General features: G+C 57.6%; 57 protein-coding genes. 30 read left to right on the forward strand and 27 right to left on the reverse strand.

From position 1 onward, the window contains the following. Positions 1–96 precede the first annotated feature (96 nt). Positions 97–393, reverse strand: a complete 297-nt coding sequence (locus tag A8B84_RS03900) for a hypothetical protein (RefSeq protein ID WP_064228281.1) — start codon at positions 391–393, stop codon at positions 97–99. 91 nt (positions 394–484) lie between these two features. Continuing rightward, entirely contained in the window at positions 485–736 is a 252-nt protein-coding gene (locus A8B84_RS03905; RefSeq protein WP_064228280.1) for a hypothetical protein, read from the reverse strand. Positions 737–919: 183 nt separating this feature from the next. Here A8B84_RS03905 and A8B84_RS03910 point away from each other — a divergent pair, with 183 nt between their 5' ends. Then, complete coding sequence (locus A8B84_RS03910; RefSeq protein WP_064228279.1) at positions 920–2,188, forward strand: alkane 1-monooxygenase; 1,269 nt, start codon at positions 920–922, stop codon at positions 2,186–2,188. A 230-nt stretch (positions 2,189–2,418) separates the two neighbouring features. Here A8B84_RS03910 and A8B84_RS03915 read toward each other — a convergent pair whose 3' ends face one another. Beyond that, positions 2,419–3,198 carry a crotonase/enoyl-CoA hydratase family protein gene (locus tag A8B84_RS03915; RefSeq protein ID WP_064228278.1) on the reverse strand — a complete coding sequence of 260 codons (780 nt, stop codon included), beginning with the start codon at positions 3,196–3,198 and terminating at the stop codon, positions 2,419–2,421. 178 nt (positions 3,199–3,376) lie between these two features. After that, positions 3,377–5,179 carry an acyl-CoA dehydrogenase gene (locus A8B84_RS03920; RefSeq protein WP_064228277.1) on the reverse strand — a complete coding sequence of 601 codons (1,803 nt, stop codon included), beginning with the start codon at positions 5,177–5,179 and terminating at the stop codon, positions 3,377–3,379. 257 nt (positions 5,180–5,436) lie between these two features. On the opposite strand from A8B84_RS03920, the gene A8B84_RS03925 reads away from it, so the two are divergent. Both A8B84_RS03925 and A8B84_RS21640 read left to right on the forward strand, forming a co-directional pair. Next, the gene (locus A8B84_RS03925) at positions 5,437–6,429 is read left to right on the forward strand and encodes a GlxA family transcriptional regulator (RefSeq protein ID WP_064228276.1); all 993 of its coding nucleotides are present in this window, start codon (positions 5,437–5,439) and stop codon (positions 6,427–6,429) included. Between the two features lie 110 nt (positions 6,430–6,539). Continuing rightward, a complete protein-coding gene (locus A8B84_RS21640) occupies positions 6,540–6,704 on the forward strand; it encodes a hypothetical protein (protein WP_162841244.1) in 165 nt (54 codons plus the stop codon). Between the two features lie 15 nt (positions 6,705–6,719). Here A8B84_RS21640 and A8B84_RS03935 read toward each other — a convergent pair whose 3' ends face one another. Together A8B84_RS03935 and A8B84_RS03940 are read right to left on the reverse strand one after the other, a co-directional pair. Next, a complete protein-coding gene (locus tag A8B84_RS03935; RefSeq protein WP_064228274.1) occupies positions 6,720–7,742 on the reverse strand; it encodes a CNNM domain-containing protein in 1,023 nt (340 codons plus the stop codon). Next, a complete protein-coding gene (locus A8B84_RS03940; RefSeq protein ID WP_064228273.1) occupies positions 7,739–9,793 on the reverse strand; it encodes an NADPH-dependent 2,4-dienoyl-CoA reductase in 2,055 nt (684 codons plus the stop codon). Before A8B84_RS03940 ends, A8B84_RS03935 begins: the two co-directional genes overlap by 4 nt. Before the next feature lie 353 nt (positions 9,794–10,146). On the opposite strand from A8B84_RS03940, the gene A8B84_RS03945 reads away from it, so the two are divergent. The 15 genes from A8B84_RS03945 (at position 10,147) to A8B84_RS04015 (ending at position 24,015) form a co-directional block, all read left to right on the forward strand. Then, the gene (locus A8B84_RS03945; RefSeq protein ID WP_064228272.1) at positions 10,147–12,948 is read left to right on the forward strand and encodes a monovalent cation/H+ antiporter subunit A; all 2,802 of its coding nucleotides are present in this window, start codon (positions 10,147–10,149) and stop codon (positions 12,946–12,948) included. Further along, positions 12,948–13,313 carry a Na+/H+ antiporter subunit C gene (locus A8B84_RS03950; RefSeq protein WP_064228271.1) on the forward strand — a complete coding sequence of 122 codons (366 nt, stop codon included), beginning with the start codon at positions 12,948–12,950 and terminating at the stop codon, positions 13,311–13,313. Before A8B84_RS03945 ends, A8B84_RS03950 begins: the two co-directional genes overlap by 1 nt. Beyond that, on the forward strand, positions 13,310–14,827 hold the full coding sequence (locus A8B84_RS03955) for a monovalent cation/H+ antiporter subunit D (protein ID WP_064228270.1): 1,518 nt from the start codon (positions 13,310–13,312) through the stop codon (positions 14,825–14,827). The genes A8B84_RS03950 and A8B84_RS03955 overlap by 4 nt, the downstream gene beginning before the upstream one ends. Continuing rightward, positions 14,827–15,315: a Na+/H+ antiporter subunit E gene (locus A8B84_RS03960; RefSeq protein WP_064228269.1), complete on the forward strand. Its 489-nt coding sequence runs from the start codon at positions 14,827–14,829 to the stop codon at positions 15,313–15,315. Before A8B84_RS03955 ends, A8B84_RS03960 begins: the two co-directional genes overlap by 1 nt. Further along, positions 15,312–15,581 carry a K+/H+ antiporter subunit F gene (locus tag A8B84_RS03965; RefSeq protein WP_064228268.1) on the forward strand — a complete coding sequence of 90 codons (270 nt, stop codon included), beginning with the start codon at positions 15,312–15,314 and terminating at the stop codon, positions 15,579–15,581. Before A8B84_RS03960 ends, A8B84_RS03965 begins: the two co-directional genes overlap by 4 nt. Before the next feature lie 42 nt (positions 15,582–15,623). Next, positions 15,624–15,956: a Na+/H+ antiporter subunit G gene (locus A8B84_RS03970; protein ID WP_064228267.1), complete on the forward strand. Its 333-nt coding sequence runs from the start codon at positions 15,624–15,626 to the stop codon at positions 15,954–15,956. 118 nt (positions 15,957–16,074) lie between these two features. Next, on the forward strand, positions 16,075–18,384 hold the full coding sequence (locus A8B84_RS03975; protein WP_082905071.1) for a putative monovalent cation/H+ antiporter subunit A: 2,310 nt from the start codon (positions 16,075–16,077) through the stop codon (positions 18,382–18,384). Continuing rightward, positions 18,381–18,806: a Na+/H+ antiporter subunit B gene (locus tag A8B84_RS03980; RefSeq protein ID WP_064228266.1), complete on the forward strand. Its 426-nt coding sequence runs from the start codon at positions 18,381–18,383 to the stop codon at positions 18,804–18,806. Before A8B84_RS03975 ends, A8B84_RS03980 begins: the two co-directional genes overlap by 4 nt. Before the next feature lie 34 nt (positions 18,807–18,840). Beyond that, complete coding sequence (locus A8B84_RS03985; RefSeq protein ID WP_064228265.1) at positions 18,841–19,188, forward strand: Na+/H+ antiporter subunit C; 348 nt, start codon at positions 18,841–18,843, stop codon at positions 19,186–19,188. Further along, complete coding sequence (locus tag A8B84_RS03990; protein WP_064228264.1) at positions 19,185–20,699, forward strand: Na+/H+ antiporter subunit D; 1,515 nt, start codon at positions 19,185–19,187, stop codon at positions 20,697–20,699. The genes A8B84_RS03985 and A8B84_RS03990 overlap by 4 nt, the downstream gene beginning before the upstream one ends. Then, entirely contained in the window at positions 20,696–21,169 is a 474-nt protein-coding gene (locus tag A8B84_RS03995; RefSeq protein WP_064228263.1) for a Na+/H+ antiporter subunit E, read from the forward strand. The genes A8B84_RS03990 and A8B84_RS03995 overlap by 4 nt, the downstream gene beginning before the upstream one ends. Before the next feature lie 9 nt (positions 21,170–21,178). After that, a complete protein-coding gene (locus A8B84_RS04000; protein ID WP_014577875.1) occupies positions 21,179–21,451 on the forward strand; it encodes a monovalent cation/H+ antiporter complex subunit F in 273 nt (90 codons plus the stop codon). After that, a complete protein-coding gene (gene mnhG, locus A8B84_RS04005; protein WP_064228262.1) occupies positions 21,444–21,851 on the forward strand; it encodes a monovalent cation/H(+) antiporter subunit G in 408 nt (135 codons plus the stop codon). Before A8B84_RS04000 ends, mnhG begins: the two co-directional genes overlap by 8 nt. Before the next feature lie 70 nt (positions 21,852–21,921). After that, positions 21,922–22,203, forward strand: coding sequence for a pyrimidine/purine nucleoside phosphorylase (locus A8B84_RS04010; protein ID WP_064228261.1), 282 nt, complete (start codon positions 21,922–21,924; stop codon positions 22,201–22,203). Positions 22,204–22,371: 168 nt separating this feature from the next. Further along, on the forward strand, positions 22,372–24,015 hold the full coding sequence (locus A8B84_RS04015) for a fatty acid--CoA ligase (protein WP_064228260.1): 1,644 nt from the start codon (positions 22,372–22,374) through the stop codon (positions 24,013–24,015). 60 nt (positions 24,016–24,075) lie between these two features. On the opposite strand, the gene A8B84_RS04020 is transcribed toward A8B84_RS04015, so the two are convergent. The 6 genes from A8B84_RS04020 to A8B84_RS04050 form a co-directional block, all read right to left on the reverse strand. Then, positions 24,076–25,329 carry a D-amino acid dehydrogenase gene (locus A8B84_RS04020; RefSeq protein ID WP_064228259.1) on the reverse strand — a complete coding sequence of 418 codons (1,254 nt, stop codon included), beginning with the start codon at positions 25,327–25,329 and terminating at the stop codon, positions 24,076–24,078. A gap of 145 nt (positions 25,330–25,474) precedes the next feature. Further along, the gene (locus tag A8B84_RS04025) at positions 25,475–25,831 is read right to left on the reverse strand and encodes a translation initiation factor Sui1 (protein WP_064228258.1); all 357 of its coding nucleotides are present in this window, start codon (positions 25,829–25,831) and stop codon (positions 25,475–25,477) included. A gap of 35 nt (positions 25,832–25,866) precedes the next feature. Next, positions 25,867–26,394, reverse strand: coding sequence for a DUF4136 domain-containing protein (locus A8B84_RS04030; protein ID WP_201257856.1), 528 nt, complete (start codon positions 26,392–26,394; stop codon positions 25,867–25,869). Between the two features lie 82 nt (positions 26,395–26,476). Further along, positions 26,477–27,082 (reverse strand): YigZ family protein, encoded by a 606-nt coding sequence (locus A8B84_RS04035; protein WP_064228256.1) that lies wholly within the window; start codon positions 27,080–27,082, stop codon positions 26,477–26,479. A 168-nt stretch (positions 27,083–27,250) separates the two neighbouring features. Then, entirely contained in the window at positions 27,251–28,573 is a 1,323-nt protein-coding gene (locus A8B84_RS04045) for a sensor histidine kinase (protein WP_064228255.1), read from the reverse strand. After that, positions 28,570–29,256, reverse strand: coding sequence for a response regulator transcription factor (locus A8B84_RS04050; protein WP_064228254.1), 687 nt, complete (start codon positions 29,254–29,256; stop codon positions 28,570–28,572). The genes A8B84_RS04045 and A8B84_RS04050 overlap by 4 nt, the downstream gene beginning before the upstream one ends. 197 nt (positions 29,257–29,453) lie before the next feature. Here A8B84_RS04050 and A8B84_RS04055 point away from each other — a divergent pair, with 197 nt between their 5' ends. Both A8B84_RS04055 and A8B84_RS04060 read left to right on the forward strand, forming a co-directional pair. Next, positions 29,454–30,620: a GNAT family N-acetyltransferase gene (locus tag A8B84_RS04055; RefSeq protein ID WP_064228287.1), complete on the forward strand. Its 1,167-nt coding sequence runs from the start codon at positions 29,454–29,456 to the stop codon at positions 30,618–30,620. A 47-nt stretch (positions 30,621–30,667) separates the two neighbouring features. Then, on the forward strand, positions 30,668–31,333 hold the full coding sequence (locus A8B84_RS04060; RefSeq protein ID WP_064228253.1) for a hypothetical protein: 666 nt from the start codon (positions 30,668–30,670) through the stop codon (positions 31,331–31,333). Between the two features lie 11 nt (positions 31,334–31,344). Here A8B84_RS04060 and A8B84_RS04065 read toward each other — a convergent pair whose 3' ends face one another. After that, entirely contained in the window at positions 31,345–31,560 is a 216-nt protein-coding gene (locus tag A8B84_RS04065) for a dodecin (RefSeq protein WP_008173934.1), read from the reverse strand. A gap of 192 nt (positions 31,561–31,752) precedes the next feature. On the opposite strand from A8B84_RS04065, the gene A8B84_RS04070 reads away from it, so the two are divergent. Continuing rightward, complete coding sequence (locus tag A8B84_RS04070) at positions 31,753–32,526, forward strand: DUF3750 domain-containing protein (protein WP_064228252.1); 774 nt, start codon at positions 31,753–31,755, stop codon at positions 32,524–32,526. A 134-nt stretch (positions 32,527–32,660) separates the two neighbouring features. Here the strand turns inward: A8B84_RS04070 and A8B84_RS04075 are convergent, their stop codons facing one another. The 4 genes from A8B84_RS04075 to A8B84_RS04090 all read right to left on the reverse strand — a co-directional run bounded on the left by A8B84_RS04075 (position 32,661) and on the right by A8B84_RS04090 (position 35,719). Beyond that, positions 32,661–33,977 (reverse strand): hypothetical protein, encoded by a 1,317-nt coding sequence (locus A8B84_RS04075; RefSeq protein ID WP_064228251.1) that lies wholly within the window; start codon positions 33,975–33,977, stop codon positions 32,661–32,663. An 88-nt stretch (positions 33,978–34,065) separates the two neighbouring features. Then, a complete protein-coding gene (locus tag A8B84_RS04080) occupies positions 34,066–34,377 on the reverse strand; it encodes an AzlD family protein (RefSeq protein WP_064228250.1) in 312 nt (103 codons plus the stop codon). Next, positions 34,367–35,107, reverse strand: coding sequence for an AzlC family ABC transporter permease (locus A8B84_RS04085; protein ID WP_064228249.1), 741 nt, complete (start codon positions 35,105–35,107; stop codon positions 34,367–34,369). Before A8B84_RS04085 ends, A8B84_RS04080 begins: the two co-directional genes overlap by 11 nt. A 69-nt stretch (positions 35,108–35,176) precedes the next feature. Further along, a complete protein-coding gene (locus tag A8B84_RS04090; protein ID WP_064228248.1) occupies positions 35,177–35,719 on the reverse strand; it encodes a hypothetical protein in 543 nt (180 codons plus the stop codon). A gap of 326 nt (positions 35,720–36,045) precedes the next feature. Between A8B84_RS04090 and A8B84_RS04095 the strand changes: the two genes are divergently transcribed. Together A8B84_RS04095 and A8B84_RS04100 are read left to right on the forward strand one after the other, a co-directional pair. Continuing rightward, a complete protein-coding gene (locus A8B84_RS04095) occupies positions 36,046–37,143 on the forward strand; it encodes a Glu/Leu/Phe/Val family dehydrogenase (protein WP_064228247.1) in 1,098 nt (365 codons plus the stop codon). Between the two features lie 91 nt (positions 37,144–37,234). Next, the gene (locus A8B84_RS04100) at positions 37,235–38,647 is read left to right on the forward strand and encodes a sodium-dependent transporter (protein ID WP_064228246.1); all 1,413 of its coding nucleotides are present in this window, start codon (positions 37,235–37,237) and stop codon (positions 38,645–38,647) included. Positions 38,648–38,653: 6 nt separating this feature from the next. Here the strand turns inward: A8B84_RS04100 and A8B84_RS04105 are convergent, their stop codons facing one another. The 4 genes from A8B84_RS04105 to A8B84_RS04120 form a co-directional block, all read right to left on the reverse strand. After that, a complete protein-coding gene (locus A8B84_RS04105) occupies positions 38,654–39,556 on the reverse strand; it encodes an NAD-dependent protein deacetylase (RefSeq protein WP_064228245.1) in 903 nt (300 codons plus the stop codon). Between the two features lie 15 nt (positions 39,557–39,571). Next, complete coding sequence (locus A8B84_RS04110) at positions 39,572–40,303, reverse strand: hypothetical protein (RefSeq protein ID WP_064228244.1); 732 nt, start codon at positions 40,301–40,303, stop codon at positions 39,572–39,574. Positions 40,304–40,504: 201 nt separating this feature from the next. Next, entirely contained in the window at positions 40,505–41,068 is a 564-nt protein-coding gene (locus A8B84_RS04115) for a DUF1415 domain-containing protein (RefSeq protein WP_064228243.1), read from the reverse strand. A gap of 182 nt (positions 41,069–41,250) precedes the next feature. Continuing rightward, complete coding sequence (locus A8B84_RS04120; RefSeq protein ID WP_064228286.1) at positions 41,251–42,837, reverse strand: ABC-F family ATPase; 1,587 nt, start codon at positions 42,835–42,837, stop codon at positions 41,251–41,253. A gap of 182 nt (positions 42,838–43,019) precedes the next feature. Between A8B84_RS04120 and A8B84_RS04125 the strand changes: the two genes are divergently transcribed. Together A8B84_RS04125 and A8B84_RS04130 are read left to right on the forward strand one after the other, a co-directional pair. Further along, positions 43,020–43,298: a peptidylprolyl isomerase gene (locus A8B84_RS04125; RefSeq protein ID WP_064228242.1), complete on the forward strand. Its 279-nt coding sequence runs from the start codon at positions 43,020–43,022 to the stop codon at positions 43,296–43,298. 23 nt (positions 43,299–43,321) lie between these two features. Continuing rightward, on the forward strand, positions 43,322–44,248 hold the full coding sequence (locus tag A8B84_RS04130) for a hypothetical protein (RefSeq protein ID WP_227512724.1): 927 nt from the start codon (positions 43,322–43,324) through the stop codon (positions 44,246–44,248). Here the strand turns inward: A8B84_RS04130 and A8B84_RS04135 are convergent. Then, positions 44,245–45,426, reverse strand: coding sequence for a M24 family metallopeptidase (locus A8B84_RS04135; RefSeq protein ID WP_064228240.1), 1,182 nt, complete (start codon positions 45,424–45,426; stop codon positions 44,245–44,247). The two genes, A8B84_RS04130 and A8B84_RS04135, sit on opposite strands and share 4 nt — an antisense overlap. Before the next feature lie 97 nt (positions 45,427–45,523). Here A8B84_RS04135 and A8B84_RS04140 point away from each other — a divergent pair, with 97 nt between their 5' ends. Then, the gene (locus tag A8B84_RS04140) at positions 45,524–46,603 is read left to right on the forward strand and encodes an MBL fold metallo-hydrolase (RefSeq protein ID WP_064228239.1); all 1,080 of its coding nucleotides are present in this window, start codon (positions 45,524–45,526) and stop codon (positions 46,601–46,603) included. Here A8B84_RS04140 and A8B84_RS04145 read toward each other — a convergent pair. After that, complete coding sequence (locus A8B84_RS04145) at positions 46,575–47,405, reverse strand: DUF2059 domain-containing protein (protein WP_064228238.1); 831 nt, start codon at positions 47,403–47,405, stop codon at positions 46,575–46,577. The genes A8B84_RS04140 and A8B84_RS04145 overlap by 29 nt on opposite strands. A gap of 99 nt (positions 47,406–47,504) precedes the next feature. On the opposite strand from A8B84_RS04145, the gene A8B84_RS04150 reads away from it, so the two are divergent. Next, on the forward strand, positions 47,505–48,212 hold the full coding sequence (locus A8B84_RS04150; protein WP_064228285.1) for a hypothetical protein: 708 nt from the start codon (positions 47,505–47,507) through the stop codon (positions 48,210–48,212). 6 nt (positions 48,213–48,218) lie between these two features. Here A8B84_RS04150 and A8B84_RS04155 read toward each other — a convergent pair whose 3' ends face one another. Next, complete coding sequence (locus A8B84_RS04155) at positions 48,219–49,118, reverse strand: LysR family transcriptional regulator (protein ID WP_064228237.1); 900 nt, start codon at positions 49,116–49,118, stop codon at positions 48,219–48,221. A 148-nt stretch (positions 49,119–49,266) separates the two neighbouring features. Here A8B84_RS04155 and A8B84_RS04160 point away from each other — a divergent pair, with 148 nt between their 5' ends. After that, on the forward strand, positions 49,267–49,461 hold the full coding sequence (locus A8B84_RS04160) for a hypothetical protein (RefSeq protein WP_064228236.1): 195 nt from the start codon (positions 49,267–49,269) through the stop codon (positions 49,459–49,461). A 152-nt stretch (positions 49,462–49,613) separates the two neighbouring features. Here the strand turns inward: A8B84_RS04160 and A8B84_RS04165 are convergent, their stop codons facing one another. Both A8B84_RS04165 and A8B84_RS04170 read right to left on the reverse strand, forming a co-directional pair. Further along, complete coding sequence (locus A8B84_RS04165; RefSeq protein WP_064228235.1) at positions 49,614–51,296, reverse strand: AMP-binding protein; 1,683 nt, start codon at positions 51,294–51,296, stop codon at positions 49,614–49,616. Positions 51,297–51,635: 339 nt separating this feature from the next. Continuing rightward, positions 51,636–52,064 carry an Lrp/AsnC family transcriptional regulator gene (locus A8B84_RS04170; RefSeq protein WP_064228234.1) on the reverse strand — a complete coding sequence of 143 codons (429 nt, stop codon included), beginning with the start codon at positions 52,062–52,064 and terminating at the stop codon, positions 51,636–51,638. A 117-nt stretch (positions 52,065–52,181) separates the two neighbouring features. Here A8B84_RS04170 and A8B84_RS04175 point away from each other — a divergent pair, with 117 nt between their 5' ends. Together A8B84_RS04175 and A8B84_RS04180 are read left to right on the forward strand one after the other, a co-directional pair. Continuing rightward, positions 52,182–53,303 (forward strand): arginine N-succinyltransferase, encoded by a 1,122-nt coding sequence (locus A8B84_RS04175; protein ID WP_064228233.1) that lies wholly within the window; start codon positions 52,182–52,184, stop codon positions 53,301–53,303. Then, positions 53,293–54,099: a DUF1338 domain-containing protein gene (locus tag A8B84_RS04180; RefSeq protein WP_064228232.1), complete on the forward strand. Its 807-nt coding sequence runs from the start codon at positions 53,293–53,295 to the stop codon at positions 54,097–54,099. The genes A8B84_RS04175 and A8B84_RS04180 overlap by 11 nt, the downstream gene beginning before the upstream one ends. A 22-nt stretch (positions 54,100–54,121) precedes the next feature. Here A8B84_RS04180 and A8B84_RS04185 read toward each other — a convergent pair whose 3' ends face one another. Next, the gene (locus A8B84_RS04185; protein ID WP_064228231.1) at positions 54,122–54,778 is read right to left on the reverse strand and encodes a protein-L-isoaspartate(D-aspartate) O-methyltransferase; all 657 of its coding nucleotides are present in this window, start codon (positions 54,776–54,778) and stop codon (positions 54,122–54,124) included. Positions 54,779–54,948: the final 170 nt, after the last annotated feature.

Consider the following 54,948-nt stretch of genomic DNA (forward strand, 5'->3'; position numbering starts at 1 on the left):
ACTCAGTCGTGGGCAGTTACACAATTTGGTTTACAGGCTCCCGGGGTACCGACCGCTCCGTGCAAACTGTTGCGTCGGAGCGGTCAGTCTACTCAGTTACTGCTGGGTGGCTTCTTCATAGCCTTCTTCGATTGAATCGCCAGCTTCTTCGGCAGCATCGCCCATGGCTTCACCGGCTTCCTCTGCACCTTCCTGCAACTCGCCCATTGCACTTTCATCCTGGCCGGTGGCTTCCTCGACAGTTTCCTCAGTGGAATCTGCCGCGTCCTCCATCATGTCTCCGGCGTTATCTGCAGCCTGCTCGACATCCACCCCTTCGTTGTCTTCCGAGCTGCAGGCAGCAAGGCCGAGTGTCAGAACCATCAAAAGCGCACCCAGTGTGAGCTTGTTCATACCATATCCCTCTGTTGGTAAGTATTTACAACGGAGCACAGGGTACGGCGAGAGCTCTGATAAACACAATTACCGCCCGATTACCCTTTCGTTACCCGGCACTGTCAGAGAGTACTTGGCCATCAATGGTGATCACGTGATCAAACGGGAGCATGATCCCCCGCCCGAGTAGTAGAAAGTCCTGACCGGCCCGACTGAACAGCTCGCGAATAACATCATGAACCAGGCAGATCTGGCCGGCGCTGTCGCGGTAGACAACCTCGGTCAGCCTGCCAGAAGACAGGTACTCCCGAAGTATCCCCTGAACAGAGTACGAAGCAGTGGCAGAAGAAGGATTAGGCATGGCTGATTCTTCCTTGTGATCAAGCTCTTCTTGTCTAAATCAGTCTGGCCCAGAAACCCGCTTTCTGCCAAAGAAATGCCATTTGTCATTTCGAGCCAAGGTTCTTTCAGGCGCTGGACGACCGTTGCATTGCAAGATTGTCCGACATAAATTGCAAAGACGCGCACCGAACGGGAGAAAACAATGAACGCCAAAACCCCAGACAATCTGCAATCGCACCAGATCACATCACCTGTCGAAAAAGACGCTACTGGCACCTGGAAAGACCCGAAACGCTACATGTGGCTGCTCGGCCCCGCGCTGCCGGGAATCGGGCTTGCAGCGCTGACCGGCTACGCCCTGGCCCCGAAAAAACTCAAGGCCCTGGCCTGGACCGGACCGGCGCTGGTGCACGGCATTATTCCTGCCCTGGACCGTGCCATCGGGGAGGATCAGAGCAACCCTCCAGAATCCGCAGTGAAGACACTGGAGCAGGACAAGTACTACGACCGGATTGTGAAGGCGTTTATTCCCACCCAGTACGCCATGACCTTCATGGGTGCCTGGCTTGCCAGCCGCAAAAGCACACCACTGGACGACAAGATAGGCCTGACACTGACGGTCGGCGCTATTAACGGCGTAGGGATCAACACGGCCCACGAACTCGGCCACAAATCCAACAAGCTGAACAAGTTGCTGGCGATGGCAGCCCTGGCGCCCACGGGCTACACCCACTTTGTTGTTGAGCATAACTTCGGCCATCACAAACGGGTGGCAACGCCGGAAGATCCGGCCAGCAGCCGCATGGGGGAGAGTTTCTGGAAGTTCCTGCCGCGCACAGTGGTAGGTGGTATCAAATCGTCCATCAAGATCGAGAAGGCAAGACTTGCCCGCAAAGGCAAGGGTTTCTGGACCCTGGACAACGAGCTGCTTCAGGGCTGGGCCATGAGCGCTGGCTTCTTTGGCGCGACGACGCTGGTTTGCGGCCCGAGAGCGGTTCCGTTCCTCGCGGCGCAAGCGGTATACGGTGCCAGCCTGCTGGAGAGCGTGAACTACATTGAACACTATGGCCTGCTGCGCCAGAAGGACAAGCACGGCAAGTACGAGCGAACCCAACCGGAACACAGCTGGAACAGCAACCATATTGTGACCAATCTGTTCCTGTATCAGCTCCAGCGGCATTCAGACCATCACGCGCATCCGCAGCGCAGTTACCAGGCTTTGCGGCATTTCGAGATGGCACCACAGTTACCCGGTGGTTATGCCTCTATGCTGTTGCCGGCCTATCTGCCTCAGTGGTGGTACGAAACCATGGATAAGCGGGTGATTGATCATTACGAGGGGGATCTGAGCAAAATCAACTGGGATCCGGATCGGAAAGAGGAGCTGATGGCCAAGTATGCGGATTATGCTGCGGAGGTAGCGGCTGAGGCGAAGGCTCGCCGCGAATCCGGAAATTCCGAGGCCGCCTGAATTCGGCTGCCTGCTATTTTGGGGCCCCAGCCCTCGGGGTCTGGTGCATGCAGCCGACCGGGATCTTCCTTCCGGGAGACGCCGTGAACCCATCCATGGGGGCTTGATCGCAGCATCCCTGCTGCTCACACTCCCGGAAGGAAGATCCCGGTCGGCAGCCCATAGGTCTGATGAATTCGCCAGCTTCGCTTAGCCCCCTAGAGGCCGTGTTTCCCGAGGAAATTTAGAAGTCACTTACCTTTAAAAACAGCTTCGCGCCGTTCCAGGAAAGACTGGATTCCCTCTTTGACATCTTCACTGGCCATCACCGGCTGCAGATCCGGGAACAAACGCTGTTTCGCAGCCTCCTGTCCCTCGCTGACAGCGATCTTCGAGGATTTCAGACTGCCTTGCACACCCAGCGGTGCAGCCTTGGCAATTTTCTCAGCGATTTCCAACGCAACGTTAAACTGCTCGCCGGGTTCCACCAGTTCCTGAATCAACCCCCACTGATACGCCTGATCGGCGGTCCACTCATCGCCAGTCAGAAGGTAACGCTGGGCATTGCTCCAGCCGATTTCACGCTGCAGGCGAATGGTGGCGCCGCCACAGGCGAAGATGCCACGTTTTACTTCCAGTTGCGCGAAACGAGTGCCTTTGGCCGCGACTCGCACGTCGGTGTTGAGCATCATCTCAACGCCGCAGGTGAAGCAGATACCCTGGGCGGCGAAGACGACGGGTTTGCTCAGGGCCTGACCAGTGATATGAAACGGATCCAGTTCGCCCTCGCCCGGCTCTATACCTTTGCCATTGGCAAAGACACCGGCCCAGTCGTCCAGCTGCAGGCCGCTGGTGAACTGGTCGCCTTCAGCGTACATCAGACCGACCCGCAGCTCCGGGTCATTTTCCAACTGGTAATACGCCGCAGCGATCTGGTGGTACATCTCGCGGTTCATGGCGTTCATTTTTTCAGGGCGGTTTAGCCCGATCAGCAGGATGTGGTTTTTCTTTTCGACGGTTACCAGAGCCATTGCTCTCACCTTATGTATCTAATTTCGTGTCCCGGGTTTGCACAAAGGTCTGGGCGCAAGCGGCTCGGATCGCTTTCAGGGACCGTCTGTGGCCATGGATGGCCACAGCCGAGCGCACAGGGATGTGCTTGTAGCGTGTCCCTGAAAGCGATCCCAGCCGATTGTGCCTACTCCAAAGTCAGAACCACTCAGATTTCATGTTCAGGCAGGTATCGTCCTGATTGCGCAGCAGAACCAGATCCTGAGCTACGGTTGGCAATTCCCAGTGGAAGAAGTACTGGGCCGCCTGCAGTTTGCCCTGGTAGAAATTGCGCTCCTCATCGGTGTTCGCAGAACCCAGAGCATGGGCTGCAGCATTCGCCTGGCGAAGCCACATCCAGGCAACGATGATGTGCCCGAAAAGGTGCAGGTAGCAGGAGGCGTTGGCCAGGGTCTTGTCGGGATCCCCTTCCATCAGGGATTTACCTAAACTCTGAGTGACTTTCACCGCTTGCTGCAGGGTTTCACTCAGGGACAGCGCCCACTGCTGGCAGCGATCGGTGGTGGCTGCCTGCAGATCCACCTGCATCTCCTGCATGAGCAACTGCAGACCGTGGCTCTGGTCCTGCCAGATCTTCCGGCCCAGCAGGTCGAGGGCCTGGATACCATTGGTGCCCTCGTGGATCGGGTTCAGGCGGTTGTCGCGCCAGCACTGTTCTGCCGGGTACTCACGGGTGTAGCCGGCGCCACCATATACCTGAATGGCCAGATCGTTAGCCTTGGGGCCGTATTCAGAGGGCCAGGCCTTGATGACCGGGGTAAGCAGGTCCAGCAGCTTTCCGGCTTCCTGGCGTTTCTGGTCGTCCGGGTGGGTGTGCTGGTCATCCATCAGTCGGGCGCCATAGAGGCACAGGGCCAGGCCGCCCTCGCTGTAGGCTTTCTGAGCCAGAAGCATGCGCCGGACATCGGCGTGATCAATGATCGGTACCTGCGGGCTTTCCGGGTCCTTCTCGCTGGCTTTGCGGCCCTGTAGCCGGTCCCTGGCGTATTCCAGGCTGTGCATGTACCCGCGATAACCGATCACGGCAGCGCCGAAACCCACGCCAACCCGCGCTTCGTTCATCATCTGGAACATGTATTTCAGGCCCTGGTGGGGCTCGCCGACCAGGTATCCATGACAGGGGGCGTCGTCACCGAAGCTGAGTGCGGTAGACGTGGTTCCCCGGTAACCCAGTTTGTGGATCAGTCCAGCCAGACTCACGCCGTTGCGCTCGGTGGGGTTGCCTTCGTCATCCACCAGGTACTTGGGCACGATAAACAGGGAGATGCCTTTCACGCCTGCCGGCGCACCTTTGATCTTGGCCAGCACCATGTGAACGATGTTATCAGTGATGGGCTGCTCGCCACCGGAGATATAAATCTTGGCGCCCTTGATCAGGTAGTGCCCTTCGTCGGTGGCGGACGCCGAAGTCCGGATATCCGCGAGGGACGAGCCGGCGTGGGGCTCGGTCAGGGCCATGGTGCCGCTGAATCGGCCGCTGAGCATATTCGGCAGGAAGGTGGTTTTCTGCTGTTCATTGCCAAAAACCCGGATCAGGTTGGCGGCTGCTGTGGTCAGGAACGGATAACCGGCGGTGCCCGGGTTGGCCGCGGTGAAGAACCCGTTGCAGGCGGCCATGACCGATTCGGGCAACTGCATGCCACCCAGTTCATAGTCGTAACGTCCTGCGATAAAGCCTGCCTGCGCATAGGCATCAAAGGCTTCCTTTACCTGCGGCAGCATCTCGACCTGGCCGTTGACGAACTTCGGTTCGTCTTTGTCGGCAGCGCTGTTATGGGTCGCGAATTTCTCCCGGGCCATCTTGTCGGCGGTTTCAATGACGGCATCGAAGGTGTCGCGGTTGTGTTCGCTGAAGCGCTCGCGGGTGGTGAGGTTTTCTGTATCGAGGACTTCGTATAGCTGGAACGCCAGGTCGCGGCGGTCGATCAGGGTGTCGGTCATGCTTGGTCTCCTGTTTGTTGTCGACAGCCTCTCACAACTGGTTTTTTCTGGGAACCGGCGTTTATGACATAATTATGGTCGATATTGCCACACGCGGTTCTTTTTCTAGTTGAACCCATGTTTGGCGACCGGCCACCAGCGAGGCATTCCCTCCAGGGACACGCTGTAAATACATCCCTGTACGCTTGACTGCAGCATCCATGCTGCAGACAGTCCCGGGAGGGAATGCCTCGCTGGTGGCCTGCTTTGGAGTTTGCATGCGAACAGTTTCAGTTATTGGTTTCGATGGCGCTTTAGCCAGCGCCATCACTGGCATTATTGATCTTTTCCGTCTTGCCGGAGTCACTTGGGCGCGGATTAACGATGAAACGCCGGCACCCCAGTTTACAACCCGACTTCTGACAAAAGATGGAGCCCCCTGCCGTTGCATTAACGGGCTGACCATTCAGCCAGACGGGGCCTGGAATGATCTGCTGCCGGGCGACGAGAGTGATCTGGTGGTGATACCGACTATTGGCGGCCCGATTGATGTCGTTCTGGCGGGAAATTCAGAGCTCATTGAGTGGCTCAGCACTTTTCGGTCTTCAGACGCCGGGCAAGTGCGGGTGGCGAGCAATTGCACCGGTGCATTCATGCTTGCCGAAGCCGGGCTGCTGGACGGGCGTCAGGCGACGACACATTGGGGCTTCAGCCATCAGTTCCGGCAGCGTTTCCCGGCAGTAAACCTGCAGCCGGACAAGCTGGTGACGGTGGACGGCGACATTGCCTGTGCCGGGGGCGGGATGGCCTGGTGGGATCTGGGGATTTACCTGGTGGAGCGCTACGCAGGGGCGCAGGTGGCGCGGGAGCTGGCGAAGGCGTTTGTGATTGATGCGGGGCGGACCAGTCAGGCGCCTTATAGCGCCCTGCAGGCTCGCCGTTACCATTCCGACGCGGCCATTCTTAAGCTACAGGACTGGCTGGATGGCCATTACAGTGAACCCATAACCCTCCAGCGCCTGGCCTCATTAGGCGGACTGACCGAGCGGTCTATGATTCGCCGATTCAAGGCTGCAACCGGCGACACGCCTACCGGGTACCTGCAGCTTCTGCGGATTGAGGTGGCCCGTCAGCATTTGGAGAAATCGCGTTTGCCAATTGATGAAATCACGCAATTGGTAGGCTATGAGGACGTGAGTTCGTTCACTCGCCTGTTCCGCAAACATACCGGGCTGTCCCCGGGCGCCTACCGATCACGATTTGTCAGGTAATGTCCGCATACCCATGAATGGCCCGGGTTATGCATCGGTTTTCATTGAAGGCCAACATCCGGCCTGAAACGTAAAGAATACCGACAGGTGTCACTATGGGGAGGTCCGCCATGAACGCACCGATCAGACAAAGCCAGGCAGACATTCTGAGCAAGCTGTACAATATGAAGCGAAAGCAGATCGAGCAAGCATTGCAACAAGGAAACAGCCTTCGGTGTCAGGTACTTGAAGCGGAAGCCGAGGCTATTTTCAATGCCTTGAAAGCAGCCCGTTAACCATTCCAGCCCCGTCTATCCGGAGCCATACTTCTTCAGACGACGGCTCCAGCGCTGCTTCGCATACCGGCGAAGATTAGAGACATTATCGGTTTCATCCATGATTTCGGTGCCCAAAAGTGTCTCCAATATGTCCTCCAGCGTCACTATTCCCAGCCAGGTACCCAGTTCGTCATAGACCACTGCCAGGTGTTGCCGTTCTCTAAGCATGTCCGAGAACAGGAATTCGATGTTGGTATTGCCTTTCACGCGTTTGGTCTTGCGCATGTGTTCCAACAGGTCGACATCGGCATCCAGGTTGATCAGATCTGCCCTGTGAAGGTATCCAAGCGCCTCGCCTTCTTCATCGATTACCGGATAGCGGGAGAACGGTGATTTTCTGACCTGCTCCCTGAACTGTTCGTAAGTGATGTCCGGGTCGACGTATTTGCACACCGTTCGAGGCGTCATTACTGAACTGACCTTGATCTCGTGGAATCGCAGGACGTTATGGATCATCCGTCGTTCGTCTTCGTCCAGGGCCTGCTGATCCTTGCCTATTTCTGCCAGGGCGCTGATCTCGGCGCGGATATCGGTGTCTGCCTCACCCGATGCAATGCGGCGAGTGACCTGTTTGGACAACCAGATGAACGGCAATAGCGCCTTGATCATGAACCCCAGGATGGCCGGCAGATGGGGCGCAATGCTGCGCCAGTATTTGGCACCGATGGTTTTGGGAATGATTTCTGAGAAGATCAGGATCGCCAGGGTCATCACGGCGGAGGCGATCCCGAGCCAGGCTTCACCAAATACCACCGTTACCTGGGCCCCGACACCGGTCGCACCCACCGTGTGAGCAACGGTGTTCAGTGTAAGGATTGCAGACAGCGGATCATCCACATCGTCCTTCAGTTTGCGCAACCGGGCGAAGAGCTGCGGCTTCTCTTTCTTTAATGAAGCGATGTAGCTCGGAGTCACCGAAAGCAGCGCCGCTTCAAGAATGGAGCACAAAAAGGAAAAGCCAATCGAAAGTACGGCGAAGGCAATAAGTAATATCATAGTTTGGCTGCGACTTCCGTTCCCTGCCGGATGGCTCGTTTTGCGTCCAGTTCTTCGGCAACGTCTGCGCCGCCGATCAGATGTGCGTTCACCCCAGAGTCCGACAACTGGTCGAAAAGTTCCCGGAACGGTTCCTGGCCGGCGCAAATAATCACGTTATCCACAGCCAACACCCGGTTTTCAGTCACTTTGCCGTCTTTGTCGGTTACGGAAATATGCAGCCCCTGGTCGTCAATCCGCTCGTAGCGACAACCCCTGAGCATTTCCACTTCGCGATGTTTCAGGCTGTTGCGGTGAACCCAGCCCGAGGTCTTGCCCAGGCCTCCGCCCACTTTGCCGGTTTTTCGCTGCATCAGGTAGATCTTGCGGGGAGATGGAGTCGGCTGGCGCTCGGCCAGCCCTCCGGGGCCATCAAAGTCCGGGTTGACGCCCCACTCCGCCTGCCAATCGGCAACGCTGACCTGTTCGCCTTCCGGATGATGGCTGAAGTCGTGGGTGAGGAATTCGCTGACATCGAAGCCGATACCGCCGGCACCAATAACCGCCACCGTCTTACCAACGGGTTTGTTGTGACGAAGCACATCGAGGTAGCCGAGCACCTTGGGATGATCTATTCCATCGATTTTCGGTGTTCTTGGTTTCACGCCGGTGGCGATCACCACGTCGTCGAAACCCTGTGCCTTCAATGATTCTGCATTCACGCGAGTACCGAGCTGAAGATCAATCTCCAGCAGTTCGATCTGGCGCTGGAAGTAGCGAAGGGTTTCGTAAAACTCTTCCTTACCCGGGATGCGCTTGGCGTAGTTGAACTGGCCGCCGATCTGGTCATCCGCTTCGAAAAGCGTCACTTTGTGGCCGCGTTTCGCGGCTGTTGTCGCCGCGGCCAGCCCAGCTGGACCGGCGCCTACCACGGCAACCCGGCGCACAACGGGCGCCACCGTCAATACCAGCTCGGTTTCGTGACAGGCTCGCGGGTTCACCAGGCAGGAGGCCCGCTTGGCCTGGAAAGCATGGTCCAGGCAGGCCTGGTTACAGGCAATGCAGGTGTTGATTTCATCACTGCGATCCTGCTCGGCCTTACGCACGAACTCGCTGTCTGCCAGCAGGGGCCGGGCCATGGACACCATATCGGCCTTGCCCGCGGCGAGGATTTCTTCCCCTTTCTCCGGGGTGTTGATGCGGTTGGTGGTGCACACCGGGATATCCACTTCGCCATAGAACTTGGCGGTTACATCGGCGAAGCCGCCACGGGGCACAGAGGTGACGATGGTGGGAACACGCGCTTCGTGCCACCCGATACCGGTATTGATGATAGTGGCTCCAGCCTGTTCGATGGCCTTGCCCAGGGTCACGATCTGGTCCCAGGTCTGGCCACCCTCAACCAGATCCAGCATCGACAACCGGTAAATAATGATGAACTCCGGCCCGACGGCTTCTCGCATGCGCCGCACAATCTCCACCGGGAGGCGCATACGGTTCTCGTAGGGACCGCCCCATTTGTCCGTTCTCTTATTGGTGCGCTCGCACAAGAACTGGTTGATGAAATAGCCCTCAGAGCCCATCACTTCAACACCGTCGTAGCCGGCGAACTTTGCAAGTTTCGCGGCACTGACGAAATCGTTGATCTGTCGCTCAACCCCTTTGGACGAGAGAGCGCGAGCCTTGAACGGGCTGATCGGCGCCTTCGTTGCGGATGCAGAGACAATCAACGGCTGATAGCCATAACGCCCTGCGTGCAGAATCTGCATACAGATCTTTCCGCCAGCCTCATGCACCGCGCTGGTCACATGACGATGCAGCAGGGCTGTGGCCCGGTTGTTCATGGTTGAGGCAAGCGGGGCCAACTGACCGACCAGATTGGGCGAGAAACCGCCCGTTACCATGAGCCCGACACCACCTTCGGCCCGCTCGGCGAAGTAACGGGCAAGCTTGTGAATGTTCCAGAACCGATCTTCGAGCCCTGTGTGCATGGACCCCATCAACACCCGGTTCTTCAGTTCGGTAAAGCCGAGATCGAGGGGTTTCAAAAGGTTGGGGTAGATTTCGGTCATTGGAGTCTCTCAATAAATATTTATCGCGAGTATACACTTGATCAATGGCAAGTTGACTTGACCTTCCAGACGGGGCACGTATCATCGGCAATCAAGTTTGACTGACGGAGCAACCATGACCGCAAGGTCCTTCGGCTGCACAAGAGTTACCCGCCCACCTGTTACCGCTGACATCGCGCGGCACCGGGGTCGTCTACCGTACTTCCCGGACCCGCCTGCTTTCCGCTGATCCACCCCACCCCCTATGCCGTAGTTGCATCGGCGCTCAATGTGCAGGGTGGCTGGCCGGAGACTAGACTCAGGCAAACATGCCTTCAATACTCACGTAAAAGAAAACCAATAACGAGGTTGCGATGTCGCTACCGCTGGTTGTTTTACTGCCTTTTCTGGGTGCTATAGCCGCACCCCTGTTCGCCCAGGGCGGCAGAACGGCGATTGCCGTTGCATCTTCTGTACCCGCGCTGATCGCACTCGCAGCCCTGTTCCCTCATTGGGAAACCCTGGCCGATGGCGGCGTGGTGCTGCACAGCTACGAATGGCTGCCGGCCCTCGGCCTCTCCTTCAGCTTCCGGCTGGACGGACTGTCTCTGCTGTTCGCCCTGCTGATCCTGATTATCGGGCTGCTGATCATTCTTTACGCCCGTTATTACCTGAAGGCTTACGAGAACGTCGGCAAATTCTACGCCCTGCTGCTCTGCTTCAAAGGTTCCATGCTGGGCATCGTGCTCTCCAGCAACCTGCTACTGATGATGATTTTCTGGGAGCTGACCAGCCTGACCTCGTTCCTGCTGATCAGCTTCTGGACCCACAAACAGGACGCCCGCCGGGGCGCCCGGATGGCGCTTGCGGTGACCGGTGGTGGCGGTCTCGCGCTGCTGGCCGGCATCCTGATTATCGGCAACATTGTTGGCAGCTTTGAACTCGATGCTGTGCTGGCAGCCGGTGACCAGATAAAGGCCCATGCCATGTACCCGGTCGCCCTGACCCTGGTTCTGCTTGGCGCCTTTACCAAATCGGCCCAGTTTCCGTTCCATTTCTGGCTACCCCATGCCATGCAGGCGCCTACCCCGGTATCGGCCTACCTGCACTCGGCCACCATGGTTAAAGCCGGCATCTTCCTGATGGCCCGGCTCTATCCGGCGCTGGCAGGCACCGAGCAGTGGTTCTACATGGTCAGTTTTACCGGCATGGCCACCCTGCTCATTGGCGCTTACGTCGCCATGTTCAAGCATGACCTGAAAGGCCTCCTGGCTCATTCAACGGTTAGCCACCTGGGCCTGATTACCCTGCTGTTTGGCATGGGTACTCAGCTTGCCGCAGTGGCAGCCGTCTTCCACGTTATCAATCACGCCATATTCAAGGCCTCCCTGTTTATGGCCGCCGGCATCATCGACCATGAAACCGGCACCCGGGACATGCGCCGCATCAACGGCCTTTGGCGTTACATGCCTCACACCGCGACCCTGGCCATGGTGGCCGCTTCGTCCATGGCCGGTGTTCCACTGCTGAACGGATTCCTGAGCAAGGAGATGTTCTTTGCCGAATCCCTGGAGCTGAATCTCCCTGGGCTTATAGCCTGGCTGCCGCCTATTGTTGCAACCCTCGCCGGGATTTTCGCAGTGGCTTATTCGGCCCGTTTTGTCCACGATGTTTTCTTCAATGGGAAGCCGGTGGATCTGCCTATCTATCCACCCCATGAGCCACCGCGCTACATGAAATTTCCAGTGGAGATCCTGGTTTTTGCCTGTATCATGGTGGGCGTCTTCCCGGCGGTTTCTATCGGACCGCTGCTTTATATGGCCGCGTCCGCCACGCTTGGCGGTGATGTTCCGGAATACACCCTGTCTGTCTACCATGGCTTCAACCTTCCGTTGCTTATGAGTTTCGTTGCCTTTTTTGGCGGCCTGCTCATGTACAGTCAGCGTCAGCGCTTCTTCGACTTCCACGCCCGGTTCAAGGAGATTGATGAAAAAGCTGTCTTCGAAGCGGCCGTTTTGAGGGTTGTCGATCTGGCCAACAAGTTCACAGCGCGAGTCGAGAACGGCTCGCTCCAGCGATACGCCATGTTCCTTCTGGTAAGTGCCATTGCGGTCGCGGCCATGCCGCTTCTTGGCATGGGTCTCTTTATCGGTGAAAACGGGCTTGGCCCGGTAGATCTGCCGACAGCTATTGCGGCCGGGTTGCTTATCCTGTGCGCCCTGACAACAGCCGCCCTGCACCGGCAGAGGTTCTACGCGCTGGTTCTGTTGAGCGTGGTGGGACTTTTTGTGGCCCTGGCCTTCGCCCGTTTCTCGGCACCAGACCTGGCTATGACCCAGCTGTCTGTCGAAGTGGTGACCATTGTTCTGCTTATGCTGGCCATCTTCTACATGCCTTCCTGGACGCCAATTGAAACACCGTTGAAAAGGCGTCTCAGGGACATTGCTATTGCAGCGGTCGCTGGTATTGGCATGACACTGGTCACTCTGGCCATGCTGACCCAACCGTTCAGTTCAATATCTGATTTCTTCCTGGAAAACAGCAAAACCGGCGGTGGCGGCACCAATGTGGTCAACGTGATTCTGGTGGACTTCCGGGGCTTTGATACCCTGGGCGAGATCACCGTTCTGGCCATTGCGGCCCTGGGTATTTACGCCATGCTCAAGAACACCGCCCTGACGCCGCCGCCCAGCGACGGCGAAGGCCACGCATGGACGCGGGACTCCCACCCGCTGATGCTGCGGCTGATTGCCCGGCCCATGCTGCCACTGGCACTGATGGTTTCCGCGTTCATTTTCCTGCGGGGCCATAATCTGCCCGGCGGTGGTTTCATCGCCGGTCTGGTTACCTCGGTTGCCCTGATCCTTCAGTACATTGCCGCTGGCATGAACTGGACTCAGGATCGAATTTCCTTCCGCTACCATAACGTCATCGGTCTGGGTCTGCTGTTCGCAACCGTTGCCGGGGCCGGAAGCCTGGCCTTCGGCTACCCGTTCCTGACTTCCACGTTCGATTACATAACCTGGCCGGTGGTCGGCAAGTTTGAGGTCGCGTCCGCCCTGATATTTGATCTGGGCGTCTATCTCACCGTGATCGGCGCTACCCTGCTTGCGCTGGTCAGTATCGGCCGGATATCTCCCCACTCCGCCATTAAGAGTAAAAAGGAGGGTGCATAATGGAGCTTGTTTTCGCGCTGGTCATTGGTGCCCTGACGGCATCCGGCGTTTATCTGATTCTGCGGGCTCGCACTTTCCCTGTGGTGGTGGGACTGACCATGTTGTCCTACGGGGTGAACCTTTTTCTCTTCTCCAGCGGACGCCTGGCAACGGGCGAGCAGCCGGTCCTCGGTACCGCGGCAAGCTATTCCGATCCGCTGCCACAGGCACTGGTATTGACGGCTATCGTGATTGGCTTCGCCATGACCGCGTTCGTTGTCGTCCTGTCACTGCGCAACCTGGCCGACAACGAGGACGACCATGTGGATGGCAAACAACCCTACAAATCGCCTGCTCCGGAAGAAGAGGAGGTGACCGGTAAATGAACCACTGGCTCACCGCTCCTATTCTGATTCCGCTGCTAGGCGGCATTCTTCAGGCTTTCATGGGCTATGCGCCCATTAGCCTTCGCCGCACGCTGGCACTGGCAACAACCGTCCTGATGCTGGTTTCTGCCATCGTGCTTCTGGTGCTGGCAGACGACGGCAGCTATCGAATCTATGCGTTCGGCAACTGGCAGCCACCGTTCGGGATTGTATTGGTCCTGGACCGCCTGGCGGCACTGATGCTGATCATGACGGCCGTTCTGGGCCTGTTCTGCCACATCTATTCGATCGGCGGTGCCGACGAAGGCAATCGCCAGTTCCACGCTCTCTTCCTGTTCCAACTGATGGGCCTGAACATCGCTTTCCTGACCGGCGATCTGTTCAACCTGTTCGTTGCTTTCGAGGTGCTACTCATTGCCTCCTACGGCTTGTTGATGCATGGCGGGGGGACGATCAGAACCGTTCCAGGATTGCATTATGTTGTATTGAACCTGATTGGCTCTGCGATTTTCCTCATCAGTGTCGGCATGATCTATAGCGTCACCGGCACCCTGAACATGGCAGACCTGGCGATCAAGATCCCCGAGGTTTCCGGCGAGGGCCTGAATATCGTCAAGGCAGGCGGCATGCTGCTGCTGGTGGTCTTCGGTCTGAAAGCAGCCATACTGCCCCTGTGCTTCTGGCTTCCCCGGGCTTACTCAAAAGCCACTGCACCGGTTGCCGCACTGTTTGCCGTGATGACTAAAGTTGGCATCTACGCCATTTTGCGGGTGTATCTGTTGATCTTCGGCGACGATGCCGGCGAACTGGCCAATCTTGGTATGGACTGGCTGTTCCCGGTTGCCCTGGCTACCCTCGCCATGGGTGTTATCGGCGCGCTGGGATCCGGCAGTCTGAAGACGTTGGTCGCCTGGCAGGTCATCATTTCCGTGGGCACATTGCTGGCGCCAATTTCGCTAGGTTCCGAAGCCGGCCTCTCTGCTGCCCTGTTCTATCTGTTAAGCACGACCTGGACGGTGGGTGGACTGTTTCTTGTCTCGGAGCTGGTGGCCAACCAGAGAGGCACTGCCCGGGACCGCATCATTACCGCCCCCAAAATGCAGAACCGCACCTTCCTGAGCGTGCTGTTCCTGATTGGCGCCGTTGCCGCAGCCGGTCTGCCACCACTGAGTGGCTTCTTCGGCAAGGTACTTATTCTGCAATCCGTGCAGTCGGGAACCGAAATGGCATGGCTCTGGTCAGTACTTCTGATCGGCAGTTTCCTGACCGTTATCGCGTACAGCCGCGCTGGAAGTATTGTTTTCTGGCGTACCGTGGAAGGCCATCTGGAAAAGCCAGACCCGCTCAACGGCCGGATTTCTGTTGCAGCCGGAGCACTTACCGCACTGGCAGTGGTGATAGTTGTGCTCGCCGGCCCGATTACCCGTTACACCGATGCCACGGCAGAACAGCTGCACGATAGAGATGCCTATACTGAGATCCTGCAAACCAAGATGGTCAGGGAGGATAGCTAATGCTTGATCGCCTCAGTTTTCCCCAGCCCTGGCTGAGTCTGACCCTTTTTATTACCTGGCAGTTTCTGAGTGACGGCGTCAGCGGCGGCAGTGTTGTCCTCGGCATCATCCTGGCGTGGGGTATACCCCAGATGACACAGGGTTTTTGGCCTGATCCGCCTGCATTCATCAAGGCCTGGCGAATGCCTGCGTACCTTGTACGAGTTGTCTGTGACATTGTTGTGGCCAGTTTCCAGGTGGCAAAACTCATTCTCAGCCCGCGTCCGGCACGCCCTGCATTCGTCTGTTATCCCCTGGAACTGGAGCACCCTCTGGCCATCACCATTCTGGCCAGCACAATCTCGCTGACGCCAGGAACCGTAAGCGCTGATGTCAGTGATGATAACAAGCTGCTGCTGATTCACGCTCTGGACGCAGAAGATGACCAGGAGGTCATCGACACGATAAGAGCCCGTTACGAGAAGCCTCTGCTGGAGATGTTCCAATGATGGTTACCGCTCTCTACATCACCATTGCCATGGTCACGCTGGCGGTACTTTTAAACGTTTACCGCCTGTTCAAAGGCCCGGACGCGCCGGACAGAGTGCTGGCCCTTGATACGCTCTATATCAATGCCATCGCTCTGATAATCCTGCTGGGCATCACACTGGGAACCCGTATGTACCTTGAGGCAGCCCTACTTATTGCCGTTATGGGCTTTGTCGGAACCGTAGCCATGGCCAAATATCTGAAACGGGGCAGCGTCATTGAGTGAGCCCGCACCAGACAAAACCCTGTTTTTGGGAGGACAGATCAGATGAACCCATACGCTGAATACGCCATCGCCCTTTTGCTGTTGATCGGGGGTGCGTTCACCCTGATAGGCGCCATTGGACTTGCTCGCCTCCCGGACTTTTTTACCCGCCTGCATGGGCCCACCAAGGCCACCACGGTCGGAGTAGGTGCCATCGTGATCAGCTCGGTGATCTACTTCAGTACAGTTGGACAGGGCATCGGCATTGAGGAATTCCTGATTACGGCCTTTCTGTTTATGACTGCCCCCATAAGTGCCAACTTCCTGGCAAAATCAGCCATGCATCTAAAGGTTAAGACGACAGAAAATTCTCGAGGCCAACCCTGGGACCAATGAGTCTACCGACTATTTTTTAAGAACCTTTTTCACCAAGGAGTCGTATTAAATACTGGTTTTAGAAAAACACCGTTAACCGCAGGACGTTTTAACTTGGGTCGTAAAGGAGCACCCTTGCATGATGTTACTGGCTGTTCTTTCGGGATTTTTGCTGGCGGTGGCGGTCCCAGCGCTCTATCGCGTGGCAGGCAGACACATCGGCTGGGTGCTGGCCCTGCTCCCCGCATTGCTCACAGCCTATTTTGCCAGCCTGATCCCTGCGATCAGCGGCGGTGAAAGTCTCCTGATTCGGAACCAGTGGATGCCGGGCCTCGGCGTCTCCCTTGATTTCATGGTTGATGGCCTGTCGCTGGTCTTTGCTCTTCTCATCAGCGGTATCGGCACGTTCATCCTGATCTATGCCGGCTCCTACCTGAAAGGCCATAAAGACCTCGCTCGCTTCTACGTCGTCATGCTGTCGTTCATGGCGTCGATGCTCGGTTTGGTGCTGTCCGACAACCTCATTACTTTCTTCGTATTCTGGGAACTGACCAGCATCACCTCCTACATGTTAATTGGCTTCAACCACGAGGACGCGGAAGCCAGAAAATGTGCCTTGCAAGGGCTGTTCGTTACAGCGGGAGGTGGCCTGGTGTTAATGGCCGGACTGATTCTGCTGATCTTTATCACCGGCAGCTACTCGTTTTCCGAAATACTCGCATCCGATCTGGCGATTCACGAACACGGTTACTACACCGCAGCGGCAGTTTGCATACTTGTCGGAGCCTTCACCAAGTCCGCCCAGGTCCCTTTTCATTTCTGGCTACCCAATGCCATGGCTGCGCCCACACCCGTTTCTGCCTATCTGCACTCGGCGACCATGGTCAAGGCCGGTGTCTATCTGCTTGCGCGACTGAATTCCTCCATGGACGGGGATGCGCTCTGGAGCAACTCCCTGATGTTTTTTGGCGCTGCAACCATGTTCACTGGCGCCTACCTCGCCTTCAGCAGCACCGGCATCAAGAAGGTGTTGGCGTACTCCACGGTTATGGCTTTGGGCACCCTTACCATGCTGATCGGTGCTGGAACGGAAAAGGCTATCATCGCCTTCGTGTGCGTTCTGGTGGCCCATTCCCTGTACAAGGGCGCGCTGTTCATGCTCGCAGGTGCCCTGGACCACGAAACCGGCACCAAAGACATCACGAAAATGGGCGGTCTCCGGCGCAGCATGCCCAGGACTGCACTCATTACCTGCATGGCCGCACTGTCTCTGGCAGGACTTCCCCCACTCTTTGGCTTCGTGGCCAAGGAACTGATGTTTGAGTCGGTTCTCAATTCGCCCGCGTGGTCCTGGGGATTGCTGGCAGCCGCTGTCGCCTCTTCGATCCTGGTTGTGGCCGTGGCGGGACTGGTTTTCCTGAAGCCGTTTTTCGGTCCCGCTCGCACGACCCCGAGACAGCCCCACGATGCACCCTTCGCCATGCTGATTGGCCCGGCAGTATTGACCCTGCTGGCCCTGATTCTTGGCGTGGCGCCGTTTTTGCCGGCACCGCTCGTGCTGGATGCGGCCGTATCCTCAGTCTATGGCAGCGGCGTACAGACCGCTCTGGCCCTGTGGCACGGAGTGAATGTCCCGTTGATACTGTCTGGCATCAGTCTGCTGGCAGGCTCACTGCTTTTCGTAGCCTGGCAGCGACTGCATCCGACACTTCATGCGGTCAACACAGCTGGCGGGCGCGTTGGCCCCGAGGCGGGGTATTTCCGATTCATGCTCGGGATTACTCAGATCGCAAGCTGGCAAACACGTGTGTTGCAGAACGGAGTACTCGGTGTTTACCTGCTAATCCTTGTGCTTGTGACCTTCGGTCTGACCGGCTACACACTCTTTACCCGGCACGGTTTCCAACTCGATTTCGATTTCAGCAATGGCTACTTCTATGAGTTTGGCATCGCTCTTCTTATCGTCGCGGCAACCGTTTTTGCCAGTGTCACCCGGTCCCGGCTGGGCTCCGTGGCCTCGGTCGGTGTGCTCGGTTTCGGGGTGGCCCTGATCTTCATCCACTTCAGCGCCCCGGACCTTGGGATCACCCAGCTGCTGGTGGAGACTCTCACCGTCATATTGCTGGTGCTGGTGCTCTTTAAACTGCCGCCATTCGTCAACCTGTCATCGCCCTGGGAACGTTACAGGGACCTGACGGTCGCAGTCTTTGCGGGCGCGATCATGACCCTGCTGATGCTTGCGGCACTGGACATCCAGTACTTCGACAGCATTTCCAGTTATTACATTGAAAACAGTTACGGCCTTGCCTTTGGCAAGAACATCGTCAACGTAATTCTGGTGGACTTCCGCCAACTGGACACCCTGGGAGAGATCTTTGTTCTGGGCCTTGCCGCTATGGGTGTCTACTCGATGGTCAAACTCCGGGCGGAGGACCAGCACAAGGCATGAAGACGAACACGCTCATACTCCACACCGCGGCTCTGGCCATCATGCCGCTGCAATTGATGTTTTCGGTTTTCCTGCTCCTGCGGGGACACGACGAACCCGGCGGCGGATTCATTGGCGGGCTGGTGGCGGCCAGCGCTTTTGTGCTCTATGCCTTCGCCTTTGGGGCAGAGTCAACACGCAAGCTACTGCGTGTCAGCCCGCGGGATATTCTTGCAGCCGGATTGCTTTTCGGTCTCGCCTCAACCATCCCTGCCTTCTGGACGGGCCAAGCCATGCTTACAGCACTCTGGTGGGAGGTTCCGCTCCCCGGTGACGGCTATCTGAAACTATCAACCGTTCTGATTTTCGACATTGGCGTCTACTTGGCGGTTCTGGGCACGCTGATGACCTTCGTGATCAGCCTGATGGAGTCGGACGAATGAACCGTGCATTCATTGACAGGGAGGTAGCTCAGTTATGGAAACCTTGATGGCCTACGTCGTTGGGCTGCTTTTTACAGCCAGCATATACATGATGCTGCGCCGCTCTATCGTCAAACTCGTCATTGGCCTGATTATTCTGAGCAACGCGGCCAACCTTCTGATTTTCGTCGTCGCGGGTTTGACCCGGGGCGCGCCTCCGCTGATTCCCGAGGGGGCGAGCGAAATAGCCGGATCAGTAGCTGATCCACTGCCACAGGCCCTTATCCTCACCGCCATTGTGATTGCTTTCAGCGTCCTGGCGTTCGCCGTGGTTCTGATCCGTCGTGCCTACGAGGTGGTCGGAACCGATGACCTGGACAAGATGAAGGATACGGATACTTGAACCCGGAACTCGTTCTCCCGATCCTGATACCCCTGACAGCCGGAGCTCTGTCCCTGGCGTTCTGGCGCTCCATCAAGCTCCAGCGGGTCCTTGCAGTTATTGCCACCGGGCTCTTGCTCGCGGCCGGCATCTGGCTTCTACGCTCAACCATCGCGCACGGCTTCCTGGTGGTGGAAATGGGCAGTTGGCCAGCGCCCTTCAGCATCGTGCTGGTGTCCGACGTTCTCGGCGCCATCATGATTGTGCTAACCGGCATTATCGGCCTTGCCATCGCGATCTATTCGCTGGCCTCAACGCCGAAAGGTCATGAGAAATTCGGTTATTACCCCCTGATGCACCTGCTGCTTGCAGGCGTGGCCGGGGCCTTCCTGACTGGCGATATATTCAACCTGTTCGTCTGGTTCGAGGTGATGCTGCTCGCATCGTTTGCCCTTCTGACCCTGGGTGGGGAGCGCGCCCAGATGGAAGGCGCCATCAAGTACGTGACCCTGAACCTGTTTTCGTCGGCCATCTTTCTTTCTGCCGTGGGCTTGTTGTACGGCATGGTGGGCACCCTGAACATGGCGGACATCGCTCAGAAGGTAAACAGCGTTGACGACCCCGGCATGGTTACCGTTGTCTCCCTGCTGTTCATGGTGTCGTTCGGCATCAAGGCCGCTGCGTTCCCGCTGTTTTTCTGGCTTCCTGCGTCCTATCACACTCCCCAGGTCGCCGTTTCGGCGCTGTTCGCGGGTTTGCTTACCAAGGTCGGTGTATACGCTCTGTACCGGGTGTTTACGCTGATTTTTACGCAGGATGTCGCGTACACTCATACCATACTGCTTTGGGCCGCCGCCTTCACGATGTTAACGGGCGTGCTCGGGGCCGCGGCGCAGTTCGAATTCCGGCGTATCCTGTCTTTCCATATCGTCAGCCAGATCGGCTATATGCTTCTTGGGCTTGCGCTATTCACGCCTCTGGCGCTAATAGGCGGGGTGTTCTATATCATGCACCACATCATTGTGAAGACGAACCTGTTCCTGGTGAGCGGCATCACCTACCGTCTGCTGGGTAGCTACGAGCTGAAAGACCTGGGCGGCGTTTACCGTCAGCGCCCTTACCTCGCTCTGTTGTTTTTGATTCCTGCATTATCGCTCGCCGGCATTCCCCCTTTGTCCGGCTTTTTCGCCAAATTCATTGTGGTTCGTGCCAGCCTGGAAGCCAGTGAGTATGTGGTCTCGGCGATCGCCCTGCTGGTTGGCTTGTTGACCCTGTATTCAATGATCAAGATCTGGGCGGAGGTTTTCTGGAAAAAACTGCCAGATCATATAACGGATGCGAGCAGGCTCAATGGCGAGGTAAAGGACAGAAACAACTGGGCCTATTATGTGCCTGTAGTCGGGCTCGCCGCATGCACGCTGATTATCGGCCTTTATGGGCAGCCCATTTACGCCCTGGCCGAAACCGCTGCAGACCAGTTGATGAACCCGCAACTGTACATAGAAGCTGTTCTGGGAGGGCAGTCGAAATGATCGGTCTGTTCTGGAACGTGCTGCTCGCAATCGCCTGGGTGGTTCTCAGTGGCAGCGTCACTGCCATGAACCTGCTGGCCGGTTTCTGTTTTGGCTACGTTGCGCTCATGGTTCTGCAAAACCAGGTTCCTGCTTTGAAGGGCTACTCCCGTAGGATTCCGCGATTGGTCGCCTTCCTGGCCTTTTTCCTGAAGGAACTGGTGAAATCGAACTTGCGCGTTGCTTACGACGTCGCCACACCGGTTTGGCATATGAAGCCGGGTGTTATCGCGTTTCCACTCGAGGCAAGTACCGATATGGAGATCATGTTTGTCAGTAGTGTCATCTCCCTGACTCCCGGCACGCTAAGCCTGGATGTTTCCGATGATCGACGGGTGTTATTTATCCATGCCATGTTTCTTCAGGACGAGGAGCAACTCAGAAATGACCTGAAGGAACTGGAGCACCGAATCCTGAAGGTTATGCGCTAGGGGGCCGCCATGCTTGGAATCGCCATTAACATCGTTTATCTCATGCTGTCCCTGGCATTGCTCTTTGCCTTCATCCGGTTAACCCGCGGCCCATCCCTGGCCGACCGGGTCGTCGCACTGGAACTGATTGCATCCGTGGTGGTTGGCTACGTCGGGGTTCATGCCATTGATACCGGCGTCTCCAGTTTTCTCGATGTGGCTATCGTAATATCCCTCACGGCTTTCCTCGCCGCCATCGGGTTCGCCAGATTCCTGGAACGGGGAGGCGTCAAGGATGAGTGAAATCTTCGTTTCTATACTTTTGCTGGCAGGCGCTTCGTTCATGGTGCTTGCGGCCATCGGCATCGTGAGGCTGCCTGATCTGCCAACCCGCATGCATGCTTCCACCAAAGCAGGAGCAATGGGCGCAATATTGACGATGGCCGGAGTGGCACTGCATTTTTCCGACAGCGCTGTGGCCGCCCGGGCAATCGCCTTCATCGTGTTTATTCTGTTAACGGCGCCGATTGCTGCTCATGTCATCGGCAGAGCCGGCTATTTCACCGGTATAACGCTCTGGAGCGGTACAACCAAAGACGAACTGCGTGAGCGGTACGATCCAGACAGTCACAAGCTCAGTAGCGGGCTTGAGAACAAAACAGAGCGAGCAGTTTCGTCCAGGGACGAGAACGCCTCAGACTGATGATTTGTCATTGGAAGTGCACGAAATTCCCGTATAGTAGGCCTCCAAACTTATTCCAGGAGCCCAGCACATGCTGAAAGTAAATGAATATTTCGACGGCAAGGCAAAATCCATCGCCTTCCAGACGTCCACTCTGCCTGCTACGGTCGGAGTTATCAGCCCGGGCGAGTATGAGTTCGGCACCAGCAAGAAAGAAACCATGACCGTCATCAGCGGCGCCCTCACTGTCTTGCTCCCCGGCATGGAAGAGTGGATGACCTATGGTGCTGGCGAAAGCTTTGACGTCGCGGGCCAGGCCAGCTTCAAGGCAAAGACCGACATCGACACCGCTTACCTCTGCACCTACGAGTAAGACTGAAGCCCTAAAAGGCGCGTCCGCAGAGCGAAACGGAATTTGCATCTAAGCCACCGTTCGCTCTGCATTTTTTCACTATTACCGGTTCCTGTTTCAGCCAAACTGTGTCAGATTTATTCCTGTTTCTCGCGATAACACCAACAACTGGGAAAGAGGAAACAAGCAATGGCACAGACCCGCATTCTACCCCCGGCTGAAAACGCCTATGAGTACCCGCTGCTGATCAAACGACTCCTGCTCTCAGGCCCCAGGTACAATCCTGACCAGGAAATTGTCTACTCCAACCGCAGCAAGTACACCTACACCGATCTGGTCGAGCGCATCCACCGCCTGGCAAACGCGTTGACCGATGCCGGTGTAAAACCGGGCGATACCGTTGCGGTAATGGACTGGGATACCCCACGCTACCTGGAGTGTTTCTTTGCCATTCCAATGATTGGTGCCATTCTGCACACGGTCAATATCCGGTTGTCTCCGGACCAGATTGTTTACACCATGAACCATGCCGAGGACGATGTTGTTCTGGTGCACGATGACTTCCTCCCGATCATTGAGGCGGTCAAGGGCGAGATCAAAACGGTCAAGACCTGGATTCAGCTCACCGACAGCGAGGCCGCGAAACAGGCTCCTGTTGAAACCATCGGCGAGTACGAGAGCCTTCTGGCCAAGGCCAATGATCAGTTCGACTTCCCGGATTTCGACGAAAACAGCGTGGCAACCACCTTCTATACCACGGGTACCACAGGTAATCCGAAGGGCGTTTACTTCAGTCACCGCCAGTTGGTACTGCACACGCTGGCCATGACAGGCACCGTGGCGTCATTCGATGAGATGCCTCTGATGCGCTCCTCGTCGGTGTACATGCCGGTGACCCCCATGTTCCATGTGCATGCCTGGGGTGTGCCTTATGCCGCCACCATGATGGGCATCAAACAGGTGTACCCCGGCCGCTATGAGCCGGAGCTGCTGGTCGATCTGCTCAAGGAACACAAAGTGACCTTCTCCCACTGCGTGCCCACCATCATGCAGATGATGATGGCCACCGAATCCATCAAGACAGCCGATCTGAGCAACTGGCACGTGCTGATCGGCGGCAGCGCACTCACAAAAGGGCTCTGCGATGCCGGGGCCAAGCTCGGCATCAAGATGTACACCGCGTACGGTATGTCTGAGACCTGCCCGCTGCTCTGCGCTTCACACCTCAAGCCCGAAGATCTGGAGCTGCCTCTTGAGCAGCAAACGGCAATCCGTGTGAAAACCGGTATTGCAACGCCCATGGTTGAGCTGGAAATCGTCGACCCCGACGGTAACCCGGTTCCACATGATGGCGAGGCCAAGGGCGAAATCGTGGCCCGCGCACCCTGGCTGACCCAGGGTTACTTCAAGGAACCCGAGAAAGGCGAACAGCTCTGGGAAGGAGGCTGGCTTCACACCGGCGACGTGGCTTCCATGGAGCCGGACAACACCATCACCATCAAGGATCGCATCAAGGACGTGATCAAGACCGGCGGTGAGTGGCTGTCGTCACTGGACCTGGAAAACCTGATCAGCCAGCATCCGGCCGTCGCCGGCGCTGCCGTGGTTGGCGTACCCGATGAAAAATGGGGCGAACGGCCGCACGCGCTGGTGACTCTGAAACCTGGTGAGCAAGCCAGTGCCGGGGATATCCAGAACCACCTGAAGCAATTCGTGGAAAGCGGCGAGATCAATAAATGGGCGATCCCCGAGCATATTGATTTCGTGGAGGATATTCCCAAGACCAGCGTTGGCAAGATCAACAAAAAGCTGATTCGGGATCAGTTGCAGTAAACCGTCCGAACGCTGGAAACCGGGGTCAGATGAAGGCTTTCATCTGGCCCCTTTTCGGTTTTATAACCCGGAGAAGGTAAAATCCACGTCCGGCGTGCGGCCGTCAATGATGTCCGCGAGTGCCGCGGCAGAGCCACAGGAATGGGTCCAGCCCAGGGTACCGTGCCCGGTATTCAGATACAGGTTGGCAAAGTGGCTTTTTCCGATGTAAGGCACATTGGAGGGGGTCGCAGGCCGCAGACCGGTCCAGAATTCCGCCTGGTCCCAGTAGCCCGCTTCGGGCATGACTTCCGCCGTCCTGCGGACGATGGCTCGGCAACGGGTGTAATTCAGTTTTCGGCTGTAGCCACTAAGCTCCGCCGTACCTGCAACTCGCATGCGGTCCCCAAGGCGTGAGTAAACCAGCTTGTACTCATCGTCGGTCAGGCTGACCTTGAACGCCGCCTCCTCGTTTTTCACCGGCACGGTAATCGAATAGCCCTTGGCCGGGTATATGTTGAGGAAAATACCCAGCTGCCGGGCCAGAGCCGCACTGAAGCTGCCCATACTAAGTACATAGGCATCCGCTCGGAGCGTCTCATGATGGCCTTCACGGAGAGTCTGGACCCCAAGCACCCGCTCTCCGGCGCGCTCAAAACTCAGAATTTCTGTGCCGTAGCGGAACTCCACCCCGGCTTCCGCGCAACGGGTGGCCAGATTCTGTGTGAACAACCGCGCATCACCGGATTCGTCTTCAGAGGTGTAGGTTGCCCCAGCGATCCGATTGCGGATCGGCTTGAGTGCCGGCTCGAGTTCAACCGCGCGATCGGCATCAATAACCTGCCGGTCACAACCCAGATCCTGCATGATCCGGGTAGGCGCCATGGCGCCATCAAACTCGGCGGGATTGGTGTAGAAATGCAGGATCCCCTTCTCGAGGTGGTCGTACTCTATGCCGGCTTCCTTACGCAGAGCCTGCAACTGGCTTCGGCTGTAGGTGCCAAGGTTCACTATCTGGCGGATATTGTGAGCGGCCCTGGCCGACGTGCATTGTCCCAGGAAAGAAAGCGCCCAGCGCCACTGGTCCGGATCCAGCTTTGGCCGGAACAGTAACGGCGCGTCCGGTCTGGTCAGCCATTTCAACACTTTCAGGGGGGCTGATGGATTGGCCCAGGGCTCGGCATGGGATACCGAGATCTGACCACCATTGGCATAACTGGTTTCCAGGCCGGCCTGATTCTGGCGATCAACCACGGTGACCTGGTGTCCCTGCTTTTGCAGATACCAGGCCGTGGTAATGCCCACAACGCCTGCGCCCAAAACCAGTATATGCATGCTTGCCTCCGGTCGAACGGATCCTGCCATCCCCAGGGATATACCCCGGGGATTTCCGGCCAGATTCCGGTTGATGTAAAACTCGGGATTCGTTGTTCGAGGGCTCTATTGTAACGTGAGCAAGGGGGAATTGCGTGTTATACCATTAGCCACCAGCGCGCTTGACCGTCCACCCCTTCTGTTCCAGCAATGGAATCAGAAGATCTCTCTGGTCGCCCTGGATTTCGACCACGCCGTCTTTTACCGTGCCTCCGGTGCCGCATTTCGCTTTCAACACCTTGGCATAGGCTTTGAGTTCTTTGTCATCCAGCGGGATGCCGGTAATCAGGGTGACACCCTTGCCTTTACGACCTTTGGTTTCCCGGCTCACCCTTACGATACCGTCTCCGGCGGGCCGTGATGGCGCAGTGCAGGTGCATTCATTCACCGGGTTGCGACAATCCGGGCACATACGCCCCTGCTCGGTCGAAAAAACCAGACCGCCCTCAGATCGCTTCTTCATTCCGTCTCCGTGCTATTCCGGTCTTGCCCGGCCTTTCAATCAAGACCGGGAGGGTACTTGGTAAACATTTCAGCCACGACCTCGTCAATCAGTTCCCTGCGGGTCTCGGGTGACTGGTTTTCATTCAGATAGCGACGGCTGGCGGCCCGCCAGACAACTTCTTTCGACTTGCTGTCTGCCAGCTCTACAACCAATTTTCCCTCTTCAATTTCACGCACCGGGGGCGGTGCGGACAGGGCCCAGCCGAAGTTACCGCTGCCGAAACCAAAACCCAGTCCCAGTCCCGTCTGCTCAAGACGCTCCTCGGGCACGATCTGCCAGCTCACCAGCAAGTCGGCCTCTGCCTCAGGGACCTGTTTCAGCGCTTTGCGATTCAGCTCTCGCTCAACGGCACTGCGCACCCGAGTGCCGTCGAGCGAGGTAAAGGATGACGAGCCGTTACCACTGGCAAACGCCCAGGATGAATAATTTCCAAAAACCACAGACGAGTTATAGTCGGTCACCACATTGCTGGCGCAACCGGTCATGGCCAATGTAACAACCGCCAACATCAGAAAACGCATCATGATTTCTGCCCTCAATTCAGAAGAACGCTCTTTAAACAGTATACGCGTAGCAGACGTGTGACGATGCCCCCTGGATCCATCATCTTTCAAAACTGTAATCCAGCTTATGGGCATCGCAGAAAGCCCCGAACTCTGCCTGGCAGTCCTCCGGAACCAGTACCCGCGCACGAACGGATGCCCCATAATCGACAGACTCCACCGATGCACCGTTAACCTCACACCAATGGCGCAGGGGCTGTTCATCGGCAAAGGAGAGGGAAACCAGCACATCCGTCATGGGTTTCTGCACCACGCGGTCAACCGCTGACAGAACACTCTCTGCTGCCCCGGCATAGGCCCGCACCAGTCCGCCGGCACCCAGCTTGATACCGCCAAAGTACCGGATCACCATCACCAGGACATCACCCATATCCTTGTGCTGAATCACATTCAGAATCGGCTTGCCTGCCGTTCCGGAGGGTTCGCCATCGTCGTTCATGGCGGCCTCGGCGGCAGAACCGGGGCGGCCGATCTGGTAGGCCCAGCAGATATGACGGGCGTCCGGATGATCCTGATGCGCCTGCTCCAGCCACTCCTTTACTTCCTCCCGGGAACCCACCGGGGCCACCCGAGCAATGAACCGGCTTTTCTTCACTTCCGTTTCACGCTCAAGGTATCCTGCGGGAACGGGGTAATCTTTTTTCATGGACAACGACCTATGGCCTCTGACGGCGAGTACAACAACCCGGGCACTGCCAAACCCGCAAAAATTCGCAAAGCAGCCTGCGGAATCCGCTTTGACGAGGACGAGTTGCAGGAGGGTATCGACTTTTCAGGGGCAGAGAAACTGAAACCCTCCGATTCGGAGCCCGAATCAGCCGCCCCCGAAAAACACCGGCAGACGAACCGTCACCCTTAAGCCACCACGCTCACCGGCCTCTGCTGCTATTGAACCATCGTGGGCAGCAACGATGTCCCTGGCAATAGCCAGCCCCAGTCCCCAGCCTTTGCCTCCGCGGGACTTATCGGCCCTGAAAAACGGCTCGAAAAGCTGATCCATAAGCTCCGGCGGGACGCCCGGCCCTTCGTCATCCACCGCCAGACTGAGCCAGCCACCTGAGACCGTCACACCCAGATGGACGGCCCTGCCCGGCGGCGTATGATCAAGGGCATTTTGCAGGATATTGTCGATGGCTCGCTGTAGAAGGCCCTCGTCGCCGAGAACGGATACTCGTGCGCTTTCCTGTGACACAACCAGCTTGCAGTCCACACCCTGGTGTTCGGCGTAGTCTGCAGCATCCTGGAGCACCTGGTTGATTACGTGCACGGGCCTCAGGGGTTCCCGCTCAATATCACCGCCAGCGTCAGTCACCCGGTACAGGGTCAGGATCTGTCCGGTCATGGTTTCAAGCCGCTCGTTCTGGCGCAGGATACTGGCCATCAGCTCCTCATCAGCGCCGGACTCGTTCGCCAGTTCAATGGCGATACGCTGGCGGGTGAGCGGCGTTCGGAGATCGTGGGAAATATCCCGGAGCAGGTATTTCTGACGATCCAGAAGGCTGCACAGCTGCTCTGTCATGGCATTGAAGGCGGTCGCCAACTGCCCCACCTCATCCCTGCGTTGTGCGATCTTTTCGCTGACCCTGAGAGAGTTATCCCCGCCCGCAATCGCCCGGGCCGTGCTCTCCATATGCCGCAGCGGCCTTGATACCAGGCGGGCGATCCACCAGCACGCCAGGGAAATCATCAGCAAGGCCAGCCCGAACTCTATAGCCCGGAAGAACCTGGGGTTGAGCCAGCCAGCGCCCTGCACCCGGGGCCAGGCCACCAACCTGTAACCGCTGCCAACGTCCAGAACCGCCGGTTTCTGCGGATACCAGCCGGATTTCATGCGGTCGCGAATGAACGAAGGCAGCTTGCCATCGTTCTCATCCTGTTCGAGCAGCACCAGAAACAGTTCAAGGCGCTCGCCCTCATCCCGCAGAAAGCGCCAGGCAGCACCTCGATCACCGGACTCACGGATTGCGATCGCCTCTTCGGCCAGATCCCTGAGACCTGCCTGCCGCTCGATCGCCTCCCGTTCCCGGTCGAGAAGCATTCTGGTTGCCAGATTGCTGGCCACCACGGTGACCGCCATGGCCAGCCAGATCGAGAGGAAGATCCGCCAGAACAGGGGGAACATGGGCCGCTGCTTCATTCAGGCACCCGATAGCTGTAACCCAGCCCGCGAACGGTTTCGATACGGGGCGGATCGTCGTTCCCCAGCTTCTTGCGAAGGTTACTGATGTGCATATCAAGGGTGCGGTCGTATGCCTCCAGCCGGCGGCCAAGGGCCCACTGCATGAGATCGGTTTTGCGGACCACGCTGCCTGCGTGCGCGAGAAGCACTTGCAGAACTTCGTATTCGGTGGCCGTCAGCTCCATGACAACATCGTTCTGGTATATCCGGCGATGACCGGGCTCGACCCTCAGGTCACCATAGGTCCGGGCAGCATTGACTTCGGTTTTCTGGTCCCAGGCAATCCGTCGCAACAGTGCCTGCAGGCGAGCCACCAGTTCCCGTGGGTTGCAGGGCTTGGGAATATAGTCATCGGCACCGACTTCAAAGCCCACGATCCTGTCGGTTTCATCGCCCCGGGCCGTCAGCAGCACAACCGGCAGATGAGTCTCTGCCCTCAATTCCCGCAAAACCTCAAGGCCGCTGATGTCCGGCAGCATAATGTCGAGCACGACGATATCGCAGTCCTGGCCAAGCGCCAGAGCCAATCCGTCCCGCCCGTTTGCTGCCTCGCGGACGGTGAAACCCTGATTGGTCAGGTAACGGGCAAGCAGTTCCCGCAGTTCATCATCGTCTTCGACCAGTAACACCCTGTTCTGCATCTTGCCTCTCCACCTGTCGTGCCGGCCACCGTTGCTGCCTGAAGTCTAACACGCTCGAGGCAAGTCGCTGATTCAGCCTTTCCCACTTTGCAGAACCTTTACACAGGCGTATCCCGGGCTTTAGAGCGTGATGAAGGATGATCAGAACCTGTGTTCTGACGTATGGTATCGGGTACACAAAGGAGTTTTCCCGCACCATGCCAGAATCCGGACCAGCGACTTTTTCCCTGGAAACCTGTTCCAGTATCAATGACATTCCCGCACGAGAGTGGGAGCGACTGGCAGGATGCACCAACCCTTTTCTTCGCTACGAGTTCTTCCAGGCTCTGGAAGAGTCCGGATGCACATCGGCAGCCACAGGCTGGTCTCCGAAACACCTGGTGTTCAAGTCGGATGGCAGAATCGTCGGCCTGGCACCGGCTTACCTGAAAAGCCACTCCATGGGTGAATACGTTTTTGACTGGGCCTGGGCCGATGCCTACCAGCGACATGGCCTTGCCTATTACCCGAAGCTGTTGATCGCCATCCCGTTTACGCCCTCTGCCGGCCCCCGGTTGCTGCTGGATCCGGGCCTGCGAGAACAACTGACACCAGAACAGATTCATGACCTTCTGGACACGCTGACCGACAAACTGGGCGCCCACTCCTGGCACCTTCTGTTCCCCGACAGCGAGGACCAGAAACTGCTCCACCAAGACCGGGAGTTGCACCGGATCGGATGCCAGTTCCACTGGCACAATCACGATTACGGGAACTTCGATGGTTTTCTGGCAGCGCTGACTTCCCGCAAGCGAAAGTCCATACGCAAGGAGCGCCGCCAGGTTGCCGAACAGGGCATTTCCTTTACCCGCTTCCACGGCCGGGGCATTCCGGAACATGTGCTGTCTGCCTTCTACGTATTTTACCGGGCCACCTACCTGAAACGGGGCCAGCGGCCTTACCTGAACAGGCGCTTCTTTGAACTGCTTCTGGAGCAGTTACCCGAGCATGTGCACCTGGTCATCGCCGAGCACGAAGACGAAATGATTGCCGGAGCCCTGTTTCTGGCGGGCAAAACCACCCTCTATGGGCGCTACTGGGGGTGCCTGGACGAATACAACCACCTGCACTTCGAAACCTGTTATTACCAGGGCATCGAACTGGCTATGGACCTGGGGCTGAGCCATATCGACGCCGGCGCCCAGGGTGAACACAAACTGGTACGTGGCTTTGAGCCGGTAATTACCCATTCATGGCATGGAATTCGGCACCCCGGCTTCCGCGAGGCCATCGAGAACTTCACCCACGAAGAAGCGGAACACGTGCTCGGTTATTTCGAAGACGCCAAATCCGTTCTGCCCTTCCGTCAGCAAGAGCAGGATTAGCTTCTATACTGAATTACCATACAGGAATTGCGCGGGGGTCAGAGACTATGGATACAGACCCATTATGGAACATGATATCGGCAGGCAGCCTCCCGCTGCTGCTGGCTGCGGGAGCCATGGTGTTTGCGCTTATCGCGCTGTTTCTCGGCTCGGGAGCACGGCGCCGCCACCAGGATCAGATGGCAGCACTGCGCGAGCGCTCCGACACCCTCTGGCGAGAAGTTGACGACATTCGGGTCGCGCAATTCAACCGTCCCGGTGAGGCGGGTAACGGCGGGACGGGCTCGTCGGTCGAGGAAGCCCTCTACCACACAGAAGTGGAAGCCTACAGCAAGATCTGGCCCCAGGTTTGGCATCTCCACGAACGCCTGGGCATGTTCCTCAGGGCGGTTGAAGCGGGCGAAGCCGCGGGTGAACTGAGGCTGGAAGCCCGCAATGCAGCCCTGGAGGCACGCAATCTATTAAACAGGAGCCGTCCCTTCTGTACCGAATCCGTCGAAGAACTGGTGACCCGGCTCATCGATGCCGAGATCAAGGCACACCTGGCGGCCTGCCAGTATCTGGATCTGCTCAAAGACGTCTCCAGCGCTTCATCCAACCACGACCGCCGGGTACTGCAGGACAAATGCCACAGTCTGCATGAGGGCGAGGCCCGGGAACTAATGAACCAGCTGGCTTCGTCCATCCGGCACCGGGCAATTCGAAGCAGCTAAAACTCGGTTATTCAGCTGTTAGCGATACGAAACCCGACTTTCATCACAACCTGGTAATGGCCTACCTTGCCGTCGACGATATGGCCGCGGGTTTCGGTTACCTCAAACCACTCCATGTTGCGGACACTTTTTCCACACTCCTCAAGCGCGTTCTCGATTGCATCTTCAATGCTTTTCTTTGAAGAACCGACAATTTCGACTTTTTTGTACACGTGATGGTCAGACATAAAACCCTCCTGAAACTTGCAGCTTGTATCTTTGAGCCTAGAAGAGAAGCCTGATGCCGGCAAACCAAGGCCCAGCGCCGTCCTCATCCGCCAACTAACGGGTGACGTATCTGTTCGCTACAATCAATGTAGTGATCCGGAACTTTCTACGGCCAAAGGGTCCCGGATATCCTCACGCTTGGGACTGGGTTCATGAAACGATTTCTGAAATACACCGGCTGGTTGGTCGGTGCCGTACTCCTGCTGCTGTCCGGCCCGATCCTGCTTGCCACGAGCGGAAGCCTGCAGGGGGCTGAGAGCTGGCAAACAGCAACCCGGGAGAGTGCCCGGATTGCGCCTTTGCCAGAGCAGGCCGAGGAAGCCATCGTTCAGGTGTATGGCGCCCGGGCCTGGAGTTGGCGGGGTTACTTTGCCGTCCATACCTGGATAGCCACCAAGGAAAAAGGCGCCAGCCACTATCGTGTTCATGAGGTAACCGGATGGCGCAGCTACGTGGTCAATTCCCGCCCGGGTGAGCCGGACAGGCACTGGTACGGAGCGAAACCGGAACTCTATGCCGACATCCGCGGTGAAGAGGCCGAAAAGCTTATTCCCGACATCTACCAGGCGGTGGAATCCTACCCCTACCCGACCGAATATGAAGCCTGGCCCGGCCCGAACAGCAATACCTTCGTGGCCTGGGTAATACGGGACGTTCCGGGGCTGGATGTTGCCTTGCCCAACCATGCCATTGGTAAGGACTTCCTCGGCGACCGAGTGATAGCAGAGGTTCCGGGTGGCACTGGCTATCAGTTCTCGTTGGGCGGGTACTTTGGTGTACTAGCGGGTATTCGGGAAGGCCTGGAGTTGAATCTTCTGGGCCTTTCCTTCGGTATCAATCCGCTGGCTTTGGGGGTCAAATTGCCGGGCATCGGCGAATTAGCGCTAAGAAACCCCAATCCGATGCCCAAGCCCTCCATGGAGTAAACAGACGGTCCGGCCGGGGGCAAGGCTCCCAAAAAACGCTGTGAATACGTCCGTGTACGCTTGGCTCCGCCATCCCTGGCTCCGCACATTTTTGGGAGCCTTGCCCCCGACCGGCCCTGCCTCGGAGTCGATCGCTACAAGCTGGCAAACTCCAGATACCGGCTCGCCGCCTGCTTCTTTTCGTCCTGGCTATTCAGCATTTCCAAACGCATCTTGTCGATCAGCTTCAGGTAATCCACGATCGGCGACTCGGGCTTGCCGGATTCTTTCGACTCTTCGATAAACGCCTTCTGCTTCTCGCGGATTTCGTTGAGCTTCTCAAGCGCCGAGCGGATCGCCTCCACCCGCGCCTCGACAAGGCCGTTACCACCCCGATCCGGCGAACCACGATCGCTACTCAGCACAGTCTCCGCAGCCGGCGCGTCGGCGGTGTTCTGCTCCGCGAGGTCCATTTCCTCCAGGGTGCGGACCTCGCCGTCGGTGGTCAGGTAAATGCCGGAACTCTTGATCTGGCCGAGGGGTACACCCTGGCTGTTGGCGAGGGTGAAGCGGTCTTCCACATTGTCCACGTATAGGGCTTGAACCCCGACCTCGCCAAGGGATTTGAGAGCCTGCGAGCCATCCGCGGTTTGCACCCAAACGGACAGCGACGCGAAGATCTCATCATTGGCATCGATCCAGCGGTTGCCGTCGTCATCGAACCTGGCCAGCTCGCCGAAACCGGAACCGCTCCGGGGACCGAAAAGTTCAGTGCCATCGTCCACCTTGCCGTTGCCATTGCGGTCCAGCACCAGGTAGCCGCTGCCGCTGCCCAGGGTGGCAAACTGGCCGGTTTCTCCATCACCGTTCAGATCGAACTCGAACAGCGTGTCGGTCAGGCGCGCGGTGGCATTGCCGAAGTTGATCACCAGAGGATCGGTGAGCGGCCGCTCCTGGATCTGGACCAGCTCCGAGTACTCGTAGGTCCGGGACTGGGACTGTCGCAGGGAAAGTGTGAAATCAATGGTTTCGCCGTTTTCGAGGCTTATGGTGCCGGTGGAGGCAAAGCTTCTGGATTCGCTCTCGGAGTAGAACATGTAGCGCCCGGCTGAAACTGAGAGGCTGCCGCGACCCTCGACGCCGGCATCACCGCCCAGAGCCGCACGGCTCACACTCAGCGCCTGTTGGCCCATCAGAAACAGCTCCGAGGTTTTCTCGGCGAGCTGGGCACTGGTGAACACGCTCTGCTGACCGTTGCCGGTTACCGTACTGCTGCCGCTGAAAGCGAGTTGCTCCTGGCTGCTGTAACGGTAGGCGGCCTGGCGCATAAGTGTCAGCTCTGAGCCCACTGCATTCGCGTTGGCCTGGGGCGCAGCCGGCGCTTGTCGGCTAATGCGCAGTTGGGTGCTGTCGAAAGCCGATACCTGGCGGGAACTGTCCTGGAAAAGCGAAATCTGGCTGGAGGAAATCATGGCTTTGGGTACCTGTAATCACTACACAGGTGTATCGGCCGGGAGACGCCAGACTTGAGCAGTTTTTAAGCACTTCAGATTCGAGAGGTCAGGCCAGGTACCGAACGATTCCGGCGGCAGCAATGCCGGCTGCAATGGCCGGCAGAGGCTTGCGTAATACCAGCATGGTAACGGCAGTCGTAATCAGGGCCGCCAGGGCTCCGGCGTCACCAGTCACCGCCATGGGCACGATAATGGCAACCAGGACTGAGCTGGCCATGGTATTGATGAAGCTCTCAATCCGCGGATTGATCTTCACGAACGACATAACGAACGCCCCACCGAAGCGAGTCACCAGTGTGACGGCCGTCATGACCGCAATCAGGAACAGAATGCCGGCCGTGGTGGTTTCAACGGTCATGGTCGCTTCCCTCCACACCTGCAGCTTGCTTGCGTTCAAGCCAGAAGAAGCCAATCGCGCCGCCCGCCAGGGCACCGACCACCACATGGGTGTTGGGTGGTAGCCATCGCCAGGCCGCCAATGAGGCCAACGCCGCAACGGCCCAGGCTACAAGTACCCTTGGGGACTTTTTCCCACCCAACGCCATTGCCAGCAGGAAGCAGCCGAGGACCATGTCCAGCCCGAGGGCTTTGGGATTCTGTAGCAACCCACCAAAGTAGACACCCAGGCCGGTGCCGATAATCCAGGCCAGCCACAGCGCCAGGCCACCACCGAGGATCACCTCCAGGTTACGCCGGCCACTCTGGTATTCCTGGGCAGAGACAGCCCAGTTGGCGTCTGTCAGCAGCAACAAGAGACCGTAACGCTTGCCTGGCGAGACATCCCTCAGCATCGGGTAAAGCGAAGCGCCCATGAGCAGATGGCGGGAGTTAATGGCAAAGACCACAGCAATCATCGGGAGGACAGATACTTCGGCGCCCCACATGTCGACGGCTGCAAACTGGGACGCCCCGGCAAAGACCGTGGCACTCATCAGCACAGCCTGGAGCGGTTCAAGGCCTTTCTGGGTAGCTGCCAAACCGAAGGCAGCGCCAAACGCCACCACAAACAATGAGATGGGAAGTAGCCGGAAGAACTCCACCCGCACCCGGGCCGGCTGAAGCTGATAAGAATAGGAAGCGACAGACATCAGGGGAAACTAGGCCAGTTTCCCCAATACGCGTATAGGTAGTTCCCGAAGAAACCACCAAATCTGAGACTAATGGACGAGGTGTATGCGTCCGTCTCCTGCTGCAAACGGATTGTTGAAACTGCTGCCCTCGCCCTGCAATTCTGCTTCCGGATGATTCCGGGCCATCAGGCGCTTCATCTGTTGTAAGTCGGGCCGTGGCACGTCAACCATGACCAGATGACGGCCAGCCTCAATGTCACTGTGGTATTTGCGGATTCGGTAGTTCTCGGTACCAATGCCGCCAAAGCCCCCGAGCCAGCCGCCTGCAATGATGGCGAACGCACCCATGGCCACATAGGCTGCGAGTGGCCACCCAAGACCTCCCCAGGTTGCCAGGGGTACGACGAAAAACAGCGTGAAAAGTGCGCCAATGATCATACCGCGTTCAACAAACCTTGGCAGATCGGTCCTGTCCAGCACACTCGCTGAATGCAGTCGGTGGGTATACAGGCCGGCTTCATCCTTGCTGACAATGTGAAAACGCCAGTCTGTGATCCCGCGTTCGTGCAGGTCTTGTGAGATTTCCTCGAGACTGTCGATGGAGTCCACAAGATAAAAGAGCCGTTTCATGATTCACCTCCTCTGAGCAAATCTGAGAAAGACACCCTGCGTTGATTATAATTTAACCAGAGCCGGTAACCCCATGATTGCTGGAACCGTTTTACGATAAGCCGGGACAGCATATGCCGCCTGTTTCTAATCGTTCACTTTTGCATGTTGACGTTAACGTCAATTGCGGCTAGTTTGTTTTTCGTCCAGCCCCAAAAGGGCATCTCCATCGGAAATCCCGATGGAAATATCGGACACCTGAAATCGGAACGCCGGCCACAAGCCGGTCGACAAGAACAAGATACCCGCTCATGCCGAGATCCGGCCCAGTGGGAGAGGATTTCACAATGCTATTCAGCCATCCCGAGTTCGATAACCACGAACATCTGTCCTTTTTCTGCGATCCCGAAACCGGTCTCAAGGCCATAGTTGCTATCCATAACACCTCCCGCGGCCCTGCACTGGGCGGCTGCCGGATGTTTCCCTATGCCTCTGATGAAGAAGCCCTGCGCGATGTCCTGCGACTGTCACGGGGCATGACCTACAAATCCGCCCTGGCCAATCTGGATCTGGGTGGCGGCAAATCGGTGATTATCGGTGACCCACGCAAACAGAAAACCGAAGCCCTGATGGAAGCCATGGGGCGCCATCTCGAGAGCCTGGGCGGCCAGTACATAGCGGCTGAAGATTCCGGCACCAGCGTCCCCGACCTCAAGGTAATGGGCCGGCATACGCGCCACGTGGCCGGAATTGCCTCACGCACCGGATTCGACGGCAACCCCAGCAACGGCGATCCATCACCGGCAACCGCCTACGGCACCTTTATCGGCCTGAAAGCAGCGGTAAAACACAAACTCGGCCGCGAAAACCTGAACGGGTTGAAGGTGGCCATCCAGGGCATCGGCAATGTCGGCTTCCGGCTGGCCAGACACCTGAGGGACGCCGGCGCTGAACTCTGGGTGTATGACATCCACGAGGACAATATGCAGCGGGCGGTGGATCAGCTGGGGGCCAGACCGGCAGCGGCCGAGGACATTCTGTCCCTGCCGGTAGACGTGGTTGCGCCCTGCGCCATGGGCGCGGTATTGAACGACAACAGCATTCCCCTACTGCAGGCCCGCATTGTCGCCGGCGCCGCCAACAATCTGCTGGAACACCCGGAGCACGATGCCATGCTGCGGGACCGGGGCATTCTCTATGCACCGGATTTTGCCATTAACGCCGGTGGCATCATCGATGTGTTCTACGAGCGCACCGGAGCCACACCGGAAACGGTTCGCGCCCACGTCGAGACCATTGGCGACACCCTGACCGAAATCTTCAACCGTTCCGACCGCTCGGGGCGCCCCACCGGGGAGATCGCCAACGAACTGGCCGAAGAACGGTTCAAAAAGCACACCGCCGGAGCCAGCCTGGCGCCCGAGCGGTTGGCTCGCACCGGCTGAGCTGACACCGGCGCACCCCTCAGGAAGCTGCAGATAGCTGCAGCTTCCCTCTTAAACCCTGATACAAAAACAAATACTCCGGGAGATAGTTATGTCTGTTACTTCATCAGATTCCGCCAGCCATTCAGGAGCGCTTGAAGGTTCAAACGCCCAACGCGGGCTCTGGTCATCACGCCTTGCCTTTATTCTTGCCGCCACCGGCTCCGCCGTAGGCCTGGGTAATATCTGGAAATTCCCCTATGTGACCGGTGAGAACGGGGGCGGCGCCTTTGTTCTGGTTTATCTGCTGTGCATCGCGGTCGTCGGTATTCCGATCATGATGGCGGAAGTCATGATCGGCCGTCGCGGTGGTCGAAGCCCCGTCAAGAGCCTGAGCCTGATTGCCGAACGGGACCGCCTCAACCCGGTCTGGAAGGTGGTCGGTGCCATCGGCATTCTGGCGGGTTTCCTGATTCTCTCGTTCTATTCGGTCATTGGCGGTTGGGCGATTTCCTACGTGGGTACAACCGCCAGCGGCCAGATTGCCGGTCAGTCGGCAGATGCCATCGGCGCTATCTTCTCCGGCCTTCTCAGCGATCCCACCACCCTGCTCGCCTGGCATACGCTGTTCATGGCGCTGGTGATGGTTGTGGTCGTGCGGGGTGTTCGCTCGGGCCTTGAGCGGGCGGTCAGCATCCTGATGCCGGCCCTGTTCGTGCTTCTGTTGATTGTTGTGGGCTATGCGATGACAACCGGACACTTTGCCCAGGCTGCGGCGTTCCTGTTTCAGCCGGATTTTTCCAAGCTCACAACGTCCGGGATCCTGGTGGCGCTGGGCCACGCATTCTTCACCCTTAGCCTGGGTATGGCGGTGATGATGGCCTACGGCTCCTACCTGCCCAAGAATATTTCCATCGCCAAGACCTCCATCACTGTGTCGGTCATCGACACCGGTGTGGCGCTGCTCGCAGGCCTGGCCATTTTCCCGATCGTCTTCGCCAATGGTCTTGAACCAGGCGCTGGCCCGGGGCTGATCTTCCAGACCCTGCCGCTGGCCTTCGGCCAGATGCCCATGGGCTCCCTGTTCGGCACCCTGTTTTTCGTATTGCTGATCTTCGCCGCCTGGACATCGGGGATTTCACTGCTGGAGCCCATTGTGGAATGGCTGGAGGAGCGTAAAGGCATGAACCGCACCGTCAGCACACTGGGCGCAGGTTTTGTCTGCTGGGGACTGGGTATCGCCTCGATTCTGTCCCTGAACCTCTGGTCCGACTTCGCACCCCTGGGCTTTGTGCCTGTGCTGGAAGGCAAGACCATTTTCGACCTGCTGGACTTCTTCACTGCCAACATCATGCTGCCCCTGGGCGGCTTGCTGGTTGCCCTGTTTGCAGGCTGGGTGATGTCGCGCGAGGCCATGGAGAAAGAACTGGCGCTGTCCCCGGGCATGTTCAACCTGTGGCTGATCACTGTGCGGTTCATTACCCCGGTGGCCGTGGCTGTAGTATTTATCTACAACCTGATGTAACCACCGCTATAACTGGTCGAGGGAGGCCTTCAGGGTCTCCCCGATCCTTGCGTTCAGTTTCAGATCCACCAGATCCTCCGCCCGTGTCCGCCCCAGATTCAGGGTGGCAATGGGCTTGTTCCACTCGTTGGCGTACCGGCAGAAACGGAAGCCGGAATACACCATCAACGACGAACCAATCACCAGAAGGCCATCACTGGCTTTGAGCGTATCCAGGGCCGAATACACCCGGTCTTTGGGAACAAAGTCACCAAAGAACACCACATCGGGCTTCAGAATCCCCTCGCACTTCGGACAGTCCGCCAGCCGGAAATCCTCGAAATCCACATCCAGATCGGCATCGCCATCCGGTGCCGTATCGGCGGTATATTTCTGGAACCCCGGGTTCAGATCCGCGCAGCGATCGTGTACCTCATCCCGAGGGCAGCGGTAGCCGCAACTCATGCACACCACCTCATCGGCCCGCCCGTGCAGGTCCGTCACCGCCCGGGTGCCTGCCTTCTGGTGCAACCGATCCACGTTCTGGGTAACCACCAGGCTGCTGTGGTTGAGCAGTTCCAGGTCTGAGATGTAATGATGGGAAGGGTTGGGCCTGGCATTACGCATCACCGGCCAGCCAATCAGGCTGCGACCCCAGTAGCGTTGGCGGGTGTAAACATCTTCCATGAACGCCTTGTGCTGAACCGGCTGCTTGCGCTTCCAGGCGCCATCGCCATCCCGGTAGTCCGGAATACCGGAATCCGTACTGACCCCGGCACCGGTCAGAATCAGCAAGCGAGGGTGGCGATGGATAAACTCCGCCAGCAACGCCCCGGCCTCGCTCGGTTCATGCAACACCGGCGGCTGATCCGGCTCAGGCAGACGCTGGCTGGAGCTGAAGGGTCGGCTGCGGTGCGTGGTTAAAGACATACAGACTCCGGTTTCTCAACCCGGCTTGCGGGCCACATACACGGTGTTGAACGATTCCCTGTTCTGAAATGGATTGAAAAAGGATACGACATGACAGGCCACATCGGTGAACACCTCGTTGAGAACGGCCATGAACTCGTCATCCTCGCCCTCGTTCGACCACATGGCAAACACCCCTCTGGGCTTCAGTTGCCGGGCCATCAGGCGCAGGTTGTTGGCGGTGTAGAAGCTGGCACTGGAATCGTGCAGCAGCGCCCGAGGCGAATGGTCGATGTCCAGGAGGATGGCATCGAACTGTTTGCCGGGATTCTCCGGTTCAAAACCACCAACCTCAGGATCTGCAACCGCAAGATCGAAGAAACTGCCATGTACGTAACGGTTCCGAGGGTCGGCATTCAGATCTTTACCCAGAGGCACCAGCTCCTGCTGATGCCAGCCGATGACCGGCTCCAGGTATTCAACCACCAGCAACTCGGCAACCCGCTCATGCCTGAGCGCCGCAACCGCGGTGTAACCCAGGCCCAGACCACCGACAACCACACTGAGGTCGTCACCCTCGGTTTCCCCCAGCCCGATATCCGAGAGGGCCACTTCGGCATCCACGAACATGCTGGACATCAGGAATTCCTCGCCCAGCTTTACCTCGTAGATATCCCGGTCACCAATGGCCGGAATCCGCCGCCGGCGCAGGGTGATCTCGCCAATCACCGACGGTTGGCTGTCAATTTGCTCGAAAAGCAGTCCCATTTGTTGTGACTCTTCTGGTTGGTCTGGTTTACAACTGTGCCGTTATTTCTGAGTTAACCGCTCTGGCCTTCAGATCCGTGCATTCGCCGGTGGGTAGGGCTTTCCAAAACACGCTCCTTGCGGCACATCCATGTGACACTTGGGCTCCGCCATCCCTGGCTCCGCACAGTTTTGGAAAGCCCTACCCACCGGCTCCTGATCCTACTCCCCTGTATCCGGCGAGTTCTCCACGCAGTTAACGAGGATCTTCCGCATCTTCTCCGCGCCCAGTTCTTCCATCAATCCGATGTTTCGCTCGGGTATTCCATCCACATCCGGATAACTGTCAATCGCGGCTTCCAGACTCGCTTCCCTTAATAGGTGTAGCATGGGAAACGGTGACCGATTCGTGTAATTCTCCGCCGCATCCGGCGCGGTGCCTTCAAACTGGTAATCCGGATGGAAACTGGCGATCTGGAAAACGCCTTCCATATCGAGATACGCCAACAAACCATCGGCCGCATCCAGGAATTCATTGTAGGGGCCGAACGCCTGCAATACACCCGGGTGAATCAACAGTGTGGTTTCGATCTCCGGCTCGTCTTCCAGCCGCTGAAGCTCCGAATGCAGTGCCTGCAGCAGCTCGTCCTCGGTCTTTGCTTCCGACACAACAAAACGGACCCGGTTCCGAACCAGTTCCCGTTTGGCGAACGGGCAAAGGTTATAGCCGACGACAACGTCTTCGACCCATTTGCGGGTTGAAGCGATAATTTCGGTCTCGCCCATATTTTTTCCTTTGTTAGTAGAGGCCGCTCAGAGGCACGCGCGGGCGGGTGGGTAGGCCTTTCCAAAACTGTGCGGAGCCAGGGATGGCGGAGCCCAAGCGCCCCAGGGATGGGCCGTAAGGAGCGTGTTTTGGAAAGGCCTACCCGCCCGTCCGCATTCTCCCAAGGCCCGAAGAACCGAGGTTAAACGTACCCCTGACTCCGAAGATAGTCATCATAACTGCCACTGAAATCGCTGATGCCATCAGCCTTAAGCTCAATAATCCGGGTCGCAAGGGAAGAAACAAACTCCCGATCGTGGCTGACGAAAATCAGTGTACCCGGATAGTTCTCCAGCGCCAGGTTCAGCGCCTCGATGGACTCCATATCCAGGTGGTTCGTAGGCTCATCCATCAGCATCACATTGGGCTTCTGCAGAATCAGCTTGCCGAACAGCATCCGCCCCTGCTCACCGCCCGAGATCACCCGCACCGATTTGCCAATATCATCGCCGGAGAACAGCATGCGACCCAGAGTGCCGCGCACCAGTTGTTCGCCGCCTTTGGTCCACTGGGACATCCAGTCGGTCAGGGTCTCGTCGTCGGCGAAGTCTGCCGTGTGGTCCTGGGCGAAGTAGCCCACTTCCGCGCTGTCGGTCCACTTCACTTCGCCGCTGTCTGGCGTATAGGCGCCGGCCAGGCATTGCAGCAGAGTGGTTTTACCGATGCCGTTGGGGCCGATGATGGCGACCCGCTCACCCGCTTCGATCTGCAGGTTCAGTTTCGACAATACACACTCTTCCCCGAAGCCCTTGTAGAGATCTTTCAGGGTTACCGCCTGGCGGTGCAGCTTCTTGCCCTGCTCAAAACGGATGAACGGGCTCACGCGGCTTGAGGGCTTCACCTCTTCCAGCTGGATCTTGTCGATCTGGCGGGCACGGGAGGTAGCCTGTTTGGCCTTGGAGGCGTTAGCCGAGAAGCGGCTGACGAACTGCTGCAGCTCGGCAATCTGGGCCTTCTTCTTGGCGTTATCCGACAGCATGCGCTCGCGGGCCTGGGTGGCGGCGGTCATGTATTCGTCGTAGTTGCCGGGGAACAGGCGCAGTTCGCCATAGTCCAGATCCGCCATATGGGTACAGACACTGTTCAGGAAGTGGCGGTCGTGGGAGATGATGATCATGGTGCTGTTACGGGCCACCAGGATGTTTTCCAGCCAGCGGATGGTGTTGATGTCCAGGTGGTTGGTGGGCTCATCCAGCAGCAATACATCGGGGTCAGAGAACAGAGCCTGGGCCAGAAGCACCCGAAGTTTCCAGCCCGGCGCCAAGGCACTCATGGGACCGTTGTGCTGCTCCAGCGGGATATCGAGGCCAAGCAAGAGCTCTCCGGCGCGGGCATCGGCAGTGTAGCCGTCCATTTCGGCGAACTGCACTTCCAGGTCTGCCACGGCCATGCCGTCTTCTTCGCTCATTTCCGGCAGGGAATAGATCCGGTCCCGCTCTCTCTTGACGTTCCAGAGTTCCTCGTGCCCCATGATCACGGTATCGATGACTGAGCACTCTTCGTAGGCAAACTGGTCCTGGCGCAGTTTACCCAGACGGACATTGGGCTCCAGCATGACCTGGCCGGCCGAAGGCTCAAGGTCGCCACCCAGGATTTTCATCAGTGTGGACTTGCCACAACCGTTGGCCCCGATAAGGCCATAGCGGTTGCCGTTACCGAATTTGGCGGAGACGTTTTCAAACAGGGGTTTAGCCCCGAATTGCATGGTGATATTGGCAGTGGAGATCAAGAAACAAACCTGTCGATGTGGGGCCGGCAAGGCGCCGGCGAAAAGAAAGCCGGCATTGTACAGGTTTGCAGACAAGACCGTGAGGCCGCAGAAACACGGATAAAAAGGCTTGCCTCTGGCGAGCTGTGCGGGCAGCATTCCCGTTCTGATGTACCCATTCATCCGACACAAGGACATTGATCATGGCACAGGCAACAGCGCGCCACATTCTGGTAGACAGCGAAGCAAAATGCGAAGAACTGAAAAAAGCGATTGAAGGCGGGCAGGACTTTGCCGAAGTGGCGAAGCAGCATTCCTCATGCCCCTCCGGTCGTAATGGCGGTGACCTTGGCTCTTTTGGTCCGGGCCAGATGGTTCCGGAGTTCGACAAGGCGGTATTTAACGGCGAAGTGAACACCGTCCTCGGTCCGATCAAGACCCAGTTCGGCTATCACCTGCTGGAAGTTACCAGCCGCAGCTGATGATTCCTGGTTTCATACCGGGAATGCCAATCACCGGCCGGCAACTACCATGGCTGGCCGGTGCTGCTTCGCTGCTCATTGCGCCCTTCCTGTTTATTGGCGGGCCGGACTGGGCCTCGGGGCCGCTCCTCAAGTCGGCCTGGAACCTTGGCCACATCCTTCTTTTTGCGTTGCTGACACTGACCTTCAGGCCCTGGCTGTGGTTGAGCGGCTGGCGTCTGTGGCTGGTCATTACCGCAGCAATTTTGGCTATCGGAATTGGTATCGAACTGATCCAGGGCGACCACAACCGCGACATGGACGGTCGGGATCTGCTGCGCAACCTGATTGGCGGTTGGTTGATTATCGCCTGGCGCCCAGTATTACTGTCGGGGAAACGAACCTTCGCCCGCCAATGTCTGATCACGACGGCAGCCACGCTGCTGTTGTGTTTTGAGTTGGGCTCGACCGGGATCGTTGCGGCCCGACAGTGGCATGTTCATCACCAGCTTCCCCTGCTCTATGACTTCAGTCATCAGAACCCGGAACCCTTCTGGGCGGGCAGTCTGGCGGTCTCAGCCAATCATTCAGTGAATCACCCGCACAGCCTGAAGATCGATCTGGGCACGGAAACCTACTCGGGGGTCTCGCTCAATAACCTGCCAGCCGACTGGCGGGGTTTCGAGAGACTGACCATAACGCTGTTCAATCCTTCAACGGAACCTCTGGCACTGACGCTTCGAATCAATGACGTGGCCCATGACCGCAGCGACCATGACTACAATGACCGTTACAACGCGCGCCTGATCCTTGGCCCCGGCTTCAATACTTTCACGCGGAATCTGACTGCCATTGAAAACGCTCCGGATAGCCGGACCATGGACATGTCGAAAATCAGGCGAATAGGTCTCTTTGCCGTTCGTCTGCCCGAGCCGCGAACCGTTTACCTGTCAGATCTGCGACTGGATTAGCCGAGCGTCCAGGGGTTGTCGGTAATCGGTTCCGCTCCGTTTTCGGTAACCAGAATGGTTTCGCTACAGCCAATGCCCCACTGCCCCGGGATACGCAAACAGATGGGCAGATGGAAGACCATGCCGGGCCGAAACTCCATGTTGCCGCCCCTGGCGATAAAGCCCGAGCCCTCCACCCAGGAAGGGGGAAACTGGGCGCCAACCGTGTAGCCAAACACGCCGGAGAAAAATACCTTGCCTGCCAGCGGCTGGAGCGCTTTTTCGGCGTCCTGGGCGGCCTGGTCAAAGGTGACGCCCGGGCGAGCAGACGCCAGGAGAGTATCCACAATCCGACGGCAGCCGTCGTGAACCCTCTGCATTTCCGAAGAGGGCTTGGCTCCGGCCACCACGGTCTGCATCATCGGGGCGGTGTAGCGGTGCCAGGCTGAGCCGAATTCCAGAAACACCGGATCGCCCTCCCGGACCACCGTGCGCTTGTGATTGCAATGGATCACGCTGCTGCGCCGGCCGGTAACGACAATCGGCTGCATACTCATGAATTCACTGCCGGCCTCCAGCAGTGCCCGGGCGCCTTCTGCAGCAATATCATTGTCGGTGACTCCCGGGCGAACCGCTGCCACAGCTGCCTTCAGGCCATCGGCGGTAATTCGCGCGCTCTCCCGCAGAAGACGGATTTCGGCGTCGGACTTGACGATCCGGATCTGCTTCAACAAACCACCATTGTTCAGAAATCGCACACCCGCCATCCGTGCCTTGAGGCCTTCCAGCACTCCCTGACGAAGGGAGCCGTGCCAGGCATCAATGCCGACCGCTTCAACTCCGTCATTGAGAACCTGAACCAGCGGTTCCAGCACTTCACCGATGCCCTCCCACCGGTATCCGCTGACCCGCGCAACCCGGGTGGTCACCATGGCCGGGCCCATTTCGATGGAGGGCACCTGCAAGAGCAGGTCTTCCTGTGTAACCACAAGAGCCACATGCACAGACACCTCAAAGGTGCTGTAACCGGTCAGGTAAAAAATATCCGAGGGATCGGTCAGCAGCAAGGCGCCAAAATCCTCCTGTGCCATACGATCCCGGACACGAGCCAGACGCTCCGCAAACTCCTGCTCCGGAAACGGGCACTCCAAGCCCCTCAGTTGTGAGGACAAGGCTTTTTGATAGGCATTGAAATCCATAACGACACTCCTCACTCGCATATACTAGGGAGATTGGACCCTATTCTGGCTTTGCACAAATCGCACTCACCGAATAATTCAATAATCGGGAGAACCTATGAACCGCAAGCAACAGAGCGATGGTGCCGTCCAGGTCAGCGTCGAGCTGGGGGCGCTGACCAGCGTTGCCGATGACCCGCAAGTGGCAGTGCGGGTCGGCCCCGTGGTTGCCTCCCTGGTGAACGGTGTATGCGGCGACCCGTTGTTGCAGCTCAGGCTACTGCATCAGTCCCGCAGCTTGTTGTTCGATCTGGGCGATACCGGTCGCATGCCGCTTCGGTCCGCGCACCAGGTGACCGACGTTTTCATCAGTCACTGCCACGCCGACCACATCGGCGGTTTCCTGTGGTTCCTGCGCAGCCGGATCGGTTACTTTCTGCCGTGCCGGCTGTTCGGACCTCCAGGGTTAATGCAGCACATTGCCGGCATGATCAGCGGTATCCTGTGGGATCGCGTGGAGGATCGAGGGCCCAGGTTCGTGGTTCACGAATGGCACAGCGACCACCTGAAGCGCTGGAGAATAACCGCCGGCGATCCGGCGCCCACCGCTCTGGAGGACCAGGCAATCCCTGACGGGGTGTTGGTGCGGGAACCGGAGTTTCAGGTTCGTGCTGCCCTGCTGGACCACGGCACGCCTGTACTGGCTTTCGCCTGGGAACCCTTCGGCAAGCTGCAGGTACGCAATGAGCAATTACAAGCTGAAGGCCTGAAACCCGGCCCCTGGCTACACGACTTGAAAATGGCTGTGTTGCGCCAGCGGCCGGATGAACTCATCTCGCCAGACGCCAGACGCACGTATCGAGCAGAAGACCTGGCCCGCAAACTCCTGATCCAGGCGCCGGGAGAAAAGATCGCCTACGGCACGGATTTCGCCGATACGCCCGATAACATCCGCAAAATGACGGAACTGGCTCAGGGTGCCCACACGTTGTTCTGTGAAGCCTCATTCATGGCTGCGGATGAGGAGCAGGCCCGGCACACCCACCATCTCACCACCAGGGCCTGTGCCGGCATCGCCGAGGCGGCACAGGTCCGGCAACTGATTGCGTTCCACTTTTCCCATCGCTATGACCGCAAGCGTGACCAGGTATACCGGGAGCTCCGGGAATTTACTGACCGCCTGGTGATTCCGGGCTGAGAAACCGGGACATCTGTTTGCCGATGGTTTCCACGGGCTCGGTTATAGCTTGCTGGATGCTGTTGGTCACAACTTTGGAGAAGGCCGCGCCGGCCGGGCTCTCCAGGAACTGCAGGTACAGATCCATCTCCTGGGCACCTATATTCTGGTAGGTATAGAGATAGCTGTCGTAGACCTGCTGCCCAACAACGCCCCTGAGCATGCCGCGCTGGCTTTCAATGCGCTGGCGCAGCTGTTCATAATTGGCTGAATCACTGCTGAACGCCGCCATGGCGGTTGCCAGCCCGAGCTGGACGGCAATTGTGGTATCCACCGCGCTTTCTGTTGCCCGGGCCGCCCGATCAAACCGGTCGAACATTTCCGCTCTGCGAGTGCCCTTGTACTGGCTGTTCAGTTCCGCGGCGCTCGCCTGGATTTCCTTCCATGCAGAAGGTTCCGAAGCCGCGATCTCAGCAGAAGAAATCTTTCTGGCCACAGGGGTCTCGTACCAGTCATGTACGGCCTGGAGCTGCGAGTCCGTGAGGCTGGCTTGCAGATCGGTAATGATCTGCTGCTCAATATCCACGGAGTTGAAACCGCTGCTGACAATGTTGCCGATGGTATTGGCCACCATGGGCGGGAGCTGACCATTTTGCTTTAGCCCCTCGCGGATGCCCTGGCTCATCATAGCCGGGTAGCGGGCCACGATGTCGTCGACAGGGGATACTTCCAGTACCTGGCGGGCATCCGGTGCCGCCTGGGCAGTACCGGTCATTAGCAGGGCGGTGACTAAAAGAGGTTTAATTAGGGGAAATCGCGTCATTTACCTATCATCCCGAACGTGTCGTTGATTCCCTTATGCCATGGGTACGATGCATGCAGCAAGCAATCCCTGGATGCCGGAGATGACGGTTTGGTAGGAATACGAAAAAGACCTCGCCGGAAAAGCAGAGGCCGGCGCACGGCACTGGAGATCTGGAAAAGCCGGGCCAGATGGTACGGGCTCCCGCTACTGGGATTGTTGATGGGCACCTGGGCAACGCTACGCTTCAGCCTGCTGGCACCGGACCCTCCGGCAAACCCGGAGAACGTCTGCGAAATTTTCAGGGAACATCCGGTCTGGTATGACTACGCCAGCGAATCCGAGCAACGCTGGGGCACGCCCATTGCCACCCAGATAGCGTTTGTTTATTACGAATCCTCGTTCCGCAGCCATGCCCGGCCTCCACGCACCCTGCTCTGGGGCTTTATTCCCTGGACCAGGCCCACAACGGCGTACGGTTATGCCCAGGCCCTGGACCCGGCCTGGCGGGAATATCTCGCGGCCAACGGCGAGGGCTGGTTTACCGTGCGAACCGATATGGAGTACGCGCTTGATTTCGTGGGCTGGTACAACCAGCTAAGCCACCGACAGCTGGGCATTTCCTATTCGGCGCCCAGGAAACTGTATCTTGCCTACCATGAGGGCCGGGGCGGATACGCCCGCAGGAGCTACGAACAGAAGCCGGCCGTCATGGATCTGGCCGCCCGGGTACAAAGCCGGGCGTTCCGCTACGACAATCAACTCAAAACCTGCGAGCAGGAATTCCAGTGCTGGCGCTGGTATCAGTTCTGGCCGTTCTGCGGCTGATGCTCGCTAGAACGTCGAAGATATCTCCAACTGGGGCTCCAGAGCCTGCAAACGTTCAACCAGGTATTCCATTACGATGCGGACCCGGGCCATGTGCTGCGTGTCCTGGTTGACATGCAGCCAGAGATCAACGCTCTCACCCTCCAGCGGGTCCGACAGGCGGCGGAGTTCGCGGGTGCCCTCTCCCAGATAGCAGGGCAAAACTGCCAGGCCGGCACCAGCTTTCGCCAGAGCATGCATGGATTGCAAGCTGTTGCAGCGAATGAGGGAAGTGACATTCTTCAGGTACTTGCGATACCACCGGCCGGTGGCCAGATGGCTGAAGGTTTCATCGGGTAGGATCCAGAGGCAACCTTCCGGGTGGTTCTCAATGTCCATATCGCGGTGCCGCCGGCAATAGCGGGCAGATCCGTAAACTGCGGACTCGATGGCCGCAATCCGCTCGCCTTCCAGGGTCGCCTGGGGCTTGTTCTCGGGTCTAAGCGTCAGATCGGCTTCACGATGGCTCAGATTGGCAACGTCGTTGTCGGTCAGGGTTTCCAGCTCAATATCCGGAAACTCCCGCACCAGCTCGGCAAGGATCGGGCTGAGCAACGCGTTCATCATCGCGTCTTCTGCCGCCAGCCTTACCTTGCCCACCGGCGCCGAATCCTGCCCGACCAGCTTGCGCTCGAGATTTTCCATCTCGATGGCCAGCCGATCCGCCTCACGGAACGCGGTCTCCCCGACTGGGGTGAGCTGCAATCCATCCCGGCTGCGTTCAAAAAACTGTACACCCATCGACTCTTCCATCTGGTCGAGTCGCCGTAAAACGGTGGTCTGGTGCACACCCAGTAATTCTCCGGCCTTGGCAAGCGTTCCGCCTATTGCCAGAGCCCGTATATATCGAAGATAATCCCAATCCATAGTTACTGCATATTTGCAACGTGAGTACGGATTTTAACGTATTCAAACTGCAAATAAGAACCCTTAGAATTGCATTTAAATTAAAGGTAGATCCCTAACTAACCTACCTACCAAAATCAATACACCTATTAAAAAGGAGGAAGGCGCTATGACTCAGAACCATATCGCAACCGTAAACCCGCTGCCGTCCAGTATCCTCCACAACAGTGCTGAGGTCAGGCGCCAGTATACCCGTGCTGCGGCAAAGCAGGCGGTACAGTTTTTCAGTCGCAAGATGCGGAGCTTCAACCGGAAAGCAGCCACCGTTGCTCCGGACATGAGCCAGATGCAGGGCGGCCACTAAACCGGCAGCCGAATCTGGCATGAGCGAGGGGATCGCTCGGACTGAGAACAGAACATAAGGATTTGAAAACGCCGGTGGCTCCGAGGGAGCACCGGCGTTTTGCGTTTGAACGCAAGAAAGAAGGTGGAAAGAACCAGGAAACTGAAAGGAAATCAGAATTCCCAGACGACTTTCTTCTTCTGGCTGAACCAGTCGTCCATCTTCCGGTTGTAGAAATCTTCAATCACATTCCGCTTGATCTTCATGGTCGGCGTCAGCATACCATTTTCCATGGTCCAGGGTTCCCGAACCACCACCACGAAGGCCACTTTCTCGTGGGACTCGCACTCAGCATTCACCGCATCCAGCTCGGCCGCCAGCTCCTGCTCCAGTTCACCACGGTCGGCTCCGGTTTCCAGTTCGTCCCTGGCTTCCTCGGAAAGCAGTACCATCAGGCAGGGCTGTGGCTGGTTGGCACCAGCTACACAGACCACCTCGGCCTTGGGATGATTGAAGCGATTCTCGATGGGCACCGGAACCACATATTTGCCCTTAGAGGTTTTGAACAGATCCTTTACCCGGCCCGTGATCCGGAGGGTGCCATCCCGGTCAATTTCCCCCATATCTCCGGTCTTCAGGAAGCCGTCTTCGGTAAGATCCTCCTTGGTTTTCTCCTCATTCTTGTAATAACCCAACATCTGCCCGGGGCTTTTCACCTGCACTTCGCCGCCCTCGCCGATGCGATGCTCAACCCCTGGGTTGGCCATACCCACAGAGCCAGCCCTGGCCTGTCCAGGCCGATTGGCGTGGGAATATCCGAAGTTTTCTGACATCCCATACACTTCCAGCAGCTCCAGCCCAAGGCTGCGATACCAGTTGACGATATCCGCTGACAGCGGCGCGGCACCGGTCAGGGCTGCCCGGCAATAGTCCAGTCCCAGTTGTTTCAGGACCTTCTTTTTGACCAGACCGTTGATGATCGGGATATTGAATAACAACCTCTGTTTCTTGGGCGGCAGCTTGGCGTTAACCCCCAGATAGAACTTCATCCACAGGCGAGGGACCGAGAAAAACAGCGTCGGCCTTGCCCGCTGCAGGTCTTCCTGGAAGGTATCCAGGGAATTGGCGAAATAGAGATGGAAACCGTAGTACAGGGATTGCGTTTCAACCGCCGCCCGCTCCGCCACGTGAGCCAGGGGCAAATAGGAAAGCATGCGTTCTTCAGAGGAAACCGGGAACAGCTGCTGCAGGCCGTCGGCCACCGAAATCATGGTGCGAAAACTGTGCATAACGCCCTTGGGTCGGCCGGTGCTGCCCGAGGTATAGACAATCGTGGCCAGGTTGTCCGGATCCGGCAGCTTTGGTTCCGCGGGCTCCTGCTTGGCAACAATTTCAAGCCATTTGGGCGTATCGTCCCGTGGCGACATGGGCAGGGAAATCAGGGGCAAATCGTCCGGAATGTGGTCCTTGATGTCGTTCCAGCCGTCCGCAGTGCCATCAAGTTTGCCGAGGAACAGCAGCTTTGCCTCGCTGTGCTCGAGAACGTAGGCGGCGGTATCACCATTGAGCGTGGGATAGAGCGGCACCGAAACGTGTCCCGCAGCCCAGATCGCCAGATCGGCGAGGATCCAGTGCGCGCTGTTCTTGCCCAGTATACTGATGTTACTGGGCTCGGGCAGTTCCAGGCTGTTCAGGTAAGCGGCCATCCTGGACACCTGGTCGGCAGCCTGCTTCCAGGTAATGTCTTCGACACGACCATCCGGGAAAGGCTGAGTAAGGTAAACGTTGTCAGGGGTTTCCTCTGCCCAGTAATACAGGCAATGGAGTGAGGTCTGCTTCCGGGGGTCTACCGCCATAAACGGCTCCTTGTTGTTATTTTATTTTATGTTTGAGTTTGCAATTCCTGTTCATACTAGCGTCATTTCAGACCCGCTCAATAGCATTTAGTGCCCGCGCAATTGGCAAATTAATCCTCGTCCGAGAACTGTTCCTCAAAATTTTTCGTAACATTTGTCAAGTTTGAGCTACTGTGAAGAGTGTAAATCTACTTTCCGAGCAAATTGGATATGGCCATGAGCAAAGCAAAACGTTCGTTTTTGATCTTTCCCGCCTGGGGCATCATTCTTCTGGGCTCGGGTGCCTTTTTCTACAGTGCCTACGCAGGAATGCTGGGCTCCTGATCTGTTCGGGCCTGCCTAGCGCCGGAACCGGGTTTCGAGGACCACGGCAGAGTTGGTCCGCTCGACCCCCTCCAAGTTGCCAATATCGTCCAGCACGGCGCTCAGTTCCTCCAGTGACTGGGCCTCAACGATGGCAATCAGGTCGTACTCTCCACTTACGGAAAACAGCTGCGACACCTGGCTGATTCCCTCCAATGAGGCGTTTGTCCGGCTGGTCAGCTTCTGGAAAACCTTGATAGACACGTGGGCCTCAACCTGTCTGGCAGAGAATTCCCCACCCAACTGCACCGAGTAGCCCCGTATCACCCCGCTGGCTTCCAGACGCGCAATGCGGTTCTGTACCGTTGATCGGGATACATGCATGGCCTTCGCCAGCTCAGTGATACTGGCCCGGGCATTCTGCCTCAGCAGCATTAACAGCTTCTGATCCTGGGCACCAATCATTTTGCTCAAACCTCTTTTCAATTTGCACTAATTGTAGATCATTTCGATCATTATGCAGCTGCAATTTGGCATCCAGGACTTTCATACTGAGCCGAAACAATGCTCAGGACGCTCGCCATGCTAATTCGACCGATTACCCCAAAGGATCTTGATGCCCTGGTGCAGATCGCCAATGAATCCGGACCCGGCTTCACCTCCCTGATGCCGGATCGCGATGCCCTGAGTCGCAAGATTGATCACTCGGTCGAAAGCTTCGCCCGGAACGTGACGAAGCCCGGCGATGAACATTATCTTTTCGTGCTGGAGGACATTACGACCGGTGACATTATGGGAACCACGGGTATTGAGGCCGCCGCAGGCGTTTCCCGTCCGCTCGTCCATTTCCGCCGCAATGCCGTTATCCGCCATGCGGGCGACCGGCAAAAACGTCATACCGAGGAAAGCCTGACCCGTTGCCAGCAATACACCGGTTGCACAGAGGTCTGTTCGCTGTATCTTCGGCCCGAATTTCGCCGTGCCAATGCAGGCAAGCTGCTCTCCCGGGTGCGTTTTCTTTTCATGGCCCTGCACCCGGAGCGGTTCGCGGACACAGTGATCGCAGAAATGCGCGGGGTTTCGGATCCTTCGGGTCAATCTCCGTTCTGGGACTGGCTAAAGCATCATGTGGCGGATCTGGACTTCATGTCCGCAACACAACTGGCCTGCTGCGGCCAGAGTGGCTTCATTGATCAGTTCATCCCTGCCAAACCGTTGTATACCCGGCAAATGACCAGTGAAGCCAGGGCGGTTATCGGCCAGGTGCATGAGGACACGCGCGCGGCGCGGCATATGCTGGAACGCGAAGGTTTTCGACACCGGGGGTTTGTGGACCTTCTGGACGGTGGGCCAACTCTGGAGTGTCCCAGGTCAGACATCGCCAGCGTCCGCGAAACCTTGCTGGCCAGCGCCGTGCTTCGGGGCACGCCTCGGAATCCGGCGGTTGATTCGGGAGAAACCTTTAAATCCGCTATAGTTGCCAATACCGGCTGTTCCGAATTCAGGGCCACGGTGACCAGCCAGGTCTGGCCTGCTCCAGATAGCTGTAATCTGGTTGTGGAAGAGCTACTGGCGAGGCAACTGGACCTTGGCGACGGCAGTCTGGCCTGCTACCTGCCACTCGGCCGGACCAGCCAACAGTCGCAGGGGCGCCAACAGCCCCGCCAAGAACCGGCTACTGAGGAGATTCGCTATGCATACTGATCCGGATACCCTGTTTGCGCGGCTCTGGGAGTCCTACCGGCAGGTAACCCCCTCTGCCGAGCGGATACATAAAATCCTGGGCGCCGAAGAGGAGCAGGCCATTGTCAACGACCATATAGCGCTTCGAACCTTCAACCTGGATCCGGTTCGTCTGGACGCTCTGGCCGAGCACTTCCTCAGCCTCGGCTACAAAGAAGGTGGTGAATACCATTTCGAGGCCAAAAAACTCTATGCCAGGCACTATGAGCATCCCTCCCGGGAACTTCCGAAGGTGTTTATCTCCGAACTGCTGGTGGAGAAATGTTCACCGGAGTTGCAGTCTGTGGTGAAACGTCTTGTCGAACAGGTAAGGCCGGAAGCGGTAATCGCTGATGATTTTCTCTATTCCGGGCGCCACTGGGAGGTTGATTACGAAACCTACCGTAAACTGATGCAGGAGAGCGAGTACGCGGCCTGGATGGCCGCCTGGGGCTATCGCGCCAACCATTTCACAGTCAGCATCAACCACCTGGACCAGTTCCGCTCGGTGCCGGAAATCAATCAACTGCTGAAAAATCACGGCTACACGGTAAATGCATCAGGTGGCGAGGTGAAGGGCTCGCCGGCGGAACTGCTGGAGCAATCCTCAACCATGGCCGATCGTGTAGCAGTGGCCTTTTCCGACCAGACGGTGACCATCCCCAGCTGTTTTTACGAGTTTGCCCTGCGTTATCCGAAGCCGGATGGCCAGCTCTACTCGGGTTTCGTGGCGGCATCGGCTGACAAGATCTTTGAAAGCACAAACGCCGGCAGCTGATTCAGCACGTCAGGTCTGACAGTTACGACCACCCCTGTTCGCCGAGCAGGGGTACAAACCGCACCGCGCCCAGGTTCTCGGTCCGGAATTCATCCTCCGCCAAACGGGTAACGCGCATCAATGACTGCACCGAATGTTCCGAGCCCACCGGAATGACCAGATGCCCGCCAACTGCCAACTGATGCTTTAACGAATCCGGCACTGCTGGCGCACCGGCAGCCACGACGATGCCATCATAGGGCTGGTGCTCCGGCCAGCCCATCGTGCCGTCGCCACAGCGAACCTCAACATTATCAAAACCCTCAGCGGCAAGTGTGCGTGCAGCGCGATCGGCCAACTTCTGTACCCGTTCAATACTAAACACCTCGCCAGCAATACAGCCCAGAACCGCCGCTGCATAACCAGAGCCGGTCCCTATATCGAGAACCTTTTCCCCGCCCTCCAGATCCAGAGCTTCCGTCATCAACGCCACAATATAAGGCTGCGAAATGGTCTGTCCTGCCCCGATGGGAAGGGGGCCGTCATCGTAGGCGCAATCCCGCATGCGCCTGGGAACAAACTGTTCGCGTGCTACCCGGCCCATGGCCTCGAGTACCAGTGGCGATTCGATTCCACGGGAACGGAGCTGATAATCCACCATGGACGCTCTCTGTGATTCAAAGCCATTGTCCCGATTCATTGCCTGTTTTCCTTCCCGTGGTCTGGCTGCTTACCGGCCGTTACAAAGCAGTAACTTTTTTACAACGGCGCCCCCGCCATTATCTGACTACTTTTTAGTCACCGGCAATGACAGATACAACCACCGAACGCCAAAAACAACAAACGGACAACGGGATGAATCATCAGGAA

It is taken from the genome of Marinobacter sp. EhC06, assembly GCF_001650915.1.
Taxonomy (GTDB): Bacteria; Pseudomonadota; Gammaproteobacteria; order Pseudomonadales; family Oleiphilaceae; genus Marinobacter.

Bases quoted from the DNA above. Each gene is read 5' to 3' on its own strand.
- A8B84_RS03925 (WP_064228276.1), top strand. From the start codon at position 5,437: ATGCGAACAGTTTCAGTTATTGGTTTCGATGGCGCTTTAGCCAGCGCC.
- A8B84_RS03900 (WP_064228281.1), bottom strand. From the start codon at position 393: ATGAACAAGCTCACACTGGGTGCGCTTTTGATGGTTCTGACACTCGGC.
- A8B84_RS03905 (WP_064228280.1), bottom strand. From the start codon at position 736: ATGCCTAATCCTTCTTCTGCCACTGCTTCGTACTCTGTTCAGGGGATA.
- A8B84_RS04055 (WP_064228287.1), top strand. From the start codon at position 29,454: ATGCCAGAATCCGGACCAGCGACTTTTTCCCTGGAAACCTGTTCCAGT.
- A8B84_RS04090 (WP_064228248.1), bottom strand. From the start codon at position 35,719: ATGAAACGGCTCTTTTATCTTGTGGACTCCATCGACAGTCTCGAGGAA.
- A8B84_RS04050 (WP_064228254.1), bottom strand. From the start codon at position 29,256: ATGCAGAACAGGGTGTTACTGGTCGAAGACGATGATGAACTGCGGGAA.
- A8B84_RS03950 (WP_064228271.1), top strand. From the start codon at position 12,948: ATGGAGCTTGTTTTCGCGCTGGTCATTGGTGCCCTGACGGCATCCGGC.
- A8B84_RS04080 (WP_064228250.1), bottom strand. From the start codon at position 34,377: ATGACCGTTGAAACCACCACGGCCGGCATTCTGTTCCTGATTGCGGTC.
- A8B84_RS04000 (WP_014577875.1), top strand. From the start codon at position 21,179: ATGCTTGGAATCGCCATTAACATCGTTTATCTCATGCTGTCCCTGGCA.
- A8B84_RS04115 (WP_064228243.1), bottom strand. From the start codon at position 41,068: ATGGGCGAGACCGAAATTATCGCTTCAACCCGCAAATGGGTCGAAGAC.
- A8B84_RS04045 (WP_064228255.1), bottom strand. From the start codon at position 28,573: ATGAAGCAGCGGCCCATGTTCCCCCTGTTCTGGCGGATCTTCCTCTCG.
- A8B84_RS04065 (WP_008173934.1), bottom strand. From the start codon at position 31,560: ATGTCTGACCATCACGTGTACAAAAAAGTCGAAATTGTCGGTTCTTCA.
- A8B84_RS04160 (WP_064228236.1), top strand. From the start codon at position 49,267: ATGACTCAGAACCATATCGCAACCGTAAACCCGCTGCCGTCCAGTATC.
- A8B84_RS03915 (WP_064228278.1), bottom strand. From the start codon at position 3,198: ATGGCTCTGGTAACCGTCGAAAAGAAAAACCACATCCTGCTGATCGGG.
- A8B84_RS04125 (WP_064228242.1), top strand. From the start codon at position 43,020: ATGGCACAGGCAACAGCGCGCCACATTCTGGTAGACAGCGAAGCAAAA.
- A8B84_RS03980 (WP_064228266.1), top strand. From the start codon at position 18,381: ATGAAGACGAACACGCTCATACTCCACACCGCGGCTCTGGCCATCATG.
- A8B84_RS03975 (WP_082905071.1), top strand. From the start codon at position 16,075: ATGATGTTACTGGCTGTTCTTTCGGGATTTTTGCTGGCGGTGGCGGTC.
- A8B84_RS03965 (WP_064228268.1), top strand. From the start codon at position 15,312: ATGATGGTTACCGCTCTCTACATCACCATTGCCATGGTCACGCTGGCG.
- A8B84_RS04085 (WP_064228249.1), bottom strand. From the start codon at position 35,107: ATGTCTGTCGCTTCCTATTCTTATCAGCTTCAGCCGGCCCGGGTGCGG.
- A8B84_RS03955 (WP_064228270.1), top strand. From the start codon at position 13,310: ATGAACCACTGGCTCACCGCTCCTATTCTGATTCCGCTGCTAGGCGGC.
- A8B84_RS04145 (WP_064228238.1), bottom strand. From the start codon at position 47,405: ATGACGCGATTTCCCCTAATTAAACCTCTTTTAGTCACCGCCCTGCTA.
- A8B84_RS03995 (WP_064228263.1), top strand. From the start codon at position 20,696: ATGATCGGTCTGTTCTGGAACGTGCTGCTCGCAATCGCCTGGGTGGTT.
- A8B84_RS04110 (WP_064228244.1), bottom strand. From the start codon at position 40,303: ATGGGACTGCTTTTCGAGCAAATTGACAGCCAACCGTCGGTGATTGGC.
- A8B84_RS04185 (WP_064228231.1), bottom strand. From the start codon at position 54,778: ATGAATCGGGACAATGGCTTTGAATCACAGAGAGCGTCCATGGTGGAT.
- A8B84_RS04155 (WP_064228237.1), bottom strand. From the start codon at position 49,118: ATGGATTGGGATTATCTTCGATATATACGGGCTCTGGCAATAGGCGGA.
- A8B84_RS04030 (WP_201257856.1), bottom strand. From the start codon at position 26,394: ATGCGTTTTCTGATGTTGGCGGTTGTTACATTGGCCATGACCGGTTGC.
- A8B84_RS04175 (WP_064228233.1), top strand. From the start codon at position 52,182: ATGCTAATTCGACCGATTACCCCAAAGGATCTTGATGCCCTGGTGCAG.
- A8B84_RS04170 (WP_064228234.1), bottom strand. From the start codon at position 52,064: ATGATTGGTGCCCAGGATCAGAAGCTGTTAATGCTGCTGAGGCAGAAT.
- A8B84_RS04165 (WP_064228235.1), bottom strand. From the start codon at position 51,296: ATGGCGGTAGACCCCCGGAAGCAGACCTCACTCCATTGCCTGTATTAC.
- A8B84_RS03910 (WP_064228279.1), top strand. From the start codon at position 920: ATGAACGCCAAAACCCCAGACAATCTGCAATCGCACCAGATCACATCA.
- A8B84_RS04035 (WP_064228256.1), bottom strand. From the start codon at position 27,082: ATGAAAAAAGATTACCCCGTTCCCGCAGGATACCTTGAGCGTGAAACG.
- A8B84_RS03945 (WP_064228272.1), top strand. From the start codon at position 10,147: ATGTCGCTACCGCTGGTTGTTTTACTGCCTTTTCTGGGTGCTATAGCC.
- A8B84_RS03985 (WP_064228265.1), top strand. From the start codon at position 18,841: ATGGAAACCTTGATGGCCTACGTCGTTGGGCTGCTTTTTACAGCCAGC.
- A8B84_RS04180 (WP_064228232.1), top strand. From the start codon at position 53,293: ATGCATACTGATCCGGATACCCTGTTTGCGCGGCTCTGGGAGTCCTAC.
- A8B84_RS03970 (WP_064228267.1), top strand. From the start codon at position 15,624: ATGAACCCATACGCTGAATACGCCATCGCCCTTTTGCTGTTGATCGGG.
- A8B84_RS04105 (WP_064228245.1), bottom strand. From the start codon at position 39,556: ATGTCTTTAACCACGCACCGCAGCCGACCCTTCAGCTCCAGCCAGCGT.
- A8B84_RS04075 (WP_064228251.1), bottom strand. From the start codon at position 33,977: ATGATTTCCTCCAGCCAGATTTCGCTTTTCCAGGACAGTTCCCGCCAG.
- A8B84_RS03935 (WP_064228274.1), bottom strand. From the start codon at position 7,742: ATGATATTACTTATTGCCTTCGCCGTACTTTCGATTGGCTTTTCCTTT.
- A8B84_RS03940 (WP_064228273.1), bottom strand. From the start codon at position 9,793: ATGACCGAAATCTACCCCAACCTTTTGAAACCCCTCGATCTCGGCTTT.
- A8B84_RS04135 (WP_064228240.1), bottom strand. From the start codon at position 45,426: ATGGATTTCAATGCCTATCAAAAAGCCTTGTCCTCACAACTGAGGGGC.
- A8B84_RS04015 (WP_064228260.1), top strand. From the start codon at position 22,372: ATGGCACAGACCCGCATTCTACCCCCGGCTGAAAACGCCTATGAGTAC.
- A8B84_RS03960 (WP_064228269.1), top strand. From the start codon at position 14,827: ATGCTTGATCGCCTCAGTTTTCCCCAGCCCTGGCTGAGTCTGACCCTT.
- A8B84_RS21640 (WP_162841244.1), top strand. From the start codon at position 6,540: ATGAACGCACCGATCAGACAAAGCCAGGCAGACATTCTGAGCAAGCTG.
- A8B84_RS04060 (WP_064228253.1), top strand. From the start codon at position 30,668: ATGGATACAGACCCATTATGGAACATGATATCGGCAGGCAGCCTCCCG.
- A8B84_RS04025 (WP_064228258.1), bottom strand. From the start codon at position 25,831: ATGAAGAAGCGATCTGAGGGCGGTCTGGTTTTTTCGACCGAGCAGGGG.
- A8B84_RS04070 (WP_064228252.1), top strand. From the start codon at position 31,753: ATGAAACGATTTCTGAAATACACCGGCTGGTTGGTCGGTGCCGTACTC.
- A8B84_RS04010 (WP_064228261.1), top strand. From the start codon at position 21,922: ATGCTGAAAGTAAATGAATATTTCGACGGCAAGGCAAAATCCATCGCC.
- mnhG (WP_064228262.1), top strand. From the start codon at position 21,444: ATGAGTGAAATCTTCGTTTCTATACTTTTGCTGGCAGGCGCTTCGTTC.
- A8B84_RS04100 (WP_064228246.1), top strand. From the start codon at position 37,235: ATGTCTGTTACTTCATCAGATTCCGCCAGCCATTCAGGAGCGCTTGAA.
- A8B84_RS03920 (WP_064228277.1), bottom strand. From the start codon at position 5,179: ATGACCGACACCCTGATCGACCGCCGCGACCTGGCGTTCCAGCTATAC.
- A8B84_RS04130 (WP_227512724.1), top strand. From the start codon at position 43,322: ATGCCAATCACCGGCCGGCAACTACCATGGCTGGCCGGTGCTGCTTCG.
- A8B84_RS04095 (WP_064228247.1), top strand. From the start codon at position 36,046: ATGCTATTCAGCCATCCCGAGTTCGATAACCACGAACATCTGTCCTTT.
- A8B84_RS04140 (WP_064228239.1), top strand. From the start codon at position 45,524: ATGAACCGCAAGCAACAGAGCGATGGTGCCGTCCAGGTCAGCGTCGAG.
- A8B84_RS04020 (WP_064228259.1), bottom strand. From the start codon at position 25,329: ATGCATATACTGGTTTTGGGCGCAGGCGTTGTGGGCATTACCACGGCC.